At 58.3% G+C, this 57,671-nt stretch carries 49 protein-coding genes, 1 tRNA gene, 2 rRNA genes, 1 other RNA gene and 1 riboswitch (2 of these 54 running past the window's edge); of the genes, 25 read left to right on the top strand and 28 right to left on the bottom strand.

The annotated features are described in order from the left end of the window. The 5 genes from G6L97_RS12665 to polA form a co-directional block, all read right to left on the bottom strand. Positions 1 to 114 carry the start of a sigma-54-dependent transcriptional regulator gene (locus tag G6L97_RS12665; RefSeq protein WP_019564551.1) on the bottom strand. The gene continues 1,233 nt to the left of window position 1, outside the view, so 114 of the gene's 1,347 nt are visible here — the first part of the coding sequence; it begins with the start codon at positions 112 to 114; its stop codon lies off the left edge, out of view. Further along, a complete protein-coding gene (locus tag G6L97_RS12660; RefSeq protein ID WP_174002648.1) occupies positions 111 to 1,937 on the bottom strand; it encodes a sensor histidine kinase in 1,827 nt (608 codons plus the stop codon). The genes G6L97_RS12665 and G6L97_RS12660 overlap by 4 nt, the downstream gene beginning before the upstream one ends. Positions 1,938 to 2,098: 161 nt before the next feature. Next, a complete protein-coding gene (gene rpmF, locus G6L97_RS12655) occupies positions 2,099 to 2,284 on the bottom strand; it encodes a 50S ribosomal protein L32 (RefSeq protein WP_003514347.1) in 186 nt (61 codons plus the stop codon). A 193-nt stretch (positions 2,285 to 2,477) separates the two neighbouring features. Continuing rightward, the gene (locus tag G6L97_RS12650; protein WP_111782915.1) at positions 2,478 to 3,197 is read right to left on the bottom strand and encodes a DUF1868 domain-containing protein; all 720 of its coding nucleotides are present in this window, start codon (positions 3,195 to 3,197) and stop codon (positions 2,478 to 2,480) included. A gap of 86 nt (positions 3,198 to 3,283) precedes the next feature. Beyond that, a complete protein-coding gene (polA, locus tag G6L97_RS12645; protein ID WP_065688448.1) occupies positions 3,284 to 6,271 on the bottom strand; it encodes a DNA polymerase I in 2,988 nt (995 codons plus the stop codon). A gap of 414 nt (positions 6,272 to 6,685) precedes the next feature. Between polA and G6L97_RS12640 the strand changes: the two genes are divergently transcribed. Then, the gene (locus G6L97_RS12640; RefSeq protein ID WP_003514340.1) at positions 6,686 to 7,120 is read left to right on the top strand and encodes a MarR family winged helix-turn-helix transcriptional regulator; all 435 of its coding nucleotides are present in this window, start codon (positions 6,686 to 6,688) and stop codon (positions 7,118 to 7,120) included. Positions 7,121 to 7,358: 238 nt separating this feature from the next. Next, positions 7,359 to 8,750, top strand: a complete 1,392-nt coding sequence (locus G6L97_RS12635) for a dipeptidase (RefSeq protein WP_111782916.1) — start codon at positions 7,359 to 7,361, stop codon at positions 8,748 to 8,750. Positions 8,751 to 9,166: 416 nt separating this feature from the next. Here the strand turns inward: G6L97_RS12635 and G6L97_RS12630 are convergent, their stop codons facing one another. Continuing rightward, positions 9,167 to 9,376, bottom strand: a complete 210-nt coding sequence (locus G6L97_RS12630; protein WP_003514335.1) for a cold-shock protein — start codon at positions 9,374 to 9,376, stop codon at positions 9,167 to 9,169. Positions 9,377 to 9,857: 481 nt separating this feature from the next. On the opposite strand from G6L97_RS12630, the gene G6L97_RS12625 reads away from it, so the two are divergent. The 3 genes from G6L97_RS12625 to G6L97_RS12615 all read left to right on the top strand — a co-directional run bounded on the left by G6L97_RS12625 (position 9,858) and on the right by G6L97_RS12615 (position 13,789). Beyond that, on the top strand, positions 9,858 to 10,316 hold the full coding sequence (locus G6L97_RS12625) for a YbaK/EbsC family protein (RefSeq protein WP_019564557.1): 459 nt from the start codon (positions 9,858 to 9,860) through the stop codon (positions 10,314 to 10,316). 138 nt (positions 10,317 to 10,454) lie between these two features. Further along, the gene (locus G6L97_RS12620) at positions 10,455 to 12,758 is read left to right on the top strand and encodes a transglycosylase domain-containing protein (RefSeq protein ID WP_111782917.1); all 2,304 of its coding nucleotides are present in this window, start codon (positions 10,455 to 10,457) and stop codon (positions 12,756 to 12,758) included. Positions 12,759 to 13,060: 302 nt separating this feature from the next. After that, entirely contained in the window at positions 13,061 to 13,789 is a 729-nt protein-coding gene (locus G6L97_RS12615) for a sugar transferase (RefSeq protein ID WP_019564559.1), read from the top strand. 78 nt (positions 13,790 to 13,867) lie between these two features. Here the strand turns inward: G6L97_RS12615 and G6L97_RS12610 are convergent, their stop codons facing one another. Further along, complete coding sequence (locus G6L97_RS12610) at positions 13,868 to 14,440, bottom strand: c-type cytochrome (protein WP_003514328.1); 573 nt, start codon at positions 14,438 to 14,440, stop codon at positions 13,868 to 13,870. 150 nt (positions 14,441 to 14,590) lie between these two features. On the opposite strand from G6L97_RS12610, the gene G6L97_RS12605 reads away from it, so the two are divergent. Both G6L97_RS12605 and G6L97_RS12600 read left to right on the top strand, forming a co-directional pair. Further along, positions 14,591 to 15,346 carry a 3-deoxy-manno-octulosonate cytidylyltransferase gene (locus G6L97_RS12605; RefSeq protein WP_003514327.1) on the top strand — a complete coding sequence of 252 codons (756 nt, stop codon included), beginning with the start codon at positions 14,591 to 14,593 and terminating at the stop codon, positions 15,344 to 15,346. Between the two features lie 11 nt (positions 15,347 to 15,357). Next, complete coding sequence (locus G6L97_RS12600; RefSeq protein WP_111782955.1) at positions 15,358 to 16,233, top strand: prephenate dehydratase; 876 nt, start codon at positions 15,358 to 15,360, stop codon at positions 16,231 to 16,233. 15 nt (positions 16,234 to 16,248) lie between these two features. On the opposite strand, the gene nudC is transcribed toward G6L97_RS12600, so the two are convergent. Both nudC and G6L97_RS12590 read right to left on the bottom strand, forming a co-directional pair. Further along, a complete protein-coding gene (gene nudC / locus G6L97_RS12595; RefSeq protein WP_003514323.1) occupies positions 16,249 to 17,211 on the bottom strand; it encodes an NAD(+) diphosphatase in 963 nt (320 codons plus the stop codon). Next, the gene (locus G6L97_RS12590; protein ID WP_162686704.1) at positions 17,211 to 17,639 is read right to left on the bottom strand and encodes an HIT domain-containing protein; all 429 of its coding nucleotides are present in this window, start codon (positions 17,637 to 17,639) and stop codon (positions 17,211 to 17,213) included. Before G6L97_RS12590 ends, nudC begins: the two co-directional genes overlap by 1 nt. Before the next feature lie 65 nt (positions 17,640 to 17,704). On the opposite strand from G6L97_RS12590, the gene ffs reads away from it, so the two are divergent. The 3 genes from ffs to G6L97_RS12575 all read left to right on the top strand — a co-directional run bounded on the left by ffs (position 17,705) and on the right by G6L97_RS12575 (position 20,192). Next, positions 17,705 to 17,801, top strand: an RNA gene (gene ffs, locus G6L97_RS12585) — signal recognition particle sRNA small type. A gap of 162 nt (positions 17,802 to 17,963) precedes the next feature. Next, entirely contained in the window at positions 17,964 to 19,841 is a 1,878-nt protein-coding gene (locus tag G6L97_RS12580; RefSeq protein WP_111782918.1) for a DNA polymerase III subunit gamma/tau, read from the top strand. 27 nt (positions 19,842 to 19,868) lie between these two features. Beyond that, positions 19,869 to 20,192, top strand: coding sequence for a YbaB/EbfC family nucleoid-associated protein (locus G6L97_RS12575; protein WP_111782919.1), 324 nt, complete (start codon positions 19,869 to 19,871; stop codon positions 20,190 to 20,192). Between the two features lie 13 nt (positions 20,193 to 20,205). On the opposite strand, the gene G6L97_RS12570 is transcribed toward G6L97_RS12575, so the two are convergent. Further along, on the bottom strand, positions 20,206 to 20,841 hold the full coding sequence (locus G6L97_RS12570; RefSeq protein WP_162686703.1) for an MOSC domain-containing protein: 636 nt from the start codon (positions 20,839 to 20,841) through the stop codon (positions 20,206 to 20,208). A gap of 37 nt (positions 20,842 to 20,878) precedes the next feature. On the opposite strand from G6L97_RS12570, the gene recR reads away from it, so the two are divergent. Then, complete coding sequence (gene recR, locus G6L97_RS12565; RefSeq protein ID WP_003514308.1) at positions 20,879 to 21,484, top strand: recombination mediator RecR; 606 nt, start codon at positions 20,879 to 20,881, stop codon at positions 21,482 to 21,484. A gap of 123 nt (positions 21,485 to 21,607) precedes the next feature. After that, on the top strand, positions 21,608 to 22,846 hold the full coding sequence (locus tag G6L97_RS12560; protein WP_371414568.1) for a lytic murein transglycosylase: 1,239 nt from the start codon (positions 21,608 to 21,610) through the stop codon (positions 22,844 to 22,846). 90 nt (positions 22,847 to 22,936) lie between these two features. On the opposite strand, the gene G6L97_RS12555 is transcribed toward G6L97_RS12560, so the two are convergent. Further along, positions 22,937 to 24,565, bottom strand: coding sequence for an MFS transporter (locus G6L97_RS12555; RefSeq protein ID WP_076843882.1), 1,629 nt, complete (start codon positions 24,563 to 24,565; stop codon positions 22,937 to 22,939). Positions 24,566 to 24,852: 287 nt separating this feature from the next. Here G6L97_RS12555 and rimP point away from each other — a divergent pair, with 287 nt between their 5' ends. The 9 genes from rimP to G6L97_RS12510 all read left to right on the top strand — a co-directional run bounded on the left by rimP (position 24,853) and on the right by G6L97_RS12510 (position 36,064). Next, positions 24,853 to 25,449 carry a ribosome maturation factor RimP gene (rimP, locus tag G6L97_RS12550; protein ID WP_003514299.1) on the top strand — a complete coding sequence of 199 codons (597 nt, stop codon included), beginning with the start codon at positions 24,853 to 24,855 and terminating at the stop codon, positions 25,447 to 25,449. A gap of 64 nt (positions 25,450 to 25,513) precedes the next feature. Next, positions 25,514 to 27,130, top strand: coding sequence for a transcription termination factor NusA (nusA, locus tag G6L97_RS12545; protein ID WP_003514298.1), 1,617 nt, complete (start codon positions 25,514 to 25,516; stop codon positions 27,128 to 27,130). After that, positions 27,127 to 27,828, top strand: coding sequence for an RNA-binding protein (locus G6L97_RS12540; RefSeq protein ID WP_003514297.1), 702 nt, complete (start codon positions 27,127 to 27,129; stop codon positions 27,826 to 27,828). Before nusA ends, G6L97_RS12540 begins: the two co-directional genes overlap by 4 nt. Positions 27,829 to 27,930: 102 nt before the next feature. After that, positions 27,931 to 30,678 (top strand): translation initiation factor IF-2, encoded by a 2,748-nt coding sequence (gene infB / locus G6L97_RS12535; protein ID WP_003514296.1) that lies wholly within the window; start codon positions 27,931 to 27,933, stop codon positions 30,676 to 30,678. Between the two features lie 75 nt (positions 30,679 to 30,753). Then, positions 30,754 to 31,170, top strand: coding sequence for a 30S ribosome-binding factor RbfA (gene rbfA / locus G6L97_RS12530; protein WP_003507167.1), 417 nt, complete (start codon positions 30,754 to 30,756; stop codon positions 31,168 to 31,170). A 3-nt stretch (positions 31,171 to 31,173) separates the two neighbouring features. Then, complete coding sequence (truB, locus tag G6L97_RS12525) at positions 31,174 to 32,121, top strand: tRNA pseudouridine(55) synthase TruB (RefSeq protein WP_003514295.1); 948 nt, start codon at positions 31,174 to 31,176, stop codon at positions 32,119 to 32,121. A gap of 163 nt (positions 32,122 to 32,284) precedes the next feature. After that, positions 32,285 to 32,554, top strand: a complete 270-nt coding sequence (gene rpsO, locus G6L97_RS12520) for a 30S ribosomal protein S15 (protein WP_003514294.1) — start codon at positions 32,285 to 32,287, stop codon at positions 32,552 to 32,554. 270 nt (positions 32,555 to 32,824) lie between these two features. Beyond that, positions 32,825 to 34,972 (top strand): polyribonucleotide nucleotidyltransferase, encoded by a 2,148-nt coding sequence (gene pnp, locus G6L97_RS12515; RefSeq protein ID WP_003514278.1) that lies wholly within the window; start codon positions 32,825 to 32,827, stop codon positions 34,970 to 34,972. Between the two features lie 75 nt (positions 34,973 to 35,047). Further along, a complete protein-coding gene (locus G6L97_RS12510; protein ID WP_003514275.1) occupies positions 35,048 to 36,064 on the top strand; it encodes a class I SAM-dependent methyltransferase in 1,017 nt (338 codons plus the stop codon). Positions 36,065 to 36,079: 15 nt separating this feature from the next. Here G6L97_RS12510 and G6L97_RS12505 read toward each other — a convergent pair whose 3' ends face one another. Beyond that, positions 36,080 to 37,024, bottom strand: coding sequence for an AEC family transporter (locus G6L97_RS12505; protein ID WP_013635221.1), 945 nt, complete (start codon positions 37,022 to 37,024; stop codon positions 36,080 to 36,082). Between the two features lie 532 nt (positions 37,025 to 37,556). On the opposite strand from G6L97_RS12505, the gene G6L97_RS12500 reads away from it, so the two are divergent. Next, positions 37,557 to 38,549 (top strand): adenosine kinase, encoded by a 993-nt coding sequence (locus G6L97_RS12500; RefSeq protein ID WP_003514270.1) that lies wholly within the window; start codon positions 37,557 to 37,559, stop codon positions 38,547 to 38,549. Here G6L97_RS12500 and G6L97_RS12495 read toward each other — a convergent pair. Next, complete coding sequence (locus tag G6L97_RS12495; RefSeq protein WP_164876644.1) at positions 38,542 to 39,075, bottom strand: SH3 domain-containing protein; 534 nt, start codon at positions 39,073 to 39,075, stop codon at positions 38,542 to 38,544. The two genes, G6L97_RS12500 and G6L97_RS12495, sit on opposite strands and share 8 nt — an antisense overlap. A gap of 180 nt (positions 39,076 to 39,255) precedes the next feature. Between G6L97_RS12495 and G6L97_RS12490 the strand changes: the two genes are divergently transcribed. Next, positions 39,256 to 40,260 (top strand): 2-hydroxyacid dehydrogenase, encoded by a 1,005-nt coding sequence (locus tag G6L97_RS12490; RefSeq protein WP_003514267.1) that lies wholly within the window; start codon positions 39,256 to 39,258, stop codon positions 40,258 to 40,260. Between the two features lie 79 nt (positions 40,261 to 40,339). Here the strand turns inward: G6L97_RS12490 and G6L97_RS12485 are convergent, their stop codons facing one another. From G6L97_RS12485 to recF, 3 genes are read right to left on the bottom strand one after another with little or no spacing between them, the layout of a single operon-like run. Then, a complete protein-coding gene (locus tag G6L97_RS12485) occupies positions 40,340 to 40,816 on the bottom strand; it encodes a GNAT family N-acetyltransferase (protein WP_111782921.1) in 477 nt (158 codons plus the stop codon). Beyond that, positions 40,813 to 41,580 (bottom strand): molybdopterin-synthase adenylyltransferase MoeB, encoded by a 768-nt coding sequence (locus tag G6L97_RS12480; protein WP_038489312.1) that lies wholly within the window; start codon positions 41,578 to 41,580, stop codon positions 40,813 to 40,815. The genes G6L97_RS12485 and G6L97_RS12480 overlap by 4 nt, the downstream gene beginning before the upstream one ends. A 22-nt stretch (positions 41,581 to 41,602) precedes the next feature. After that, positions 41,603 to 42,730, bottom strand: a complete 1,128-nt coding sequence (gene recF / locus G6L97_RS12475; RefSeq protein ID WP_111782922.1) for a DNA replication/repair protein RecF — start codon at positions 42,728 to 42,730, stop codon at positions 41,603 to 41,605. Between the two features lie 156 nt (positions 42,731 to 42,886). Here recF and G6L97_RS12470 point away from each other — a divergent pair, with 156 nt between their 5' ends. Continuing rightward, the gene (locus tag G6L97_RS12470; protein ID WP_065661527.1) at positions 42,887 to 43,999 is read left to right on the top strand and encodes an alpha/beta hydrolase; all 1,113 of its coding nucleotides are present in this window, start codon (positions 42,887 to 42,889) and stop codon (positions 43,997 to 43,999) included. 28 nt (positions 44,000 to 44,027) lie between these two features. On the opposite strand, the gene nrdF is transcribed toward G6L97_RS12470, so the two are convergent. The 8 genes from nrdF to G6L97_RS12430 form a co-directional block, all read right to left on the bottom strand. Beyond that, complete coding sequence (gene nrdF, locus G6L97_RS12465; RefSeq protein ID WP_003514262.1) at positions 44,028 to 45,002, bottom strand: class 1b ribonucleoside-diphosphate reductase subunit beta; 975 nt, start codon at positions 45,000 to 45,002, stop codon at positions 44,028 to 44,030. A 16-nt stretch (positions 45,003 to 45,018) separates the two neighbouring features. Then, the gene (gene nrdE, locus G6L97_RS12460; RefSeq protein WP_075807520.1) at positions 45,019 to 47,208 is read right to left on the bottom strand and encodes a class 1b ribonucleoside-diphosphate reductase subunit alpha; all 2,190 of its coding nucleotides are present in this window, start codon (positions 47,206 to 47,208) and stop codon (positions 45,019 to 45,021) included. Beyond that, positions 47,196 to 47,594, bottom strand: a complete 399-nt coding sequence (gene nrdI, locus G6L97_RS12455) for a class Ib ribonucleoside-diphosphate reductase assembly flavoprotein NrdI (protein WP_003514252.1) — start codon at positions 47,592 to 47,594, stop codon at positions 47,196 to 47,198. The genes nrdE and nrdI overlap by 13 nt, the downstream gene beginning before the upstream one ends. A 12-nt stretch (positions 47,595 to 47,606) precedes the next feature. Beyond that, positions 47,607 to 47,828, bottom strand: a complete 222-nt coding sequence (gene nrdH / locus G6L97_RS12450; RefSeq protein ID WP_003514250.1) for a glutaredoxin-like protein NrdH — start codon at positions 47,826 to 47,828, stop codon at positions 47,607 to 47,609. 256 nt (positions 47,829 to 48,084) lie between these two features. Then, a riboswitch (cobalamin riboswitch) is annotated at positions 48,085 to 48,308 on the bottom strand. A gap of 131 nt (positions 48,309 to 48,439) precedes the next feature. Continuing rightward, entirely contained in the window at positions 48,440 to 49,069 is a 630-nt protein-coding gene (locus G6L97_RS12445) for a nucleoside triphosphate hydrolase (protein WP_111782923.1), read from the bottom strand. After that, entirely contained in the window at positions 49,066 to 49,848 is a 783-nt protein-coding gene (locus tag G6L97_RS12440) for an ATP-binding cassette domain-containing protein (protein ID WP_013635211.1), read from the bottom strand. The genes G6L97_RS12445 and G6L97_RS12440 overlap by 4 nt, the downstream gene beginning before the upstream one ends. Further along, a complete protein-coding gene (locus G6L97_RS12435) occupies positions 49,848 to 50,930 on the bottom strand; it encodes an ABC transporter permease (protein ID WP_038489298.1) in 1,083 nt (360 codons plus the stop codon). The genes G6L97_RS12440 and G6L97_RS12435 overlap by 1 nt, the downstream gene beginning before the upstream one ends. A gap of 223 nt (positions 50,931 to 51,153) precedes the next feature. After that, positions 51,154 to 52,176, bottom strand: a complete 1,023-nt coding sequence (locus G6L97_RS12430) for a sugar ABC transporter substrate-binding protein (protein WP_003514241.1) — start codon at positions 52,174 to 52,176, stop codon at positions 51,154 to 51,156. Positions 52,177 to 52,442: 266 nt separating this feature from the next. Here G6L97_RS12430 and G6L97_RS12425 point away from each other — a divergent pair, with 266 nt between their 5' ends. Continuing rightward, entirely contained in the window at positions 52,443 to 53,675 is a 1,233-nt protein-coding gene (locus G6L97_RS12425; protein ID WP_065661530.1) for an ROK family transcriptional regulator, read from the top strand. Positions 53,676 to 53,729: 54 nt separating this feature from the next. Here the strand turns inward: G6L97_RS12425 and recQ are convergent, their stop codons facing one another. The 4 genes from recQ to G6L97_RS12405 all read right to left on the bottom strand — a co-directional run. Further along, positions 53,730 to 55,538: a DNA helicase RecQ gene (gene recQ, locus G6L97_RS12420; protein ID WP_111782925.1), complete on the bottom strand. Its 1,809-nt coding sequence runs from the start codon at positions 55,536 to 55,538 to the stop codon at positions 53,730 to 53,732. A 196-nt stretch (positions 55,539 to 55,734) separates the two neighbouring features. Further along, positions 55,735 to 55,811, bottom strand: a tRNA-Met gene (locus G6L97_RS12415). Between the two features lie 226 nt (positions 55,812 to 56,037). Next, positions 56,038 to 56,152: ribosomal RNA gene (rrf, locus tag G6L97_RS12410) — 5S ribosomal RNA — on the bottom strand. Positions 56,153 to 56,401: 249 nt separating this feature from the next. Beyond that, a 23S ribosomal RNA gene (locus tag G6L97_RS12405) occupies positions 56,402 to 57,671 on the bottom strand (it continues 1,537 nt past the right edge of the window).

Below are 57,671 nucleotides of genomic sequence, written 5' to 3'. Positions count from 1 at the left end.
ATGTTCGGCGCTCGCCAGCATGGTGACCGCAAAACCTGAAAGTTCCAGCGCCTGCGCGGTGGAAAAGCGCAGTTCCTCCTCGTCATCAATCAACAGAACCCGCGACATGGTCATTCCGCCGCCACCTCCACACGATAGGCTGCTGCCGGTAATTCGATCTCGAATTCCGCGCCGCCGTCTTCATGGTTTCTGACACGCAGCTGGCCGCCAAAATCCTTGATGATGCTGTAGGTGATGGAAAGGCCGAGACCGAGGCCACGCCCCACGCCCTTGGTGGTGAAGAAGGGATCGAAGATGCGCTCCGAAATCGCCGGAGGAACGCCCGGACCTCGGTCACGAATGAAAATCGACACCGTCTGACCGTGCAGCACGGCTTTCAAAGCGATGCGACGATCCTCGCGCCCTTCCACCGCATCGGCGGCATTGGAGATGATGTTGACCAGCACCTGCTGCAGCCGCACCGGCCCGGCCTTCACCGCAAGCGGCACCGGACCAAGATCAACATCCAGCACCGCATCGGCGGCCTTCAGCCGTGCTCCAACAATTTCCAGCGTATCGCGAAGGACAGCATCGAGCGCGACCGCAGCCATTTTCTCATTGGGTTTGCGGGCAAAATTTCTCAGATGCCTGCTGATAGAAGCCATGCGATCGATAAGGCCCGAAATACGCCTGAGGTTTTCCGTTACCTCTTCCAGACGTCCACGTTCCACGAGAAGAGAGGCGTTTTCCGCATAATTCTTGGCGGCTGCGAGCGGCTGGTTGAACTCGTGCGAAAGTGCTGCCGACATTTGTCCGAGCGCTGCAAGCTTGCCCGCCTGAACCAAGTCATTCTGCATCTTGCGCAATTGTTTCTCCGTCTGGCGGCGCTCGGCGATTTCGTGTTCGATCTCACGGTTCACCCGCGCGAGATCGGCTGTGCGCTCCTCCACCCGCCGCTCCAGCTCCGCCTGAGCTTCGGCCTGGTGGGTCAGGCGTTCACGCAGGCGCCGCCGTCTTTGCAGCATGGCGGCGACCACGGCAGCGGCAAGACACAGGCAGAGGATGATCGCTATCATCGCCGTCTTGACCTGCGTCCTGAGTGAGCCGGTATCCATCAGCACGCTGACCGTCCAACCCGCGTCGGGCATCGGCTGCGACAGGACGAGATATTCCCTGTCACCGTCGTTCTGACTGATCGTCATCAACTGATGAGAGCCGAAATTGCCGTTTTTTAGCGGCAGTTCCTTCAGGTCGGCATTGGCGTAACGCCGGGATGCAGCCGTGCGCGCAATCCTTTCCGGTGTCAGCGGCATCAGGCCGGAATAAAGCCACTGCGGCGTTCCGGTCATGAAGATGATGCCTTCCGGGTCCGATACGAGAATGCGGTTTTCACCATCGCCGAACGACGCCTCTATGCCTTCAATATCGACCTTGAAGACGATGACGCCCTTGATCTCCTCGTTGAAGAGAATAGGCGCGGAAAAATAATAACCGCGCTTGTGGGAGGTGGTGCCTAGCGCAAAGAAACGCGACGGGAAGCCCTTGGCGGCATCCTGAAAATAGGGACGGTAGCTGAAATTCTCACCGACGAAGCTCGTGGGTCCATCATAGTTGCTAGCGGCGATTGTCACACCGTCCAGCGTGATGATGTAGATGTCGGAGGATTCCAGCAATGTATTGATGGATTTGAGATAGATATTGGCGCGCTGGCGCATCGCCTCATCCTGTGGATGCGCGACAAGCTCCTCAATGTCGTCGTGATCGGCGATCAGGGCGGGCAGCGGCTCGAAACGGCTCAAAAGCCCGCCAAGAGCCGAGACGGCCAGCCTGAGGGTGGTGCGGCCCTGATCGGAGACTTCGCCGAAATAGCTTTCCGCAATGATGCCGCTGCCCTTGGTCACGGCGCCGTAACCGAGGCCGAGGCTGAGCAGCGTCAATAAAATCCAGCGATATTTCACCGAAGCGCCCCTCCCCGTTGCAGGCACCAGACCTGCTCTCCCGAACAGAGTGTAGGAGGAGTGATCGGATTTTCCAAGTAACCGAAAAAAGCAGCTAAACGGCCCAAAAACAAAAAACCGGCCACGAGGGCCGGTTTTCCGTAAAGATTATTTCAGAAAGCTTATGCGCTTTCCTTCGGCGTCAGAACCTGACGACCGCGATACATACCGGTCTTCAGATCGATATGGTGCGGACGGCGCAGTTCGCCGGAGTTCTTGTCTTCAACGTAGGTCGAAGCCTTGAGACCGTCAGCCGAGCGGCGCATGCCGCGCTTGGACGGGCTTGTTTTTCTTTTTGGTACAGCCATTTTTGTTACTCCACTTTAGCGGCGAAACAACGTAACCGGCCATAACCAAAGGCCGAATGTCGGGTGTCTCGATATCGGAAATTTGGCGCGCTTATACATGCCCAAACGGGCTTTGACCAGCCCTGACGCGCATTTTTTCCGATTAAGCCGGTTTGCTGCGACGGGCGGGCGGCAGGCCTTTGCAAATCATGCTTCACTTCCTATCAAAAACCACGAGTTCCCTAAAGTGGTTCATGTCCCTGAATTCACAGAAAGCTGGCGCGCGCATCTCGATTATCGGCGCTGCCGCACGCAGTTTTTCCAGCTCTTCATCCAGCATCGCCTGCCATCGCGGCAGGCACTCCGGATTGAACCAGCGCGTGACATAAGCCAGCGTAATATGGAATTGATAGGTGTTGTGATCGGGATGCCGATAACCGAAAGCTTCGGCAAAGCTATCCCGCCACAGCGCAATGATCCGGTCGTCTTCGGCGCTGGCACCCTTCAGCACCAGCCCCGTCGGCTTGAGACCAGTCACCTGCATATTGAAACCAGGCAGGCCCGGAAAATCCGCCAGACGATCGCAATAATACTCCGTCATCGTGTCGATCGGAGTATCGAGTGGCATGTCTTCCGGCCAGTAGGGAAATGCACGGCGATATTCGATAATGCCCTGAAATACCGTCATATGCAGGCTGGAAACCGGCGTGAAGGCCAGCTGCGATGCCTCGGGCATATCCAGAAAACGCTGGCGTGTCCCGATGATTGCGCTTTCGGTTTTCGACCCTTCAACGAGATGGCAGACCACGGTATTGCCCGGCTCGAGCAGGAATTCACCATCCGTATTATAGCGGCGACCCAGATGGCGCGGCGGCTGATCGTGGCTGGCAGCGGAAAAAGATTCCAGATCTTTTGAAACGAGCGGGGCGTGCATGGGGGAACTCCTTTTGAGATGTTTCCCCTAATCTGTGCACGCAACAAACCAATGACAGCTATCGGTCAATGGCCGGTCAATTCCCGTCAATGCGCCTCGTCCCAGTTGTCGGCCGCGCGGGCATCCACCTTGAGCGGAACCCTCATGGAAATAGCCGGCATGGCTGCATTTTCCATCACCGAGACGACGATGGGCAGGGTCTTTTCGATTTCCCCTTCCTCGACTTCGAAGATGAGTTCGTCATGTACCTGCAGCAGCATGCGGGCGGAAAGCTTTTCCGCCTCCAGCACCGGCTCGATACGGACCATCGCACGGCGAATGATATCGGCTGCAGACCCCTGGATTGGTGCGTTGATGGCTGCACGCTCGTTGAAGGCCTTCATGGAAGGGTTGGAGGAGCGGATTTCCGGATAATGCGCACGGCGGCCGAAAATCGTCTCGACATAGCCGTTCTCGCGGGCGAAAGCCTTGGTCGCTTCCATGTAATCGCGAATGCCAGGAAAACGCTCGAAATATTTCTTGATATATTCGCCCGCTTCGGAGCGCGCGATGCTGAGCTGGTTGGCAAGGCCGAAAGCGGAAATACCGTAGATGATGCCGAAGTTGATGGCCTTGGCACGTCGGCGCACTTCAGACGGCATGCCTTCCACCGGCACCCCGAACATTTCCGATGCGGTCATCGCATGAATGTCGATGCCGTTTTCGAATGCGCTGCGAAGCTGCGGAATGTCGGCGACATGGGCAAGCACACGTAGCTCGATCTGGCTGTAATCGGCGGAAAGAAGCTTGTGTCCGGGGGTGGAGATGAAGGCCGTGCGGATCTTGCGGCCTTCCGCCGTGCGCACCGGAATGTTCTGAAGGTTCGGCTCCGAGGACGACAGGCGCCCCGTGGTGGTGGAGGCCAGCGCGTAGGACGTGTGAACCCGTTTCGTCTGCGGATGGACATATCCGGGAAGCGCATCCGTATAGGTCGATTTCAGCTTGGTCAGCTGCCGCCAGTCGACGATCTTTCGCGGTAATTCGGCACCTTCCGCCGCCAGATCTTCGAGAACCTGCGCCGATGTGGACCATTGGCCCGTCTTGGTCTTGGAGCCGCCAGGCAGGCCCATCCGGCCGAACAGGATATCACCGAGCTGCTTTGGCGATCCGATGTTGAAACGCTCGCCTGCCAGTTGGTAGACTTCCTCTTCGAAAGCAGCCGCCTTCTGGGCGAGTTCACCGGAGAGACGCGACAGGATCTGTCGGTCCACGGTGATGCCACGCTCCTCCATATGCGCCAGTACAGGCACCAGAGGGCGCTCCAGCCGCTCATACACACTGGTCAGCCGCTCTGCGGCAAGCCGGGGCTTCAGCACCATCCACAGCCGCAGGGTGACATCCGCGTCTTCCGCGGCGTAAGCGGTCGCCTTGTCAATATCGACGAAATCGAAGGTGATGCTCGACTTGCCCGATCCCGCCACGTCCTTGTAGGCGATCGGCGTGTGGCCGAGCCAGCGTTCGGAAAGCGTATCCATGCCATGCGTGGTTTTTCCTGCCTCAAGAACGTAGGAAATCAGCATGGTATCGTCGAAACTCTGCATGACGACGCCGTGGCGCTTCATCAGCAGGTAGTCATATTTGAGGTTCTGCGCGATTTTCAGAACGGCTTCATCCTCAAGAAGATCCTTCAAACGTGCCAGCGCCTCGGCAAACGGCACCTGTCCTTCAGCAAGCCTGATGCCATCGCTGAAAAGATCGCCACCGGAGCCGGTCTTGTGCGTCAATGGCACATAGGCAGCGCGGATATCGGTGCCTGAGGCATCCTTGCCGTTATCGGCAATCGCCAGCGAAAAACCGACGAGTTCCGCCTGCATGGGGTCGAGCGAGGTCGTTTCCGTGTCGAAGGCGACGACACCTGTTTCGCGGGCAGCGGCAACCCAACGATCCAGCTCCGCCAGATCCCTGATCGTCGTATAGGCGGTCGTGTCGATCTTGGCGGCGGAGAAAACCGTCTGCCGTGCCGTGGCGAGATCGGTGGGCGCACTGCCCTCCCCTGTCACCTTCCGTGCCGGAGCGGTGGTTGACGCCGGCACAGCGGTCTTGTCATCAGCTGCGGCAACTGCAGGCGCGGCGTCGAGGTCTGGTCCATGGGCATCAGCGCCCCATTGCACCGGCACATTGGCGGCTTCGATGGCAGAGGCGTCGCTGTCGGTGGCTTCAGCTACCCGGCGCGTCAGCGTCGTGAACTCCATTGCCTTCAGGAAAGCGATGAGTTTCGGGCCGTTCTGCGGTTCGAGCACCAGTTCTTCCAGAGACTGCTCCAGCGGCACATCGGTTCTGAGCGCCACGAGCTGTCTGGAAAGGCGGGCAAGATCGGCATTGGCGATGATGTTTTCGCGGCGTTTCTGCTGCTTGATTTCTCCTGCCCGCGCCAGCAGCGTGTCGAGATCGCCGTATTCTTCCAGCAATTGCGCGGCCGTTTTCGGCCCGATACCAGGAATACCCGGAACATTATCGGTGGAATCGCCGGTCATCGCCTGAAGGTCGATCATCTTTTCCGGGGCTACACCCCATTTTTCGACGACATCGGGAACGCCGATCTGCTTGTCCTTCATGGCGTCGTACATATGCACATTGGCCGTGACGAGCTGCATCAGGTCCTTGTCGGAAGAAATGATGGTGACATCGGCGCCAATCGCCTCCGCCTGACGGGCGTAAGTGGCGATGATGTCATCCGCCTCGAAGCCTTCCGTCTCGATGCAGGGAAGGTTGAAGGCCCGTGTCGCCTCGCGGATCAGGCCAAACTGCGGCACCAGATCTTCCGGCGGTGCGGTGCGGTTGGCCTTGTATAGATCGTACAGCTCGTTGCGGAAGGTTTTCGACGAATAGTCGAAAATCACGGCAAAATGCGTGGGCGTGACGCCGACATCGGTATTGCGCGCATCCTTCAGGAGCTTCCACAACATGTTGCAGAAGCCGGAAACGGCGTTGACCGGCAGCCCATCCGACTTGCGGTTCAGCGGGGGAATGGCATGGAACGCCCGGAAAATGAAACCGGAGCCGTCAACGAGGAAGAGATGATCGCCTTTTTTCATGGCGATATGGATAGCGCGGGGCCGTTTTGACGTCCACAGAAAGTTCAAACAACGCACCGCAAAGCGCACGGGGCTAAGCCGCTGGAGGCACCGGCAAAATTCGCGTGAACCTTACGAATTTGTAATAGATTTTCCCTTGAAAAGCCGCATTTGCACACACATTTCATAGGGGACGGCGCCTGATCACGCCGTAGTCTGATTGTAGGCTCGTCCCCCGCCGCATCAGACCGGACAAAGGCCTTTCCCCCCTCTCCGGGCCTTTGTCCTCTAATATGACCGCCATGGCCGTCCCCTCCCGGCCATGGCGGTTTTTATTTGTGCCGGGTTTCTGACTGGCATAAACATACCGTGCGATATATATCCCACTATCGAAATCGCGCGATTGCGCCGACCAGATGCCAGACGGATTGATGAATGGGTTTTTCCCGGGACGAATCGGCGATCTATCTCGCCGCAAAAATGGCGAGGGAATTCACCATGGCGCTCCAGAAGAGAGCCGCCGCGCTGGGGTTTTCTCCTGGACAATTCCCCATCCTCATCGAACTGTGGCATGAGGAGGGACTGACGCAACGGCAATTGCTGGATAGAATCGACGTGGAGCAGGCGACGCTTGCCAATACGCTGTCCCGCATGGAGCGCGACGGGCTGATCGTGCGCAAATCCCACCCAAGCGACCGCCGCGCGCAGATCATCGAACTTACCCAGCGCGGCAGGGATCTCGAGGCGAACGCCATTGCCGCTTCCGAAGCCACGGAAGATACGCTGCTGGCGGATTTCCGCCGTTTCGAAAAGCAGCTTCTGCTGGAATATATGCGCCGGGCGATCGACCGCGCCAAAAAAGCGAAATAGCATTTACAACTCGAACGCTTTCTTTGCTCCTGGCCTTCTATCGCCTGCAGCTTCCAAGGTTTTGTTTCCGCGCAGTTTAGGCGGAAAACCACTTCGCACTTTTCCTGAACTGCTCTATCGTTCCGGCGGCTGCGCGCTTGCCGATTCAACGACACGTCAGCCCCTTGTTCCCACGCGATGCGCGATACCAGGATGGTTCGTCCATCGCCAGGTTACGACAGACATGACAGGATCAGCGATGACAGACGTTTCCACCATTCTTTCCACGGCCGACGATAACCTCACCTCCAGCCTCGAGCGATTGTTCGAACTGGTGCGCATCCCGTCCATTTCCACGGACCCCGCCTACAAGGCGGAGTGCCGCAAGGCGGCGGAATGGCTGGTCAGAACGCTTGAATCACTGGGCTTTGCGGCTTCCGTTCGCGATACGGCCGGTCATCCAATGGTGGTGGCGCATCACGACGCCGCGACAAAAGATGCGCCGCATGTGCTTTTCTACGGCCATTACGACGTGCAGCCGGTCGATCCGCTCAATCTTTGGGAAAACGATCCGTTCGAACCGGCCGTGAAAGATATCGGCGGCGGTCGGCAGGTGATCACCGGGCGTGGAACGGCTGATGACAAGGGTCAGCTGATGACCTTCGTGGAAGCCTGCCGGGCCTACAAGGCGGTCAATGGCAGTCTGCCCGTGCGCGTCACCATTCTTTTCGAGGGCGAGGAAGAATCCGGTTCGCCCTCGCTGAAGCCGTTCCTCGACGCCAATGCCGATGAGCTGAAAGCCGATTATGCACTGGTATGCGATACCAGCATGTGGGACCGCGATACGCCCGCCATCGCCGCCGCCCTTCGCGGCCTGGTCGGCGAGGAAATCACAATCACGGCGGCCGACCGCGACCTGCATTCGGGCCTTTTCGGTGGTGCGGCCGCAAATCCCATTCACATCCTGACCGATATTCTCGCCGGCCTGCATGACGAGACCGGCCGCGTGACACTTGCCGGCTTCTATGACGGCGTGGAAGAAACCCCCGCCAACATCAAGGCTTCCTGGGAAACGTTGGGCCGCACCGCCGAAGCCTTCCTCGGCGAAGTCGGCCTCTCGATTCCATCGGGCGAAAAGGGCCGCTCCGTGCTGGAGCAGACCTGGGCGCGGCCAACGGCGGAAGTCAACGGCATCATCGGCGGCTATACCGGCGACGGCTTCAAGACGGTTATCGCCGCAAAGGCCTCGGCTAAAGTGTCCTTCCGTCTCGTCGGAGAGCAAGACCCGAAAGCGGTTCGCGAGAGCTTCCGGAACTATGTCCGCTCCAAAATTCCAGCCGATTGCTCGGTGGAATTTCACGAGCATGGTGCATCGCCGGCTATCCAGCTTTCCTATGATTCGCCAGTGCTGACGAAGGCGAAAAACGCGCTTTCGGAAGAGTGGCCCAAACCTGCCGTCGTGATCGGCATGGGGGGCTCGATCCCCATCGTCGGCGATTTCCAGAAGATGCTGGGCATGGATTCGCTGCTCGTCGGTTTCGGCCTTACCGATGACCGCATTCATTCGCCGAATGAAAAATATGACCTGCAGTCGTTCCACAAGGGCATCCGCTCCTGGATCCGCATTCTAGACGCCCTGGCCGCGAAGTAGTCAAAAAGAAAGGAGGCGCCGGTTACCCGATGCCTCCCCGTTCTCTTATATTTTGGTGGTTCAAAACAAAAAGGCCGGGCAAGCCCGACCTTTCCATCCGTTTTTCGTCAGTGCCAGTACATCCGTGGTCAAAGCGTTCAAACGGTCCGATGCTCCAGAGCGCGCCAACAAAGTCGACGCTGCTTTTCACGATCAGGATCGGCTGCTTTGGTTAATCTTTGGTTAACGCAACAACAGCGGCACTTTAAAAGCACTAGCCTGACAATTCCGTGCGGAGCACTGTTGAACCCTATATTGGTATGCACTGCAGCTTTTTCAAGAGCGGCCGGACCCGGTACACCTTCCAAAAGAAAAAAGGCCGGAAAAATCCGGCCTTTCATATTCATACGAATGACCCGTTCAGGCCAAGCCGCTTATCAGGAAGCGACGAGCTCGCCTGCGGACATCTTGCCCGAGCGGCGGTCCTGCGTCAGCTCGTAGGAGAGCTTCTGACCGTCGTTGAGGGAGGTCATACCAGCGCGCTCAACGGCGGAGATGTGAACGAATACGTCCTGCGAACCGTCGTCAGGCTGAATGAAGCCGTAGCCCTTGGTTGCGTTGAACCACTTTACTGTACCAGTCGCCATAACGATTTCCTTCCGTTGGCAAATTGTATTTGCACTGCGCGCAGTGCGGTCTTGGGTCGAATTTGAAGGAAAGATCGTCGTGTGCACCTTAGAAAAGGCGCCGAAGCTCTGGTCGTCAAACAAATATCGATGCGCGAACACCTAGGTTGGAAGGGCCTGAAAGTCAAGTTTCTTTGAAAAAGCCCGGCGATTTTTGTGAAGCGTCGGCAAATGAAAGTCGCCGGAAACAAGGCCTTAAACAGCAAAAACCCGGCGCGGGAGGAGGTGCGCCGGGTTCTTGAAACTGACTGACAATTGGGAGGAGGAGTATTGTCAGTCCAATCGGGCGACGCTGGGAGGAGGAGTGCGTCGCTTCGATGATTTGAAGATACAGGATCTCCGCTCAAAAAACAGACGTTTCATCGCAGCGCAGCATTGCATAAAATGCATAGCTATTTCGCGACACCTTGAAGCCTCTTGGCATACCGCCTAATAAATACGCATGACCATCGAATCCGTCAGAGCCTTTTTTACCGAGAATTCCCCCGAAGTGACCGTTATCGAAACGGAAACGAGTTCGGCGACAGTCGCTTTGGCTGCCGAAGCGCACGGCGTCGATCCCGACCAGATTGCCAAAACGATCTGCCTGAAGGCGGGCGACACAATTCTTCTCGTCGTTGCCGCCGGCACGAAGCGGCTAGACAATCGTAAATTCCGCGATCACTTCGGCGCCAAGCCGCGCATGCTGGGGGCGGAAGAAGTCGTTGCGGTGACCAGCCATCCCGTCGGCGGCGTGTGTCCTTTCGGATTGCCTTCGCCCCTTCCGGTGTTTTGTGACATATCCCTGAAAAACTATCCCGAGGTGGTTCCGGCAGCGGGTGCCACCAATGCGGCGGTGAGGATTTCGCCTGACATGATGGCGCGACTGACGGGAGCGGAATGGGTCGACGTCTGCCAATGACGCCGATTTGATCCGGCGAGGACTTAACCCCGCCTTAAATTGCCGCATTTAAACTCTTCATCCTGGATTAAGGATCGCGCAGGCATAGAAGCCTGAAGTGCGAATGGTTTCGCGAATATAAGGAGCGACTTCGGCTGGATGGCAGGCAAGGGTAAATCACGCGATCGGGTAGAGCCTTCCTTCGGGGATTTCCACGAATCCGGTGACGATCTGCGTCTTGATGCCAGCGAGCGCATTGGCGGAGCCGCAAAGCAGCCCGCCAGAAAACCGAAGTCCACATCCGGCCGCGCCAAACCGCAAAAAAGGGAAAAGCGCACACGCAGTTCCGGCGGTGGCGCAACAGGCTTTATCCGGTCCCTCGTTTACTGGTGCATCGTGCTCGGCATCTGGGGCGGTATCGGCGTTGCCGGTCTTGTCCTTTATTACGGCGCGCGCATGCCGAGTGCCAGCAGTTGGACCATTCCCGAACGCCCTCCGAATGTGAAGATCGTTTCGGTGAACGGCAGCGTGCTTGCCAATCGCGGCACCACGGGTGGCGAGGCTCTCGCGCTTGAAGACATGTCGCCCTATCTTCCACAAGCGGTCATTGCGATCGAAGACCGGCGGTTCTATTCCCATTTCGGTGTGGATCCGCTCGGCCTGGCCCGCGCCATCGTGACCAATGTGATGACGGGACGAACAGTGCAGGGCGGCTCGACGCTGACGCAGCAGCTGGCAAAAAACCTGTTCCTCTCACAGGACCGGACGCTGGAGCGCAAGGTACAGGAAGTGCTGCTGGCCTTCTGGCTGGAGCATAAATACACCAAGGACCAGATCCTCGCGATGTATCTCAACCGCGTTTATTTCGGTTCCAACGCCTTTGGCGTCGAAGCCGCTTCCAGACGCTACTTCAACAAATCCGCGCGCGACGTCAATCTTGGCGAGGCGGCAACGCTTGCCGGACTTCTCAAGGCCCCCTCGCGCCTTTCACCGGCGCGCGACCCGCAGGCGGCGGAGGAGCGGGCGCAGGTCGTTCTGAGATCCATGCGCGATGTCGGGTTCATCACCGATGACGAGATCAAGACCGCGATGTCGCAGCCGCCGACCAAGGCCAAACGTTTCTGGTCCGGTGCCGAACATTACGCTGCCGATATGGTGATGGAGGAAGTTCGTGGCCTGATTGGCGACGTCAAGCAGGACATCGTCGTCGATACGACCATCGACCCCAATCTTGAACGCGACGCCGAAAAAGCACTGACCCATGTTCTCCAGGGTGATGGTAAAAAGCAGGGCGCCTCGCAAGCGGCTCTCGTTTCCATCGATGGTACAGGCGCAATCCGGGCCGTGGTCGGCGGGGCGGATTATGCCGAAAGCCAGTTCAACCGGGCCGCCAAGGCGAAACGGCAACCGGGATCGGCGTTCAAACCCTTCGTATACGTCGCCGCGCTCGAATCGGGTCTGACCCCCAGTACCATTCGCAATGACGGGCCGGTCCGTATCGGAAACTGGACACCGGAAAATTATGAGAAGAAATATCGTGGCGAAGTGACGCTTGCCACTGCGCTTACCAATTCACTGAACACGATCGCTGCGCAGCTGGTGATGGAAGTCGGTCCTGAGCGGGTGACGCAGGTGGCGCATCGCATGGGTATCGAATCGGAGCTTCAGAACAACGCCTCCATCGCACTCGGCACCTCGGAAGTGTCACTGATGGAGCTGACCGCCTCCTACGCTCCCTTCATGAATGGCGGCTACAAGGCGACGCCGCATATCGTCAAACGCATCTCCGATGCCGACGGCAAGGTGCTTTACGAAAACAGATACGACAACCCGCCGCGCGTGCTGAGCGAGGAAATCGCCGCGACGATGAACGGCATGTTGTCGCGCGTCATCACCGAAGGAACAGGGAAAGCCGCCCGCCTCCAGGGTTGGCAGGCAGCGGGAAAATCCGGCACGACACAGTCTTTCCGCGACGCGCTTTTTGTCGGCTACACAAGCAATCTGACAACGGGCGTCTGGTTCGGCAATGACGACGGCACATCGATGAAAAAGGTCACCGGCGGTGGCTTGCCTGCGAAGGCCTGGAAAGATTTCATGACCGCCGCCCATTCCGGGCTCTCGCCCTCGCCGCTCTTCGGTCTCGGCGCAGGCGGCGTGCCGCCGCTTGGGGAAATACAGCAACCGGCGCCCGAGAGCGCGCCTTCCTCCATCGGCGACATCATTTCCAATGCTCTCGGCGGCGGCGGAACGACAAACACTCGAGCCTATCCCGAAGCGCCCGTTTCGCCAAACGCTGGTCAGCCGGGCGTTCCCATGCCGCCTGGAAACATCCCTTCCCGCGATATCGAACCCGGCTATTCAGCCGACAATGGACCTGTGCCGCCAGCCGATATCGGCGGCCGGGCGCCGGCAACTTCCGGGCCGAAGCAGACGACCCTTCTTGATATTCTGATGGGAAATTAATTGCCTTTTGGGTAATCGGCTCGCCGGTTACCCGGCAAGCGATGGGCAGGCAACGATCCTGTCGCCTTTCCCGCAAATACTCAATTTTCCAAAGACTTGATTACACCGAATGGGCAACCAACGCAGCCAAAAGCGGAGATCGCGCTTGTGTTTGCAACATATGCGTGCATCCACGTTAACCGTAGATTGCTATTTGCGCAAAAACGATTACATTTCGGATGACTTTTTACGGTAAATGAATTATTAATCGTTCATATAAATAAATTTTCTTGTTTCAAAATAACTTTTCAGGGCTTCATATTATGCTGGGTACTAAAAGCTCATCGCATGCCGTGTTTTACGGCGCCCCTTATCCTGCGTCTGTCACTTTCGACGCGGCGGAAACGCAACCTTCCATTTCAGAAACCAACACATCGGTGTTCCTGCGCAGCCAGTTTGTGCTCAAGAGAACGATCGACATTGCAGGGGCGTCCATCGCCCTTGTCGCACTCGCGCCCGTATTGCTGACCGTCGCGGCGCTGGTCAAACTCGACAGCAAAGGGCCGGTCCTGTTCTCACAAGTCCGTTGGGGCATGAACGGGCGAAAGATCAGGGTCTATAAATTTCGCTCGATGCGAACCGAACTGGGCGATGCCACCGGCGTGGCGCAAACGGTAAAGAACGATCCGAGGATAACCCGGATCGGCGCCGTGCTTCGCCGCACAAATGTCGACGAGCTGCCACAGCTCATCAACGTCTTGAAAGGCGACATGTCGCTGGTGGGTCCGCGCTGCCATGCCATCGGCATGCTGGCCGCCGGCCGTCTTTATGAGGAACTTGTTCCCCACTACCACCTGCGGCACCGGATGCGGCCAGGCATTACCGGTCTTGCCCAGATGCGGGGTTTGCGCGGCCCGACGGATCGCAGTGACAAGGCGCGTGCCCGCATCGTGTCCGATCTTTATTACGTCGACAATTTTTCCGTCTGGCTGGATATCAAGATCATGATCGGAACGGTCATTTCCGAATTGCGCGGCGGCAAGGGTTTCTGATCTTTCAGAAATCAGACAGATAGAATCAAAAAAGCCCGGCAGCGATGCCGGGCTTTTCTTATGAAATCACCATTTCCGTCAGTTTATCGGCACGGGAGCCGCAGCCGGATCCGGCAGCGGCGCCGGGTTTGCCGACAGCGTGCGCAGATAAGCGATGAGATCGGCGCGTTCCGTCTCCTTCTTCACACCCGCAAAGCCCATGGCCGTGCCGGGAACGTGTTTCTTGGGAGCTTCGATGAAGTAGCTGAGATGATCGTAATCCCAGTGCACGGAACCGCCCTTGGAGAAATCCTTCATTGCTGCGGAGTAGCTGAAACCCGCATGGCTGGCGATCGGCCGGTTGACGATATCGAAGAGATTGGGGCCGACCTTGTTTGCACCACCACTCTCTCCGGTATGACAGCTCGTACACTTCTTGAAGACCGCCTCACCCTTGGCAGCATCCGCGCTGGCGAGCAATTTCGCAATCGGAGTTGCCGCTGCAGCGGGTTCGCCTGCAGCCTCGCCGCCGCTCGCTTCCGCGACGATGGCGTAACCTTCCTTTTCCGGGGTGGGCGCATGAAAAATGCCCTCAGACGCAATTGACACCGACATCAGAACGAAAACCGTGCCCAGCAACGCCCCAACGCCCATATTTACATAAGAATTCATCTATATGCGCTCCCTCGCATCCGCTCCATATAACCGGGCATCTTGAAATTATTCAAAAGCTATGGCTTTTGCACAGCCTGCGCAACTTGAATAATATTCCCCACTCCGTGACGTTTTGACACTTTTCGGTTGGGATTTGAAGGGTGTCGGATGAAGAATCGGGAATTCGAGAAAGCTGTCGTCCTTATACCGGCGCGGATGGCATCGACACGGCTTCCGGGCAAGCCTCTCGCGGATATTGGCGGCAAACCGATGATTGTGCAGGTTGCACTCAGGGCGCGTGAAGCTGGCGCGACGCGCATCGTCGTTGCAGTCGATGACGAACAGGTATTTTCAGCCGTTAAAAATGCCGGTTTCGACGTAATGATGACGCGCGATGATCACCAATCCGGTTCGGACCGCATTTTCGAGGCGCTGCAGAAGGCCGACCCCTATGGCAACGCCGAATATGTCATCAATGTTCAGGGCGACCTTCCGACCATCGAAGCGGAAACGATCCGCGCCTCGTTGCGCCCGTTGGAAAATGCCGCCGTCGACATTGCCACGCTGACGGTGGAGATCACCGACGAGGAAGAAAAGACCAATCCGAACGTGGTGAAAGTGGTTGGCAGCCCGCTTTCCGAGACGCGATTGCGCGCGCTTTATTTTACCCGCGCGACTGCGCCCTATGGCGACGGACCGCTTTATCATCACATCGGCCTTTATACCTATCGCCGCGCCGCCCTTGAAACGTTCGTGAGGCTTCAGCCTTCGCCACTCGAGAAGCGCGAAAGGCTGGAACAATTGCGCGCGCTGGAAGCGGGCATGCGTATTGATGCCGAAATCGTTCACTCCGTGCCGCTTGGCGTTGATACGCCGCACGATCTCGAAAAAGCCCGCACTATTCTCGCAAACCGAACCCTCTGATGGATAATTCCATGACCTTGAGCACAAACCGCATTGCCTTTCAGGGCGAATTTGGCGCGAATTCCGACATGGCATGCCGCGACATGTTCCCGGATATGGAGCCTTTGCCGTGCCCGACATTCGAGGATGCTTTCAACGCCGTCGAAAACGGCGAAGCCGATCTCGGCATGATCCCGATCGAGAACACGCTGGCCGGTCGCGTTGCCGATATCCATCATCTTCTGCCGGAATCACGCCTTCACATCATCGGTGAATATTTCATGCCGATCCGCTTCCAGCTGATGGTTATACCGGGCGTGAAGAAAGACGAGATCCGCACCGTTCACAGCCACATCCACGCGCTTGGCCAGTGCCGCAAGATCATCCGTTCCAACGGCTGGAAGCCCGTCGTTGCCGGCGATACGGCCGGAGCGGCGAGACTGGTTTCTGAAAAGTGTGATCGCAGCATGGCAGCGCTTGCACCGCGTCTTGCCGCCGGTCTCTACGGCCTTGATATCATGGCTGAAAATGTCGAGGATTCAGAAAACAACATCACCCGTTTCGTAATTCTTTCGCGCGATGAGAACTGGGCCAAACGCCAGTCCCAAGGCGAAGCACCAGATGAAACCATCGTCACGACCTTCGTGTTCAATGTCCGCAACATTCCGGCGGCACTTTATAAGGCAATGGGCGGATTCGCGACGAATGGCATCAACATGACGAAGCTGGAAAGCTACCAGCTCGGCGGAAGGTTCGTGGCAACGCAGTTCTATGCCGATATCGAAGGCCATCCGGATGACGAGCCGGTGCGGCACGCGCTGGACGAGCTGCGCTTCTTTTCCGAGAAGGTCCGAATTCTCGGCGTCTACAAGGGTCATGCGATGCGCGGCAAGCTCAACCAGAGCTGAGCCTGCCGCAAATCTTCATTTCGTCCATTCCACCCAGTCGCGCATCAGCCGGTGCGCGATGGCACCGCCCGGAGGCGCGGAAAAGCCCTCGCCCGCAGCAGCCTCCAGCATCGTGGCAACCTCCGCCCGCGTGAACCAGCGGCAATCCTCCAGCTCGATCTCATCGCGGGAAATATCGAACGAGAGAGCCTCGGCATAACAGCCGATCATCAGCGTGTGCGGCATCGGCCAGGGCTGGGAAGCGTGATAGCGCACGCGGCCGATTTCGACGCCGGATTCTTCATGCGTCTCGCGGCGCACGGCCTGCTCGATCGTTTCGCCCGGCTCCACGAAACCGGCGAGGCAGGAATACATGCCCGGCGCAAAATGCGCGCCGCGTCCGAGCAGGCAAAGATCGCGCTCGATATCGATCGTCATCATGATGACAACGGGATCGGTTCGGGGAAAAATAGTGTGATTGCAGGCGGCGCAGATGCGCTTGTAGCCGCCGATACGCAATTCCATCGTGCCGCCGCACCGTCCGCAGAAGCGGTTGTCGGCATTCCAGTGCGTAAGGCTGACGGCCTGGGCGACCTCGCTCAACAATTCCTCATCGAGAAGATGATCGCGATAAAGGGTGCGGGCATCGGCCAGCTTGTAGTGGCTCGCCAGCGTGTCTTCCGTGACGGCCACCGGCACCGCAATTCTCGGTTCGCCAGTTTCGCGGTATCCAAGCAGAACGGCATTGTCGAAATCCGGCTGCAATTCCGCCAGCTCATAGGCGGAAAACAGGGGATCTATGACCTGTTCGTCATGTTTCAGGACAAGCCGGTTGCCGGAGAAGGCAAAAATATGGGTGCCATCGACTTTCAGCGCATCGGCAACGCAGTCTTCCGTCCGCTTTTCGGCGAATCGGTTGAGGGCGTTCTTGGAAAAGGCTGTCAGCAGGCTTGCTTCGGGATGGGGAGCAGTGGTTTCGAAAATAGTCATTGATATCATCAGAGCGCGCCGGATATTTTTTTCATCAAGGATTCCTTTTCGCCCGGGCCATAGGGCACTGGCGTCCCGTGACCCCAGATTGGGCCGGGCCAGCAGGTGTCGCCTTCGTTGCGGGCGATAATATGGACGTGAAGTTGCCGGACGATATTGCCCAGCGCGCCGACATTGATCTTGGTGGCCCCGGTAACTTCCTTCAACGCGGAGGCGACGAGATTGGTCTCGAACGTCAGCACGGCCTGATCGAGCGGAGTAAGATCGAACAGCTCGCTGGCGCCGCCTCTCTGTGGCACCAGCACCAGCCAGGGCCAGCGGCTGTCGTTCTGCAAACGCAGCTCGCATAGTCCCAAACGCATTACAAGCGCACTGTCGCGCGCCAGCCTGTCGTCCAGCCGGAATGTCTCCAAGGCGTCCTCCATGTTTGTTTTCATTGTGATAGCAGTTTTTTGAAGGCTTGGCTTGCATTTGCTTTCGATATTGCCGATATGTGGCCCCGGGAGGTTGGTGGTGGACGAGCCACTCGCCAACCGGGTCAGGTCCGGAAGGAAGCAGCCCTAACGAGCCAGGCACGGGTCGCCGTGCCAGCCTCCCACCCTTTTTAAATTCCGCTCAGCTTTCGCCGGGCCGGTTCAGCCTGAAAGCGGCCCCTGCGTATCGGCATGATGTGCAGACTTTAGAGGAATAGAGCGTGCCTGATGCGTCCAATGGGACGCACGGCGCTCTAGGACAAACTGGCAAAATAAACTGGCGAGGCGATGAGCGACACCTTACCCACCACATCAAGCGAATCCCAGGGCGGGACCGGCTACCGGGTACTGGCACGCAAATATCGTCCGAAGGATTTTTCCGATCTGATGGTCGGCCAGGAGCCGATGGTCCGCACGCTGACGAATGCGTTCGAGACCGGCCGCATCGCGCAGGCCTATATGCTGACCGGCGTTCGCGGTGTGGGCAAGACGACCACCGCGCGTATTCTTGCCCGTGCGCTGAACTACAAGACCGACACCATCGACAAACCGACCATCGACCTGCGTATCCCCGGCGAACATTGTCAGGCGATCATGGAAGGCCGTCATGTCGACGTGATCGAGATGGACGCCGCCTCCCATACCGGTATTGACGACATTCGCGAGATCATCGAGCAGGTGCGTTACCGCCCGGTTTCGGCGCGCTATAAAGTCTATATCATCGACGAAGTGCACATGCTCTCGACGCAGGCCTTCAACGGTCTTCTTAAGACGTTGGAAGAGCCGCCGGAGCATGTGAAATTCATCTTCGCAACCACTGAAATCCGCAAGGTTCCGATCACCGTGCTGTCGCGGTGCCAGCGCTTCGACCTGCGCCGCATCAGCGCCGCCGATCTCGTCGGCCTGTTCACTGCCATTGCCGGCAAGGAAGGTTTCGAGGCCGAACCGCAGGCGCTCTCAATGATTGCCCGCGCGGCTGAGGGTTCCGCCCGTGACGGTCTTTCCCTGCTCGATCAGGCGATCGCCCATGGCGGCGGACGCGTGGAAGCCGAGGCGGTGCGCGGCATGCTGGGTCTTGCCGACCGGGCGCGCATCGTCGATCTTTTCCAGCACATCATCAAAGGCGATGTCGCGGCGGCACTTTCGGAATTCAACGGTCAATACGAGGCAGGCGCCAACCCCGTCGTCGTGCTGAACGACCTTGCCGATTTCACTCACCTCGTCACCCGCATGAAATATGTGCCGGATGCCGCGGAAGATCCCTCGCTGTCCGAGATCGAACGCGTGCATGGCGCGGAATTTGCCGAGACAATCGCCGTGACTGCGCTGTCGCGTATCTGGCAGATGCTGCTCAAGGGTATTCCGGAAACTGAAAATGCCTCACGTCCTGCGGGTGCGGCCGAAATGGTGTTGATCCGCCTTTCGCACGCCGCCAATCTTCCGGCACCGGAAGACGCGGCGCGACGCCTGCTCGAACTTTCCAACAGCGATGGCGGCTACTCCAATGGCGCGCCTTCGGGTGGCGGCAATGGCGGAGGTGCGCGGGCCTATTCCTCAGGACAGACAGTGGCCGCAGGAAGACCTGTGGAGCTTTCCGCCCAGAGGCCGGCAAGCTCGCAGCCTTCGACCATGCTGCGCGCCGTGCCTGACAGCCGCCCGCAGGAAATGCAGGTCGCGGCACCAAAAACCGAAGAACGGCCGGAGCCGAAGGTTCCCGTCAACTCTCTTCAGGACATTGCCGACCTGTGCCAGAAAAATCGCGATCCCGTCATGCGGGCGAAGGTTCGCAACTTCGTACGGCTGGTGCGGCTGGAGCCGGGTCGGCTCGACATGCGCCTCGGCGATGGCGCACCCGGATCGCTCCCCGGCGAGCTTGGTGTGAAGCTGAAAGAGTGGACCGGTATCCACTGGATCGTCAGCCTTAGCAAGGAACAGGGTCAGCCGACGCTGGTTGAAGCCGAGGGCAGTGCGCGCGACGCCCGCCTCGTGGATGCGAGGCAGGACCCTGACGTGGCAGCCATTCTTCAACAGTTTCCAGGTGCAAAAATCACCGACGTGCGCATTCGCGTCACCCAGCAGGACGAGCCGGACGAGATCGCCCCGCCGCCTTCGGTTGCCGAATCGAGCGAGGGCGACATCCTTCCCGGCGACGACATCGAATTTTAATACATAACAAAAACAGGAGTTTGGCACATGCGCGACATCATGGGCATGATGGGCAAGGTCAAGGAAATGCAGGCCAAGATGGAAAAGATGCAGGCGGATATCGCCGCGCTTGAAGTCGAAGGCAAGTCCGGCGGCGGTCTCGTCACCGTGAAGCTGAATGGCAAGGGCAGCCTGCTGGGCCTGAAGATCGATCCGTCTCTCTTCAAGGAAGACGACGTCGAAATTCTCGAAGACCTGATCATCGCTGCCCACAATGACGCCAAGGAGCGCGCCGAGGCCATCACCGCTGAAAAGACCAAGGAAATCACGGCTGGCCTGCCGATCCCGCCCGGCATGAAGCTGCCGTTCTGATATTCTTACGAATTCAGACTTCCAGCATGGCGCGGAACCGGCTCGCAAGCGGGGTGCCGAGATATGCGGCACGTTCGTCCCTGGTAAGCTGCATGGGGCGGAAGCGCTGGAGAATGACCGGTATGGGCAGTTTCGTTCCCTGATAGGGTTCGAAAGCAATGCCTTGACCGGCGCTGAGCATTCCACCTTTCAGAACCCGGCAATAAAAGCCCGGCTGCCCCGCCTGCCGAAAACGCGGCGCGAAGCCGGGATCGCCGAGCCGGGCTGACAGGGTGGCGCAGGGAATGCGGGCGGCGGTCACTTCCAGCACCACTTCCTCGGCTGAAAACCTGTCGCCGACATGCAGTTTTGCACTATCGACACCTTCCAGAACCAGATTTTCCCCAAAAAATCCGGGCTCAACCGCAAAACCCAGCGTACGCGACCAGAAATCGAGATCGACGGAACCCATGGCGTAGATCGCCTGATCCGGCCCGCCGTGATGTTTACGATTGCAGACAGCGTCGCTGACGATGCCTTGCGCATCCACCATCACCGCGCCCTGCACGGCATGTTTGAAAATACCCGTCTTCGCCGTCTTTCCCGGCAAGGCCTTCGCCTCGCCCCGGCACACTGCCCGTATTTTCATGGACTGCCCTTCGCGCTTCATGATTCCCGTTTCCCGATTTATGCAGTAGAAAGCGCTCATGGCAAAACGAGTCACCGGTCCCGAAATCGAAAAACTGATCCAGCTGCTTGCAAAAGTGCCGGGGCTTGGGCCCCGCTCGGCGCGGCGGGCGGCGCTGCATCTCATCAAGAAGAAGGAACAGCTTCTTGGACCGCTGGGCCACGCGATGGGTGAAGCCTATGACAAGGTGAAGATCTGCTCGTGCTGCGGCAATGTCGATACCATCGATCCCTGCACGGTCTGCGCCGATGATAGACGTGACCAGTCGGTCATCATCGTGGTGGAAGACGTGTCGGATCTGTGGGCGCTGGAGCGAGCAGGCGCCATGAATACCGCCTATCATGTGCTTGGTGGCACGCTGTCGCCGCTCGATGGCGTCGGGCCGGAAGATTTGAACATCAAGGGACTGATCGATCGCGTCAGCGCCGGCGGTATTCGCGAGCTCATCATCGCCGTCAATGCGACGGTGGAGGGACAGGCAACAGCCCATTACATCACCGACCGCCTGGCCGATCTCGGCATCAAGATCACCCGCCTTGCACATGGCGTGCCTGTTGGCGGCGAGCTGGACTATCTCGACGAGGGCACATTGACGGCGGCGCTGCGCGCTCGCACAACGATCTGACGCCTTCTTTCCCTGTCCGTCACTCGAAGAGGAGACCGAATGCGAAACCGATTTGATTCTTTGTTTTGGCGCATTTCCAGACGGAAAACCGGCCTCCACTTTTCCTGGAAAAGCCTCAAGGCATTGGCCGCCATTCTTTCCGTTTTTTCAACAACGGCCGCTCTGGCGCAATCCGCGCCGACAGGTGCCGCTGCTGCCCGGTACGATGCCGATTTCAATGCGTGGCTGAAAAAGGAAATCTGGCCGGAAGCGCGCAAGGCGGGAATTTCGCAAAAGACGCTGGAGTCTGCGCTGAGCGGCCTTTCCATCAACTGGAGTCTGCCTGATCTCGTCATCCCCGGCCAGAAGCCGCCGAAGGAACAGAGCCAGAGCCAGGCCGAATTTTCATCGCCCGGCGCTTATTTCTCCGAAAAACGATTGCAGGGGCTTGCCGCCACCGGCCGCTCTCTGGCCGCGACGCATGCCGCCACCCTTCGCCGGATCGAAGCCAAATATGGCGTGCCCGGCGATGTCGTCGTGGCGATCTGGGGCCGCGAATCCGGTTTCGGCCGTGCGAAACTGCCGCATTCGGTTGTCGATGTGCTGGCGACGAAAGCCTATATGTCGACCCGCAAGGAGATGTTCCGCACCGAGCTGATCGATGCGCTGAAGATCGTCGAAAGCGGCGATATTGCGGCCTCGCGCATGATGGGGTCCTGGGCAGGCGCGCTCGGTCAGCCGCAATTCATGCCGTCGAGCTATCTCAAATATGCCGTTGATTTCGATGGCGACGGCCACCGCGATATCTGGAACTCCGTGCCGGACGCATTGGCATCCATAGCGAACTATCTTTCGCAGCGCGGCTGGCAGAGGGATCGCGACTGGGGCTTCGAAGTGTCTATACCCGGCAACGTCTCCTGCGCCCAGGAAGGCCCGGATCTTGCCCGGCCGGTGAGTGCGTGGGCGAAGATGGGGATCACCCGCATTTCCGGAAAGGCCTTTCCATCCAATGACCTCTCCGCCGACGGCATGATGCTTGTGCCAGCCGGGCGGCACGGGCCGGAATTCGTGGTGACGCCGAATTTCTACGTCATCAAGGAATACAATAATTCCGATCTCTACGCGCTGTTCATCGGCAATCTCGCCGACCGCATCTCCCATGGGGCGGGGCCGTTCAAGGGCGAATGGGGCAATGTCGGATCGATGTTGCGCTCCGACGTTCTTGCCATGCAGAAGGCACTCGTCGCCAAGGGCTATGATGTCGGCAAAGCGGACGGGCTGGCCGGCTTCAAGACACGCCGGTCACTGGGCGACTGGCAGGCGAAAAACGGTCTGTCACCGACTTGCTTTCCCGATGCTACGCTGAAAGCGAAGCTGAAATAGCAGCTTACTGGCGACGTGTGAAAACCTCTCCTCCGTCATGCGCGAGCTTGTCCCGAGCATGACATCGCCACTACTTAGCCCTATCGTCTCTCAATGCTGGTCCGTATGCGGCTTGTGGAAGATGTCATCTGTCGGCGGAATGGTTTGCCGCTCGATCATCCGGTGCACGCGGGGCCGTGTCTTGCCGCGATGAAGCGCCAGCAGCCGGTCCCAGGCTTCCGCATCCGCCTGGGTGCGGCGGTGGTTGTGGCGGACATATTCCACCCATGTCAGTACATGGTAGCTTTCCGTCCAGATATCTGGATTTTCCAGATCACGCATCAGGTTCCAGTTGCGCGCGCCATCGCGCAGACGGATGCGGCGACGCTCGGCCATCAACGGCAGGAATTCGCCGAGATCCTCGTCATGAATTTCATAGTCTATGAGAATGGCAATCGGCCCGCTGCGCGGCTTGATATCGAGCCTTAGCGGCGGTTCGACGAAACGGTTGAGCGGATCGAGATTGAGTGAAGCAAAAGCGGGCATGGCGAGTTTGAGGCCGACGACGACGCCCAGCAGCATCAGCACGCACGAACCGAGAAGGGAATAGGAAATACCGTAATCTTCCGCCAGCTCGCCCCACAGCCAACTGCCGACGGCGATGCCGCCGAAGGTCAGCGTCTGGTAAAGCGACAGCGCCCGGCCCACCACCCAGCGCGGGGCAGAAAGCTGGACGATGGTATTGAACAGGGAAAGCGCCAGAACCCAGCAGGCACCGGCAATAGTCAAAACAAGCGAGGTTACGATCGCGTTCGTGCTGACCGCCGTCACGCCGGAACTGAAGGCGAAGCCCAAAAAGGCGACACGTACGATCCATTCGCTGGACAGAACCTCGCGAAGTCTGGCGCTGACGAGCGCGCCGCCGATGGCGCCGACGCCGAACGCACCCAGCATGACGCCGTAGGTCAGCGGGCCACCCTCGACCAGATCGCGGGCAACGATCGGCATCAGCGCCAGGATGGCGCTGGCGGAAAGGCCGAAGAGAAAGCCACGCACCAGAACCTTGCCGATATTCGGCGACATCGCCACATAACGCATCCCGGCCGATATGGCGGCAAGAAGCTGCTCGCGCGGCAAGGTCGAGGCATATTTGGGCGGCTGCCAGCGAACCAGCGCGTAGATGAGGGCGAAATAGCTGAGCGCGTTCACGAAAAACGCAGCCGCGGCGCCAGCGGCAGCGACGATGATGCCACCGATCGCAGGACCGACGCTGCGGGTGATGTTGAAGCCCACGCTGTTCAGTGTCACGGCGGCGGGCAGATCCTCACGCGGCACCATTTCGCCGACGGACGCCTGCCAGGACGGATTGTTGAGCGCCGTGCCACAGCCGATCATGAAGGTGAAAAAGAGCAGCAACCACGGAGTGAGCCAGCCGGACCAGGCAAAAACCGTCAGCAGCACGGAAGCCGTCAGCATCAGGATCTGAGCGGAAATCATGATGCGGCGGCGGTCGAAACTATCGGCCAGTGCGCCTGAAATCAGCGAAAACATCATGATCGGCAGCGAGGTGGAGGCCTGCACCAGCGCGATCATGTTTTCGGAACTCGACAGCGAGGTCATCATCCACGCGGCGCCAACCGCCTGGATCAGACCGCCGAAATTCGAGGCAAGGCTCGCGATCCAGATTCGTCTGTAAGTCAAATGCCTTAAAGGCGCGAGTGGCGATTTACGGTCAGGCACGATCAGTCCACTTGATGCAACTGCGATTTGTCAAACGGCAACTATAGACAGTGCCGGAAATCATGCCACCCTTTCCGACACGGTGAAGGTGAAAATGTGGCCGCAGCCGTGACTGAAGCGCCCTGCCCGCGAAAACCTTGCAATCCTGCCCTGATGGGTCTATATGACCTTTGAAATTCTTGATCGCTTGATGAAGAGTGGGGCCGCAAGGCTCCGCTCTTTTTCGTTAGGCGAACCGGAAACCACGGGCTGAGCGCCCGGTGAAAATCTAAAGACCGGAAGGCCAGATGGCAGACACCGTACATGAACCGCGACTGATAACCGAAACGGGAATCGACCAGCGCATCGCCGAAATCATCGAGCCTGTTTTGACGGGCATGGGATATCTTCTGGTGCGCGTGCGGCTCTCCAACCAGAACGGCATGACCCTGCAGGTGATGGCCGAGCGGGAAGACGGCACCATGACCGTCGAGGGCTGCGAAGCCGTGTCAATGGCGATTTCACCGGTTCTTGATGTGGAAGATCCGGTCGATAAGGCGTATCATCTCGAAGTTTCCTCGCCCGGCATCGACCGGCCGATGGTTCGCAAGTCGGATTTCACCCGTTGGCAGGGCCATCTGGTGAAGGCCGAAACCTCCATTCTGGTCGAAAACCGCAAGCGGTTTCGCGGCAAGATCGTCGAGGTGGATGCGGACGGCTTCAAGCTGGAACGCGACCAGATCGCCTATGGCGACGAACCGACAGTCACCATTCCGTTCAGCGCGCTTTCCGATGCGAAGCTCATTCTGACGGACGACCTTATTCGTGATGCGCTGCGGGCAGACAAGGCGGCAAAGGCCGCCGCCGCAAACCAGAACGACGAAAACGAAGCAGACGAAGACTAATTCCAACGTAAAAGCCCGGAAAACGGGTGATCCCCGCAATTATGCGACTTACGGAGACAAAAAAATGGCAGTGAGTGCTAACCGGCTTGAGCTTCTGCAGATCGCCGATGCTGTGGCGCGCGAAAAGGTCATCGACCGCGAAATCGTGCTTGCCGCAATGGCCGACGCTATCCAGAAAGCCGCCCGCTCGCGCTATGGTTCGGAAACCAACATTCGCGCCGACATCAACTCCAAGACCGGCGAAATCCGCCTGCAGCGTCTTCTGGAAGTGGTAGAGACGGCCGAAGACTATTCGACCCAGATTCCGCTCGAACTTGCCCGCGACCGCAACCCGGACGCCAAGCTCGGCGATTTCATCGCCGATCCGCTGCCGCCGATGGATTTCGGCCGTATCGCCGCACAGTCCGCCAAGCAGGTCATCGTTCAGAAGGTGCGCGAAGCAGAACGCGACCGTCAGTATGACGAGTTCAAGGATCGCATCGGCGAAATCGTCAACGGCACCGTCAAGCGCGTTGAATACGGCAATGTCATCGTCGATCTGGGCCGTGGCGAAGGCATCATCCGTCGCGACGAGATGATTCCGCGGGAAAACATGCGTTATGGCGACCGTGTCCGCGCCTACGTCTACGACGTTCGCCGCGAGCAGCGTGGCCCGCAGATTTTCCTGTCGCGTACACATCCGCAGTTCATGGTGAAGCTGTTCACCATGGAAGTTCCTGAAATCTACGACGGCATCATCCAGATCAAGTCGGTTGCCCGTGACCCCGGTTCCCGCGCCAAAATCGCCGTCATCTCGAACGACTCGTCGATCGATCCGGTCGGCGCCTGCGTCGGTATGCGCGGTTCGCGCGTTCAGGCCGTTGTCGGCGAATTGCAGGGCGAAAAGATCGACATCATTCCGTGGAGCCAGGAGCCGGCATCCTTCATCGTCAACGCCCTGCAGCCCGCCGAAGTGGCCAAGGTCGTTCTGGACGAAGAATCCGAACGCATCGAAGTTGTGGTTCCCGACGAGCAGCTTTCGCTCGCCATCGGCCGCCGCGGCCAGAACGTACGTCTGGCATCGCAGCTGACCGGCTGGGATATCGACATAATGACGGAGCAGGAAGAATCCGAGCGTCGCCAGAAGGAATTCAACGAGCGCACGGCACTCTTCATGGACGCCCTCGACGTTGACGAGATGGTTGGTCAGGTTCTGGCTTCCGAAGGCTTCGCGCAGGTTGAAGAACTTGCGTATGTCGATCTCGGAGAAATTTCCTCGATCGACGGCTTCGACGATGACACCGCCGATGAAATCCAGACCCGCGCCCGCGAATATCTGGAACGCCTGGAAGCCGAAATGGACGCCAAGCGCAAGGAACTCGGCGTTGCCGACGAGCTGCGACAGATCGAAGGCCTGACCTCGCAGATGATGGTTGCCCTTGGTGAAGACGGTATCAAGACCATCGAGGACTTTGCCGGTTGCGCCGCAGACGATCTGGTCGGCTGGAGCGAACGCAAGGACGGCGAGACGAAGAAGTTCGAAGGCATCTTCTCCAAGCTCGACGTATCGCGCGTCGAAGCTGAGAACATGGTTGTGCAGGCCCGTCTTCTGGCAGGCTGGATCACGGCTGAGGATCTGGCTTCCGAAGAGGAAGTCGATGCGGAAGCTACTGAGGAGGCGGATACCGCCGAACAGGAATGACATCGCAGGTGCATGAGCCGGACGAGCTGCCCGAAACCGATGAGGACGGGCGGCTGGAAGGCAACGTCAATGGACGTATGTGCATTGTGACAAGGCAGAGCGGATCTCCAGACGAGTTGATCCGCTTCGTCGCAGGGCCGGACGGCAACGTCGTTCCGGACCTGAAACGCCAATTGCCGGGGCGCGGATGCTGGGTAAAGCCGGAGCGCGCCCTGATAGAGAAAGCCATCGCGAAGAAGATCTTCGCACGGGCACTCAAACGCGACGTCAAGGCCGGGCCGGAGCTTCTCGCTCTTCTCGACCGGCTGATGTCGCAGCAGCTTGCCGGAATGATGAACATGGCGCGCAAGGCGGGTCAGTTCATCAGCGGCGCGACGAAAGTCGATGCCGCCGTCCGTTCGGGGAATGCGATTGCCGTGTTCCACGCAACCGATGCCGCGGCAGACGGCGTGCGAAAACTGGACCAGGCCCGCAAGGCCTGGGAGCTCGGCAGCGATGCCGGCAATGAAATTCCGTCCTTCCGGCTCTTTAGCGAAGCCGAAATGGACGAGTTGATGGGCCAGAATGCTTTTATCCATGCTTGCGCGCTTGCGGGGCAGGCGGGTGAGGGTGTAGTGAAGCGCGCAAAGATGCTTAAGCAGTACCGCCTTGGCGGTCAGCCTGAGGCGGAACGCGACGCTGCCCGGACAGTACAATGACGCGGTTGCCAAACATGAACGGCCGCCGCGTTCCGATGCAGCAATTGAACGACGAGACCTGATGGATGTCATCCGGTTCTCGTCCGTAGGAACGGGAACGGAATGACCGACAACAACGACGACAAGACACTCAATGCGCCGGCCAAGAAGACTCTTACCCTGAAACCGGGCGGGATGAATCAGGGCACCGTGCGGCAGGACATGGGTCGAGGTCGCACCAACGCGGTTGTCGTGGAAACACGCAAGCGCCGCCCCCTGCGTCCCGAAGACGAGAAGCCGGTTCAGCCTGTCGTGGCGGCAGCTCCGGCGCCGAAGCCGGCAGCGCCTGCCCCTTCGGCACCGCGTCCGCAGGCCCCACAGCAACGCATTCAACAGCCGAGCAACCAACAGCAGCGTCCGGGTTCTTCCCATTCGCAGCAGCGCCCCGGCTCGTCCGCACCGCAGCAGCGTCAGCCTGACCGTCCGCGCGGCAACGTTCTGCACGACCTGTCCGCAGGCGAGATGGAAGCCCGCCGCCGTGCGCTGATAGAAGCGCAGGCTCGCGATGTTATCGAAGCCAAGCAGCGCGCCGAAGACGAAGCCCGCCGCAAGGTGGAAGAAGAACAACGCATCGCCGCTGAAAAGATCGAAGCCGAAAACCGCGCTGCCGAAGAGGCTGCTGCGGCAAAGATCGCTGCGAGCCAGCCTGTTACGGAAGCGAAATCCGATCTGTCCGGCGAAAAGCCGGCTGCGGCCGCTGCGCCGGCGCCACGCGCTGACGCCCGTCCCCAGCCTGTTGCTCCCCGTTCCGCTCCCGCCACGCCCGATGCCGCCGCTCCCCGCGGACGCCGCACCGGTGGCGACGACGAGGACGATCGCGGCGCAGTCCGTCGTGGCAGCAGCCTTCCGGCTCGTGGCAAGGTCGTGGCTCCGGTTCCGGCCAAGCCTGCAGCCCGCCTGAAGACCGAAGAAGAGCGCCGTCGTGGCAAGCTGACCGTGACCGCCGCCAATCTGGAAGAAGATGGTACGCCGCGTGGCCGCTCCATGGCATCCATGCGCCGCCGCCAGGAGAAATTCCGTCGCAGCCAGATGCAGGAAACCCGCGAAAAGGTTCTGCGCGAAGTCATCCTGCCGGAAACCATCACCATTCAGGAACTGTCGCAGCGTATGTCCGAGCGCGCCGTTGACGTCATCAAGTTCCTGATGAAGGAAGGCCAGATGCTGAAGCCGGGCGACGTGATCGACGCCGATCTGGCGGAACTGATCGCGGTCGAATTCGGCCATACGGTCAAGCGCGTTTCCGAATCCGACGTTGAAGAGGGTCTCTTCAACAAGGCTGACGATGAAGGCGAGATGGTTTCCCGTCCGCCGGTCGTGACCATCATGGGCCACGTCGACCACGGCAAGACCTCGCTGCTCGACGCTATCCGTCAGGCGAATGTCGTTGCTGGCGAGGCCGGTGGCATCACCCAGCATATCGGCGCGTATCAGGTCGAAAAGAACGGTCAGAAGATCACCTTCATCGACACCCCCGGCCACGCCGCCTTTACGGCAATGCGTGCCCGTGGTGCGCAGGCAACCGACATCGCTGTGCTGGTTGTTGCAGCCGACGACAGCGTGATGCCGCAGACGATCGAGTCGATCAACCATGCGAAGGCGGCCGGTGTTCCGATCGTCGTTGCGATCAACAAGATCGACAAGCACGAGGCAAACCCTGAAAAGGTTCGCCAGCAGCTGCTGCAGCACGAAGTGTTCGTGGAATCGATGGGTGGTGAAGTTCTTGATGTCGAAGTGTCGGCCAAGAACAAGCTCAACCTCGACAAGCTGCTCGAAGCGATCCTGCTTCAGGCAGAAATCCTCGATCTCAAGGCGGATCCAAGCCGCACTGCGGAAGGCACGGTCATCGAAGCCGAGCTGGACCGTGGACGTGGTGCCGTCGCGACCGTTCTCGTGCAGAAGGGTACACTGAAGCCCGGCCAGATCATCGTTGCCGGCGATCAGTGGGGCCGTGTGCGCGCGCTCGTCAACGACAAGGGCGACCACGTGAAGGAAGCCGGTCCGGCCATGCCGGTCGAAATCCTCGGCCTTTCCGGTACGCCGTCGGCCGGTGACCGTTTTGCGGTTGTCGAAAACGAAGGTCGTGCTCGCGAGATCTCCGAATACCGCCAGCGTCTGGCTCGCGACAAGGCTGTTGCCCGTCAGACCGGTCAGCGCGGCTCGCTGGAACAGATGATGAGCCAGTTGCAGACTTCGGGATTGAAGGAATTCCCGCTGGTCATCAAGGCGGACGTGCAAGGTTCGGTCGAAGCCATTATCGCTTCGCTCGACAAGCTCGGCACAGACGAAGTCCGCGCTCGTGTCGTGCACTCTGGTGCTGGTGCCATCACGGAATCAGATATCTCGCTTGCCGAGGCATCGAACGCCGCGATCATCGGCTTCAACGTTCGCGCCAACGCACAGGCACGTACGGCGTCCGAACGCGCCGGTATCGAAATCCGCTACTACAACATCATCTACGATCTGGTGGATGACGTGAAAGCGGCGATGTCGGGTCTGCTTTCGCCGGAACGTCGCGAGACCTTCCTCGGCAATGCCGAAATTCTCGAGGTGTTCAACATCACCAAGGTCGGTAAGGTCGCGGGTTGCCGCGTCGTCGAGGGCAAGGTGGAACGTGGTGCGGGTGTGCGTCTGGTGCGCGACAACGTCGTTATCCACGAAGGCAAGCTCAAGACCCTCAAGCGCTTCAAGGACGAAGTCAACGAAGTGCCTGTTGGTCAGGAGTGCGGTATGGCCTTCGAGAATTACGAAGACATTCGCGCCGGCGACACCATCGAGTGCTTCCGCGTCGAACACATCACGAGAACGCTCTAAGCGTCTCGCCGCAAAACAGGACTTTTCTGTCGGGCGCCGGCTTCACCGGCGCTCGCTCCGTTTGAGGCATTACCCATGGCAAAAGCTACATCATCGGCCCCTTCGCAACGCATGCTGCGTGTTGGCGAACAGGTGCGCGCCGCACTGACCCAGATTCTCCAGCGCGGCGAAGTCCGCGACGATCTGATCGAAGGCACCGTCATTTCCATCTCGGAAGTGCGCATGTCACCCGATCTCAAGATCGCGACCGCTTACGTGACGCCGCTTGGCGTTGCCGATCACACCGACATCATCACGGCGCTCAACCGCCATGCCAAGTTCATGCGCGGCCGCCTCGGCCCGCAGCTGCGGCAGATGAAGTACATGCCGGAACTGCGTTTCCGCGACGATACGAGTTTCGACAACTACCAGAAGATCGACGCACTCCTGCGGTCACCGGAGGTGCAGCGCGATCTGGGACCTTCGAACGAAAAAGACGACGAACAGAACTGAAGCATGTCCAAACCACGCAAACAGCAGAACCGCAAACCCAAGGGCCGCCCGATTTCGGGCTGGCTCATTCTCGACAAGCCGCTCGATTTCGGCTCAACCGAAGCCGTTTCCAAGATCAAATGGCTGTTCAACGCCCAGAAGGCAGGTCACGCCGGAACACTCGACCCCTTGGCGTCCGGCATGTTGCCGATTGCACTCGGTGACGCCACCAAGACCGTTCCTTACGTCATGGACGGCCGGAAAATCTACGAGTTTACCGTCACCTGGGGTGAAGAACGCGCAACCGACGATCTGGAAGGCGAGGTTGTCAACTCCTCCGACCAGCGCCCGGACGAACAGGCGATCCGCGATATTCTGCCCAATTATACCGGCGTGATCATGCAGACGCCGCCGCAGTTTTCCGCCATCAAGATTGCCGGTGAGCGGGCCTATGATCTGGCGCGTGAAGGCGAAACGGTGGAGATTCCCGCGCGCGAGGTGGAAATTCACCGTCTGACGCTGCTCGCCTGCCCCGACGCTGACACCGCTCATTTCGAAGTGGAATGCGGCAAAGGTACCTATGTGCGGGCGCTTGCGCGCGACATGGGCCGGGATCTCGGCTGTTTCGGTCATATTTCGCAATTGCGCCGTACCATGGTCGCGCCATTCGGCGAGGACATGATGGTACCGCTCGAAACCTTGACGGCGCTCGAAGCCATCGAAGACCGCGACGAGCGGCTTGAAGCGCTCGATGCTTTTCTGATCGACACGGCGGAAGCGCTTTCATCCCTTCCCCACCTCATCATCAATGATGATCAGGCACACCGGTTGAAGATGGGCAATCCGATCCTGCTGCGCGGGCGTGATGCGCCGGCCAATCACCCGGAGGCCTATGCCACTGCGCATGGCAAACTCATTGCCATCGGCGAGATCGGCGAGGGCGAATTCCGGCCGAAGCGCGTTTTCGGTTGAGACGAGCCTTGAGGGGCGCCGTCAATCGCCTCTTTCAATTGTACCCGGAATAGTTTATAGGCAGCGCCAGCTTGGGCTTTGCCTATGCTGCCGAATGGCCAGAGCTGGACGACATCCCGGCTCTAGGCGTCCCATTTTTCCTTAAAATAGAAAGGATCGTCCGATGTCGATTACTGCAGAGCGCAAAGCCGCCCTCATCAAGGAATATGCAACGAACGAAGGCGACACCGGTTCTCCGGAAGTTCAGGTCGCTATTCTGACCGAGCGGATCAACAACCTGACCGGTCACTTCAAGGACCACAAGAAGGACAACCACTCCCGTCGTGGCCTTCTGACGCTGGTTTCGAGCCGCCGTTCGCTTCTCGACTATCTGAAGAAGAAGGACGAAGCCCGTTACAGCAAGCTGATCGGTGCTCTCGGCATTCGCCGCTAAAACCTTATCCGGCGGGTTTCGCAACGATACCCGCCGGTTTTTATATCTGGCCTTTTGAAGGTCATCTTCAATTTCCGGGCGTTCGCCATAGATGTGGCCCCCGGACGATAAGGCAGCCCCGGATGGGCCGGTGCAGCCTTTTCAACCGCAGACCTGTCATGGGGCAGGATTGCCGGATGCTTGCAACTTGAAAGCCTCCGGCTGTCTTGCCCGTGATTGCGTCGTTCGTTGCCCCCTCGCAAGGCGGGCATACACAAACAAGGACAAGATATGTTCAATAAACACTCCGTGGAAATCGAATGGGCTGGCCGCCCGCTGAAGCTCGAGACAGGCAAGGTTGCCCGTCAGGCTGACGGCGCCGTCATCGCAACCTACGGCGAGACGATGGTTCTTGCGACGGTGGTTTCCGCAAAGTCTCCGAAGCCGGGACAGGACTTCTTCCCGCTCACCGTGAACTACCAGGAAAAGACCTACGCAGCCGGCAAGATCCCCGGTGGCTATTTCAAGCGCGAAGGCCGTCCGTCGGAAAAGGAAACGCTGGTTTCCCGCCTGATCGACCGTCCGATCCGCCCGCTGTTTCCTGAAGGCTACAAGAACGACACGCAGGTTGTCGTAACGGTCATTCAGCACGACCTCGAAAATGACCCGGACGTTCTGTCGATGGTTGCCGCATCCGCTGCGCTCACACTGTCTGGCATCCCTTTCATGGGCCCGGTCGGCGGCGCGCGCGTTGGTTACATCAACGGCGAATATGTTCTGAACCCGCATCTTGATGAGATGGATGAATCGGTTCTGGATCTGGTTGTTGCCGGCACGCAGGACGCCGTCCTGATGGTGGAGTCGGAAGCCAAGGAACTCAACGAAGACGTCATGCTCGGCGCCGTCATGTTCGGCCATCGCGGCTTCCAGCCGGTTATCGACGCGATCATCAAGCTCGCTGAAGTTGCCGCCAAGGAACCGCGCGAATTCGAACCGGAAGATTTCTCCGCGCTCGAAAACGAAATGCTCGGCCTTGCCGAAACCGAACTGCGCACCGCCTACAAGATCACCGAAAAGGCTGCCCGTTACGCTGCCGTCGACGCCGTAAAGGCGAAGGTCAAGGCTCACTTCCTGCCGGAAGAAGGCGAAGCGAAGTATAGCCCTGAAGAAATCGGCGCTGTCTTCAAGCACCTTCAGGCGAAGATCGTTCGCTGGAACGTTCTCGACACCAAGAGCCGCATCGATGGCCGCGACCTGTCGACCGTTCGTCCGATCGTTTCGGAAGTTGGCATCCTGCCGCGTACGCACGGCTCGGCGCTGTTCACCCGTGGTGAAACCCAGGCGATCGTTGTTGCGACGCTCGGCACCGGCGAAGACGAACAGTATGTCGACAGCCTGACCGGCATGTACAAGGAACGTTTCCTTCTGCATTACAACTTCCCGCCCTACTCGGTCGGTGAAACGGGCCGTATGGGTTCCCCGGGCCGTCGCGAAATCGGTCACGGCAAGCTCGCATGGCGCGCTATCCGTCCGATGCTGCCGACTGCGGAACAGTTCCCCTACACGCTGCGCGTCGTTTCCGAAATCACCGAGTCCAACGGCTCTTCGTCGATGGCAACGGTTTGCGGCACCTCGCTTGCACTGATGGACGCTGGCGTACCGCTGGCCAAGCCAGTTGCCGGTATCGCCATGGGCCTTATCCTCGAAGGCGAGCGCTTTGCGGTTCTCTCCGACATCCTGGGTGACGAAGATCACCTCGGCGACATGGACTTCAAGGTTGCAGGTACTGCCGACGGCATCACCTCGCTGCAGATGGACATCAAGATCGCCGGTATCACCGAAGAGATCATGAAGATCGCTCTGGAGCAGGCACAGGGTGGCCGCAAGCACATCCTCGGCGAAATGGCGAATGCCATCACCGAGAGCCGCGGCCAGCTTGGCGAATTCGCACCGCGCATCGAAGTGATGAACATTCCGGTCGACAAGATCCGTGAAGTCATCGGTTCGGGCGGCAAGGTCATCCGCGAAATCGTCGAAAAGACCGGCGCCAAGATCAACATCGAAGACGACGGCACCGTCAAGATCGCTTCTGCTTCCGGCAAGGAAATCGAAGCGGCCCGCAAGTGGATCCATTCGATCGTTGCAGAACCGGAAGTCGGCCAGATCTACGAAGGTACGGTCGTCAAGACCGCTGACTTCGGCGCTTTCGTCAACTTCTTCGGCGCCCGCGACGGCCTCGTTCACATCTCGCAGCTCGCTTCCGAGCGTGTCGCCAAGACCTCCGACGTCGTCAAGGAAGGCGACAAGGTCTGGGTCAAGCTTATGGGCTTCGACGAGCGTGGCAAGGTTCGCCTGTCCATGAAGGTTGTCGACCAGGCAACCGGCAAGGAAGTTGCCGCAGACAAGAAGAAGGAAGATGGCGAAGCCGCTGCCGAGTAAGGCAGCCTCGCCAGACCCTATCGAGGCGCGGGTTTTGCCCGCGCCTTTTTTCTATTCCATCTTGAGGACGCTCCAATGAGCCGTGATGCTGTTAAAACCCTTTTCCATCCCTTTGCCGCAGAGATGCTCGACTTGCCGAAAGAGGGCGAGCGCGTTCTGTTTCTGGGAGCGGAAGCCGGCCCGCGGCTAGACGGTTTTAACGCTGACATCGTCTCGGTTCAGAATTTTCGACCGCTTTACCGGGCTCTTCAGGCGCAGAACGCAGAGGTCACCCCGGATATTTCCGGCGAGGACTACGATGCGGCGTTGCTGCTTTGCGGCAAACATCGCGGCGAGAACGAAAACCGCGTCGCTGAAGCGCTCTCGCGCGTTAAGGCGGGTGGGTTGATCGTGGCGGCGGGATCGAAGGAAGACGGCATTCTGACGCTGCGCAAGACGCTGGCAAAGCTTGGCATCGAGGCGGAATCGACGCCGAAGTACCACGGCGTCGCCCTCTGGTTCAAACGGCCGGAAGACGTTGCATCTGCCGTGTCGAAACTCGCGCAACATTCCGTTACGGTTGCTGGCCGTTTCACCGCCATGCCCGGCATGTTCTCGCATGACCGCGTGGACGATGGCTCGGAGCTGCTCGCGTCGCGCCTGCCGACCGACTTCGACGGCAACGCCGCCGATTTCGGCGCAGGCTGGGGTTATCTCTCGGTCATGCTGGCGGAAAAATCGCCGCGCACGGCGCGTATCGATCTTTTCGAAGCGGACTGGAACGCGCTCGAATTCGCCAAGACCAATCTTCTTGAAAACAATCCGCGACTGACGGCGCGCTTCTTCTGGCAGGACCTTGCAAACGAGCCGCCGAAAGAAAAATACGACCTCATCATCATGAACCCGCCTTTCCACGCGGCAGGACAGGCGGCAGAACCCGCTCTCGGTCAGGCCTTTATCAAGACGGCTGCCGGCGCGCTTCGCAACGGTGGAAAGCTGCTGATGGTCGCCAATCGCGGCATGCCCTATGAGCCGGTGCTGGCGGCGGAATTCCGCACCAGCGCCGAGGTATGCCGCAACGCGCGCTTCAAGATCCTGAGCGCCCAGAAGTAAGCAATTCGAGCATCATCAGCTCAACAGCCATGCCCACAGCGACACGGAGAGAACACCGGTCGCCGTGGAAATGCTGATGGTGGAGGCCGCAACGCTGTGGCCGATGCCGAAGCGGTTGGCGATCAGCCATGCATTCACCCCTGTCGGCACCGACGAGGTGAGCACGAGGGCAGCTGTCCATTCCCGGCTGAGGCCGAGAGCGTGGCCCATGGCCCACACGCAGGCGGGCAGAAGCAGCAGTTTGAAAACCGTCATGGTGACGGCAATCCCAAGATTACCGCGAATGGTGTATTTCGTCAGCGCCATGCCGAGCGAGATGAGCGCTGCCGGTCCCGCCATGGACGCGATCTGATCAACCACGGTCTTGAGGATGGGCGTGAGCGTCACGCCTGAAACATTGGTCGAAAGCCCGATGAAAAGTCCGATCACCAGCGGATTTGTAATGAGGTTGCGGCCGACCTGCCTGAAGACAGAAGCCATGCTGCGCTTTTCGCCGCCCACCGCCTTATGCGTGGCGTTCTCCATCAAGATGGTACCGGCAATCATCATGACCGGCAGATGGATGGCCAGCAGAATGGAGAGGGCGACCAGCCCCTCATCCCCGATGGACCGCCCGACAAGCGGCAGGCCGATGAAGATATTGTTGGCAAAGGCCGAGGATATGCCGGCTATGACGGCGATGCGACTATCCTGCTTGAAGATGTACCGCGTGACGATATGCCCAACCGTCCAGGTTACGGCCACGCCGGCGAAATAGGTCAGCCACAGCCGGAAGGGCGATGCGCCATGAAAATTCGCCTCCGCAAGGGTGCGGAAGATCAACGTCGGCACGGCGATCTTGAACACGAAATCGCTGAGAATCTCACCGGCATCAGCTCTGAACAAGCCGGCCTTGACGGTGAGCCAGCCGATCAGGATAAGAATGAAAATCGGAGCGACGTTCGCGGCAACGGCAGACATGGAGGGAGAGCTTTCGCGGCTTTTGCGGGAGATACTCCGCTTTAGAGCCTTTTCCAAGGGAATGGAATCGCGAAAACGCTGCACCCGGATGTTTCATTCAATACGCGACGTAGCTCCGTCAGGTATTTTGCAGAAAGCCCCTCAAAACCGGTCACTGGATCAAGTGGCGCTGCGGTCGGTCTTTCGAGCACCGTCTAATGAAAACCCGCTTGCGGCACTCTAGAAAGGGGCGCACCAAAGGTGGACCAAAAGAAAAAGCGGGGTTTCCCCCGCCTTTTGTCATATCCGTTATACGCCGTCAGTACATCCGTGACGGAGATAACGGGTGAGCCAGAAGACCTCATGTCTTCTATTCTGGTCCGTATTCACGCACCGTTTGCTCTGATCGGAGTGATAGCTTAACCACATTACAGGCACATGACGCGTTTCTGTCTCTGGTGGAGAACCGCATATTTTCCCTTTGGGCTTTTCTTGCCGCCAGAATTGTTTAAGACCGTTCAAAAATGTGCACCCTGCAAACCGGATAGGGCCTATGACGAAATTCGACGTACTGACTGTCGGCAATGCCATCGTCGACATCATTTCCCGTTGTGATGATCGCTTCCTCAATGATAACGCCATCACCAAAGGCGCGATGAACCTCATCGACGCGGAGCGGGCCGAACTGCTTTATTCGCTGATGGGACCCGCTCTCGAGGCCTCCGGCGGAAGTGCGGGCAACACGGCGGCGGGCGTGGCGAATTTCGGTGGCAGGGCGGCTTATTTCGGCAAGGTGGCCGAAGATCAGCTCGGCGAAATCTTCCAGCACGATATCCGCGCGCAGGGCGTCTATTTCGAAACGAAGCCGGAAGGCACGTTTCCGCCGACTGCCCGCTCGATGATCTTCGTCACGGAAGACGGTGAGCGCTCGATGAACACCTATCTCGGCGCCTGCGTCGATCTCGGTCCGGAAGATGTAGAAGAAGACGTCGTGGCGAACACGAAGGTCACCTATTTCGAAGGTTACCTGTGGGATCCGCCGCGCGCCAAGGATGCCATTCGCGATTGCGCCCGCATTGCGCATGAGAACGGCCGTGAAGTCTCCATGACGCTTTCAGACAGTTTCTGCGTAGGCCGATACCGCGAAGAATTTCTCGACCTGATGCGTTCCGGCACGGTGGACATCGTTTTCGCCAACAAGCAGGAAGCTCTCTCGCTCTATGAAACCGACGATTTCGAGCTGGCGCTGACGAAAATCGCTGCCGATTGCAAGATCGCAGCGGTAACGATGAGCGAAGAAGGCGCCGTTATCCTGCGCGGCACGGAACGCGTGAAGGTAGAAGCCTATCCGGTGTATGACGTGGTCGACACAACGGGTGCCGGCGATCTTTTCGCCGCCGGCTTCCTGTTCGGTTACACGCAGGATCGGTCTCTGGAAGACTGCGGCAAACTCGGCTGCCTTGCTGCTGCTGCCGTCATTCAGCAGGTCGGGCCGCGTCCGATGTCATCGCTCAAGGCGCTGGGCGAGAAAAACGGCCTTATTTAAAGGCCTCGCCGGGATAAGCACCCCAGATTTCACCCTGCGACACCCAGCCTGAGGCCTGACCGGCCTCGGCGCGGCACCAGTCGCCGTTGCATTCACCGATCCTGAAGACGACACCCGGCTCCAGCCGGGCGATGACGGAGGCGCCCGACTGTGCGTCGCGGCGCATGTTCACGTAGACATCCTTGCCCTTGCCGCGCATCCACGGCGCGGCGACGGCCGTGCGCTCGCCGGAGAGCAGCGCCTGGTTAACCCAGCCTTCCGTGCCATCGGCATCGCGGATGCGCCGCCAGTTCTCATATTCCTGAATGATTTCAACCGGCATTCCCGATTTCATATACATCCAGGAAACGGCATAATCCGTGCTGGGTCCGATGCGCATGTTGACGCGCTTGGATTTCAGGCTGACAAAACGCGGCAAAGGCAGGCCGCTTGCGCCTTTGGCAGCGCCTTGCGCCATGGCCTCGTTCGCCACACCAAAGAGGCCCAGAGACAATGCAATGCAAACCATAAAAACCACACTGCGCATGCCCATTTCCGTTTCCTGCCTTCTGCAAACCGGATTAAATTCGAGGAGGCTCGTTTCCACACGCCTCAAGCTTCGGCGAGTTTTATTTGTCTTCGCCCGTGGGTCTGGTAGAAACGCCCTGATTGAAAGAAATTATCGCTCTTTCTGGTTAATGACTTCTGAACAAGGCAGCGGCAAACGATGACCCACAAGAAGAGACCGACAGTCTATATCACCCGCAAATTGCCTGACGTCGTCGAAACCAGAATGCGGGAACTCTTCGATGCCGAACTGAATATCGACGATACGCAGCGCCGCGAGGAGGAGCTTGTGGCCGCCATGCAGCGGGTCGACGTTCTGGTGCCGACGGTCACGGACCGCATCACCGCCGCCATGATCGAGAAAGCAGGGCCGCAACTGAAGCTGATCGCAAGCTTTTCCAACGGCATAGACCATGTGGATGTGGACGCGGCCGCCCGAAAGGGCATCACAGTGACCAACACGCCCAATGTGCTGACCGAAGACAGCGCCGATATCACCATGGCGCTGGTGCTGGCCGTGCCGCGCCGCCTGATCGAAGGCACGCGCGTGCTTGCCAATGGCGCCGACGAATGGCTGGGCTGGTCGCCGACCTGGATGCTGGGACGGCGCATTTCCGGCAAACGCATCGGCATTGTCGGCATGGGCCGCATCGGTACGGCAGTTGCGCGGCGCGCCAAGGCTTTCGGCCTCTCCATACACTATCACAACCGCAAACGCGTCAACCCGGCGACGGAAGCGGAGCTTGAGGCAACCTATTGGGACAGCCTCGACCAGATGCTGGCGCGGGTGGATATTGTTTCCGTCAATTGCCCCTCCACACCTGCGACCTATCACCTGATCTCGGCACGACGGCTCGCGCTGATGCAGCCGACAAGCTACATCGTCAACACGGCGCGCGGCGATATCATCGATGAGGCGGCAATGATCCAGTGCCTGCGCGACGGAAAGATCGCCGGAGCCGGTCTCGATGTCTACGAGAACGAACCCGCAATCAATCCCAAGCTCATCAAGCTCGCGAGAGAAGGAAAGGTCGTGCTGCTTCCCCATATGGGCTCGGCAACGATCGAGGGACGCATCGAGATGGGTGACAAGGTCATCATCAACATCCGCACGCTTTTCGACGGACACCGACCGCCGAACCGGGTGCTGCCGGGGCGGAACTGAACCGGTTCAGACAAGCCGTGTCTGCTCGTGACGTGGAAGGGAGAAGCAGGCTTTTAAGCGGATCAAAAATTGAGCCGTCTCAGCCGAGGAATTTCGTCATTTCAATCGAGGTCGTGCGGTCGTAACCCGGATGGGCGTTTTCAGCGGTTTTGATGAAACCCCAGGCGGCGAATTTCGCGTGATTGCCGACAAGCTCGATACGCGTTTCCAGCCGCAGCGCCGGTAACGCCAATTCGCGGGCCAATGCTTCGGCCCGTTCCAGAAGCATTTTGCCGATGCCTTTGCCCTGCGCTTTCAGGGAGACGCACAGCTTGCCGACGTAAAGGTAGGCCGGTGGTTCCTGCCGGCAAAACAGGCAGCCAACAATCTCATCACCATCCAGCGCCACGAAAGCGGTCTCCGCCCTCGCCTTCTCCGCGAGATTTTCGAGCGTCAAACGGTGAGCGGACGATGGTGGGTCGATGACGCCGTCCATATAGGCGAAGGACGACATGATAAGCGCAAGCAGCTCCTGCCAGCGCTCGAATTCTTCGCTAATCCTTGTGATCTCAGTCATGTTTTTTTTCCAGCATGGCGGCGCTTGTAACGCACGGTTTCGAAGCGGGCCGACAGGGCGTCATAGAGAAGCAGGCGGCCGACCAATGGCTCGCCGGCAGCGGTGATCACCTTGATGGCCTCCATGGCCATGATCGTGCCGATCACGCCGGTCAAAGCGCCGACGATGCCCGTTTCCGCGCAATTCGGAATAAGCCCCTGCGGCGGTGGCTCGGGAAACAGATCGCGATACCCCGGCAGCAGATTACCATCGGCACCCGCCTCATAGGGTTTCAGCACCGTTACCGAACCATCGAAACGGCCGACAGCGCCCGTTACCAGCGGCCTTTTAGCAGCCTCTGCGGCATCGGCAGCGGCATAACGTGTGTCGAAATTATCAGAACCGTCGATAAGGAGATCGAAGGATGGCAGATGGGTGTGCGCCCAGACCTGCGAAAAACGCTCCTCAAAAACAAGGGTACGCACATGCGGGTTGAGCCGGGCGATGGCTGCGCGGGCGCTTGCCGTTTTCAGCTCACCGATCGTGCCGGTATCGTGGATCACCTGCCGCTGGAGATTGGACAGGGAGACCACGTCGTCATCGATCAGGCCAAGCGTGCCGACACCGGCTGCAGCAAGATAATGAAGGACAGGCGCGCCGAGGCCACCAGCCCCGATTACCAGCACCCGCGCGGCCTTCAGACGCTGCTGCCCGGCACCGCCGATTTCCGGCAAGAGAATATGGCGCTTGTAGCGTTCGATTTCGTCCGGGCTCAGCGGGTCCATGTCGCACTCCATTTTTTCGCCGTCATGCCGTGATGCCCCCTTGGGAAACATTGAAGAATTGCGCCCTGTCGCCAAGGGCGGAGAACATTGCCGCATCCGTTCCGGTCATGAAACTCTGACCACCGAGCGCGTGAATGAGATCGAACAGAGCCGCCCGCCTGCCCTCATCCAGATGCGCAGCAATTTCGTCGAGCAGCAGAACCGGCGCATGGCCGGTCATGTTGGCGGTGAGCTGGGCATGCGCAAGCACCAATCCCACCAGCAGCGCCTTCTGTTCTCCGGTCGAGCAACGCTCTGCCTCCATGTTCTTTTCCGCATGGCGCACGAACAGATCGACACGGTGTGGCCCATCAAGCGTGCGGCCTGCCGCCGCGTCTCGATACCGGCCTTCGCGCAGCATAAGCCTATACTCGTCTTCCAGATCGACAGCCGGCCGGTTGAGCGTGTCGTCCATGAAACCCGAGAGCGCCAGCGCTGCAGAGGGGAAGGCAGCATTGCCGGAACGGCCTTCGATGAGGCTCTTCAAAAGACCCAACATTTCATAGCGCGCGAGCGCCATGGAAATGCCGAGTTCCGCCATCTGCTTCTCGATACCGTCCAGCCAGACCGGATCGAAACGGCCTTCCGAAAGCAGACGGTTGCGGCCGCGCATGGCCTTTTCGAAGTCGCTTGCCCGCCGTCCATGCGCGGGATCGAGCGAGAGCACCAACCGATCGAGAAAACGCCGGCGATCCGAGGATGAACCGGTAAAAAGCCCATCCATGGCAGGCGTCAGCCACAGCACCCGCAGATGATCCGTCAATTCATCGACCGACTTCACCGATGTCCCGTTCAGCCTCAGGCGGCGCGACACTACCTCGCCGTCACCCTCGATCCCGGTTCCGATGGCGACCTCGCCGTCCATGCCGTCGACATCCGCAAAAATCGAAAAACCGGCGGCCTCCGCCCCCACTCGCGTCACATCGGACAGGGTGGCGCGGCGCAGGCCCCTTCCGGGCGACAGAAACGAAACGGCCTCCAGGAGATTGGTCTTGCCGGAACCGTTGTCACCCGTCAGCACCACGTGGCGGTCATCCAGCACAAGCGACGCCGCCGCATAGTTGCGGAAGTCCGTGAGTTTCAGCCGTAAAAGCGACACCTTATTCGTCATCTGTACGGCCTAAAACGAACATAGCTGGATAGCAAGGTGGGGAATGCGTCGTCCGCATTGAACATAATGCCACCACACCGCAATCCAGTCTCCAGTAGCAACTTTTTGAGCGGCCGGTTATTTATGCGTGGTCCCTCATTATCGGTAACCCCATCCATGCGCCTGATTTTTTCGCTCCTCCTCGCTTTCAGCCTTCTTTCATCCTGCGCGGGCAGGCCGGGGGCGGATGTGTTGCAGGCCATAAACACCAAGACCACCGATACGAAAATCGTGACAGCCTATGTGGCTAGCACGCGGGAGAAAAACAACGAGGCCAAAAAGGGCTTTAGCGCTGGGCGGGCGGCTGAGCTGAATTATGCGCGCTTCGACATTTCCATTCCTCCCAGCCATAAAAGCGGAAATATCGAATGGTCCAAAGGCAAGCCGAACCCGAGCAAGGATTTTGTCGTCACCAAAGCCGATATGCTGACGAAAACGCGTTTCAATTCCGATCTTGGCGACGTCACCCGATCCGGCAAGCAGATCGCGCTTTTTGTGCATGGCTATAATTACAGCTATCAGGAAGCCTTGTTCCGTGCGGCACAAATGGCAGCCGATGCCAATATGGATGGTGTGCCGCTGGTCTTTTCCTGGCCGTCCCAGGCGAGCGTCACCGGTTACGTGGCCGACAAGGAATCAGCGACCTATTCGCGAGACGCGCTGGCCATGGTGCTGACCGACCTTACCAGGCAAACACCGAAAAAAAGCATTGTCGTGTTCGGTCACAGCATGGGCGGCTGGCTGGTCATGGAAGCGCTGCGACAATTGCGCTTCGAAGGCAGGAACGATGTGCTTTCCAAACTACAGGTAGTGCTGGCCGCGCCGGATATAGACGCCGATGTTTTCCGCAAGCAGATCGAGGTGGTGGGAAGGCTCAATCCGCCGCTCACCATTCTCGTCTCCAAGGACGACCGCGCCCTGAAGGCTTCCTCCATCCTGGGGGCCGACGTCACCCGCATAGGCGCGCTGGATGTGACCGATCCCCAAGTGCAGGAAGCCGCCCTGAAAGAGGGCGTTCAGTTCGTTGACATCTCCAAGCTCAAGGCATCGGATCCGCTCAACCACGACCGCTATGCGGCACTCGCGTCGCTGGTGCCACAACTGGAGGCGAGCCGGAACGGCAACGGCGAAAACGGCATAGGCCGCGCGGGTGCCTTTGTGTTCGATGCTATCGGGGCAACAGTATCCAGCCCCTTCCGGCTTGCGAGCCAGGTCGTGAACCCGCAATAACTTTTGCGGGTTCTTGGCGACAACCGGTTCAGAAATCCCAGTCTTCGTCTTCTGTGGCGACCGCCTTGCCGATGACATAGGAAGAGCCGGAGCCGGAGAAGAAGTCGTGGTTCTCGTCGGCATTGGGAGACAGCGCCGAGAGGATCGCAGGATTGACCCGGCAAGCCTCGGGCGGAAACAGCGCCTCGTAACCCAGATTCATCAAGGCCTTGTTGGCGTTGTAATGCAGGAACTGCTTGACGTCTTCCGTCAGGCCAACGCCGTCATAGAGGTCTTGGGTATATTTGGCTTCGTTGTCGTAAAGCTCGAGCAAAAGATCGAAGGCGAAATCCTTGATCTCCTGTTTTTCCGCTTCGCCCAGACGTTCGAGCGCGCGCTGGAACTTGTAGCCGATGTAATAGCCATGCACGGCCTCATCGCGAATGATGAGACGGATCAAATCGGCCGTGTTGGTAAGCTTGGCGCGACTTGACCAGAACATTGGCAGGTAGAAGCCGGAATAGAACAGGAAGCTCTCCAGAAACACGCTGGCGACCTTCATTTTCAACGGATTTCCGCTATCATATTCGCGCATGATGAGCGCGGATTTGCGTTGCAGGAATTCGTTCTCCTCCGACCAGCGATAGGCGTCATCGACGTCAGGCGTGGAGCAGAGCGTCGAGAAGATCGAGGAATAGGAGCGGGCGTGGACCGCCTCCATGAAGGAGATGTTGGAAAGCACCGCCTCCTCGTGCGGCGTCGCCGAATCCGCCATCAGGCGCACGGAACCGACGCCGTTCTGGATCGTGTCCAGCAATGTCAGCCCGGTGAAGACGCGGATCGTCAGGGTCTGCTCTTCCGGCTTCAGCGTTCCCCAGGACGGGATATCGTTGGAGAGCGGCACCTTTTCCGGCAGCCAGAAATTCGATGTCAGGCGATTCCAGACTTCGAGATCCTTGTCATCCTCGATGCGGTTCCAGTTGACCGCGCGAATACGGGACGCGGGTTTTACGGCAATGTTCATTGTCTTGTCCCTCAATTCAGAGCGTGCAGGATACGCAGCCCTGAACCTGCGTGCCTTCCAGCGCCATCTGGCGCAAACGGATGTAATAGATGGTCTTGATGCCTTTTTTCCAGGCGTAGATCTGCGCCCGGTTGATATCGCGCGTCGTTGCCGTATCGCGGAAGAACAGTGTCAGCGACAGGCCCTGATCGACATGCTGGGTGGCCGCCGCATAGGTATCTATGATCTTTTCCGGACCGATTTCGTAGGCATCCTGATAATATTCGAGATTGTCGTTCGAAAGGTAGGAAGCCGGATAATAAACACGGCCGATCTTGCCTTCCTTGCGAATTTCAATCTTCGAGACGATCGGATGGATCGAGGAGGTCGAGTGGTTGATATAGGAGATCGAGCCTGTGGGCGGCACGGCCTGAAGGTTCTGGTTATAGAGGCCGGTCTCCATGACGGCCTGCTTCAACGCTTTCCAGTCCTCCTGTGTCGGAATGGAAATGCCGGCTTTCTCAAAAAGGTCGCGGACCTTTTCCGTCGCGGGCAACCATTCCCGGTCGGTATATTTATCGAAGTAGTCGCCCGAGGCATATTTGGAGTTTTCAAAGCCCTTGAAGCTCTGGCCCCTTTCAGTGGCAAGGCGATTGCTGGCGCGGATGGCGTGATAGGTCACCGTGTAGAAATAGATATTGGTGAAATCGATGCCTTCTTCGGAGCCGTAGAAGATGCGCTCGCGCGCCAGATAGCCATGCAGGTTCATCTGACCAAGCCCGATGGCGTGGCTCGCATCATTGCCCTTTTCCACGGAAGGGACAGACGAGATGTGGCTCATGTCAGAAACGGCCGTCAGCGCCCGGATGGAGGTTTCGATCGTCTTGCCGAAATCAGCCGAATCCATTGCTGAAGCAATGTTGAGCGAGCCGAGATTGCAGGAAATATCCTTGCCCATATGGCTGTAAGAGAGATCGTCGTTGAACTCGCTCGCCTCGCTGACCTGTAGAATTTCCGAGCAGAGATTGCTCATGCTGATACGGCCGGCGATCGGATTGGCGCGGTTAACCGTATCCTCGAACATGATATAGGGGTAACCGCTTTCGAACTGGATTTCTGCGATGACTTGGAAGAACTCGCGTGCCTTTATCTTCTTCTTGCGGATGCGGCTGTCGGCGACCATTTCCTGATATTTTTCGCTGACGGAAATCTCGGTAAACGGCACGCCATAAACCCGCTCAACATCATAGGGTGAGAACAGGTACATATCCTCGTTATTTCTCGCGAGTTCGAAGGTGATATCAGGGATCACCACGCCGAGCGAAAGGGTTTTGATGCGGATTTTTTCGTCGGCGTTTTCGCGCTTGGTATCGAGGAAACGCATGATGTCGGGGTGGTGGGCATGCAGGTAGACCGCGCCAGCGCCCTGGCGCGCGCCAAGCTGGTTGGCGTAGGAGAACGAATCTTCCAGCAGCTTCATGACAGGAATCACGCCAGAGGACTGGTTTTCGATCTGTTTGATCGGCGCGCCGGCTTCGCGAATATTGGTCAGGGACAGTGCTACGCCACCACCACGCTTGGAAAGCTGCAATGCTGAATTGATGGACCGGCCGATGCTTTCCATATTGTCTTCCACACGCAGCAGAAAACACGAAACCAGCTCACCGCGGCTTTTCTTGCCGGCGTTGAGAAAGGTCGGGGTTGCCGGCTGGAAGCGGCCGGAAATGATTTCATCCATCAGATCGCGGGCAAGTTGCTCGTCGCCACGCGCCAGAGCCAAAGCCACCATGCAGACGCGGTCCTCATAACGCTCAAGGTAACGCTTTCCGTCGAAGGTCTTCAGCGTATAGGACGTATAATATTTGAAGGCGCCGAGAAATGTCGGAAAACGGAACTTTCTGGCATAGGCCTCGTCGTAGAGGTCACGGACGAAATTGAAGGAATACTGGTCCAGCACCTCCTGTTCGTAATATCCCTCGGTCACGAGATAATCGAGCTTTTCCCTGAGATTATGGAAAAACACCGTGTTCTGGTTGACGTGCTGAAGGAAATATTGCCGTGCCGCAAGGCGGTCCTTGTCGAGCTGGATCTTCCCGTTTTCATCGTAGAGGTTCAGCATCGCGTTCAGCGCGTGATAGTCCAGTCCCGCGTCCAGGTGTTTCTGCGCGGCTGTTACTTGTTGTTTGGCATCCGTGTTGCGCACCGCGCTCGAGGTCAGCGTGTCCAAAATCGTTCCAATCCATGATTGACGTTGGCGACATCTTCCTCCGTGCCGAGAAGCTCGAAGCGGTAGAGAAACGGCACCGCGCATTTACGCGACACGATATCTCCGGCGGATGCGAAAGCTGCGCCAAAATTCGTATTTCCCGCCGCGATGACGCCGCGAATGAGATTTCGGTTTGAGGGCTCGTTCAAAAACCGGATAACCGGTTTCGGTACCGCTCCTTTCATGCCGCCGCCCCCATAGGTGGGGGTGACGAGAACATAGGGCTCCGACACGTGAGGAACGTCTTCCTCGGCGCCGAGCGGCAGGCGAAGCAATCGTCGCCCCAGTTTTTGAAGGAAGCGATGAGTGTTCTCAGACCGGCTGGAATAATAGACGATCAGCCCCATCGCATCGCCTCCTCAGCTGATCGAGCCAATCATGTCCGGACGGAAACCCGCCCAATGGCGTTCGCCCGCAACGACCACGGGAACCTGCATGTAACCAAGGCCGCGAACGTGATCGAGGGCATCCGCATCTTCGGAGATATCGACGATCTCGTAGCTGACACCGATGCGGTCAAGCGCACGATAGGTGGCAGTGCACTGGACGCAGGCGGGTTTGCTGTAAACGGTGACGGTCATTGTTTCCTCTTTCGAAGCCGCTTTTACGCACGGCTCAACATTGCCCGCCTGCAATCACAAGCGGGTGGCGATGGTTCTGTCATTCTGGCGAGGCGCGCGGGTCAGGCCGCGTAAGATCTCTGTCTACGCCGACGAGCGTAGAAACTCATAAAAATGCACTGGCATGACTTCACCCCGAAGCTTGTTCTGGAGGGGGCAGAAAAGGGCGCACGCAATTCATTTGCGTCATACACCTTCCTTCCGGACACCCCGCCCGTGGACGTTTTCGCTCAAGGCAGGTCTCCTGACTTGCGGGTCAAAACATCCATTCCCACCTTCCCGGAGCTTTTAGCGCCAGTGGCTCAAATCGGAACGATGCTCACCGCTTACAGTTGCGGGGGCAGTTTCGGCATTGCTTCACCATAATGGTGTTGCGCACCGAATTCCCGTCTTAGCTCCCGACGCTTGCGAATCGAAAGAACCTTGAACACCACATATAGTATATGAGGAATTTTTTTCGTCAATAATTAGACATGCGAAAGCCCCACCCTGTGGATCAAAAAGATTCAACACATGGTCAACAAAGGCTTAACGGTGAATGCTCGATACCGCCTACGGACGGAAGCGGCGGGTTATTCCCAAATATCGATGCGAATATCGGCGGGGCGGGAGTTCTCAATCACCCGCTTTCCGTTGGGAAGATCATTTTCGAACAGTTTGGCGTGAATCTCGGTCGCATCGAGACCATAGCCCTGCCATCTATCCCGCAGGCGTTCCTCGAGCACCGCAACGGATGGGCCTACGAAGACGGTAAGATCGAAGCTGCCGGAAAGCTTCGTCCACGGCGCCTCGCTCAACAGCAGATAGTTGCCTTCGGCAAGGATGAAGCGTGTTTCTGGCGCGATGGCGCGAGCGGAGGCAATGGCTATTTCGCGGGAGCGGTCAAAAACCGGGACAAGAACTTCCTGCCCGCCCTGACGAACTGCGGAGACGATATCAAGAAAGCCGCGCACGTCGAAGGTCTCCGGTGCGCCTTTTCGCGGCAAGAGCCCCCGTTCTTCGAGAATACCGTTATCCATATGGAAGCCGTCCATAGGCAGGACAGCCGCAGCCTCGCCGCGCGCCACGAGGGCACCGCACATGGCATCCGCTAGCGTGGATTTGCCGGCCCCAGGGGGACCGGCAATGGCAATGATAAAACGAGATTTACCCTCAGCCCGCCGAAGAACGTCTTCGACGATCGTTTCAAGCTTCAACGTCATGCGGCCAGCGTTTCCTTTGGCGCTTCCTTGGCGCCCGTCATGAAGGCAACGGCGTCGGACATGGTATAGTCCTTCGGATTGATGACGCACAAACGCTTGCCCAGCCGATGAATATGAATCCGGTCAGCAACCTCGAAAACATGCGGCATGTTGTGCGAGATGAGAACGATCGGTAGCCCTCGCGCGCGCACATCCAGAATAAGCTCGAGAACGCGGCGGCTTTCCTTGACGCCGAGCGCCGCTGTCGGTTCGTCAAGGATGACGACCTTGGAGCCGAAGGCGGCTGCACGCGCCACCGCAACACCCTGGCGCTGGCCGCCGGAGAGGGTTTCCACCGCCTGATTGATGTTCTGGATCGTCATCAGGCCGAGTTCAGAGAGTTTCTCACGGGCAAACTTTTCCATCGCCGGACGGTCCAGTGCCCTAAACAGGCTTCCCTGAATACCGGGTTTGCGGATTTCACGGCCGAGAAACATATTGTCGGCTATGGACAATGCGGGAGACAGGGCAAGGTTCTGATAAACGGTTTCGATACCAGCCTTGCGTGCCTCGATCGGCGAGCGGAACTGTACCGGCTTGCCTTCAAGCCTGATCTCCCCTTCATCGGGTGTCACCGCACCGGAAATCGCCTTGATGAGAGAGGATTTTCCAGCACCGTTATCACCAATGACGGCGAGGATTTCGCCCGGATAAAGGTCAAAATCGGCATTGTCGAGCGCAGTCACACGACCGTAGCGTTTAACGAGATTGCGTGCTGTGAGGATAGGTTCTTTTGCCATCAGCCTGCTACCTTTCTGATCCACTGGTCGATTGCGACAGCCAAGATGATAAGGACGCCGATCAACAGATAGGTCCATTGTGGGTCTGTTCCGATAAGTCGCAAGCCGAGAGAGAAGACACCGACGATCAGCGCGCCGAAGATCATGCCCATGATCGAGCCGCGTCCGCCAAACAGCGATATGCCGCCGATGACCACTGCGGTGATGGATTCGATGTTGGCAAACTGACCGGCGGTCGGCGATACCGAGCCGATGCGGCCGATGAGAGCCCAGCCCGCGAAGGCGCAGATAAGCCCGGAAAGTGTGTAGACGGTCGTCAGCATGCGCTTGACGTTAACGCCGGCAAGTTCGGCTGCGTCGGGATCATCACCCACTGCATAGAGATGTCGACCCCAGGCGGTGCGGTTCAGCACATACCAGAGCAGGGCAACCAGCAGAACCATCGCAATGACGCCATAGGTGAAGACGGCGCTGCCGATGCGGATATTGTTGCCGAAAAACTGGAGAATGGGCGCCTGTTGGACGATATCCTGTGAGCGGATCGTTTCGTTGGCCGAATAGAGGAAATTGGTGGCCAACACGATCTGCCACATGCCCAGTGTAACGATGAAGGGCGGCAGCCGCATGCGCGAAACCAGCACGCCATTGATAAAGCCACAAAATGCGCCAACTGCGAGACCGCAGATAATCGAGAGTTCGGCAGGCAAACCATAGCGGAACGTAAACTGTCCCATGACGACGGAGGACAGGACCATGATCGCACCGACCGAAAGATCGATACCCGCAGTCAGAATGACCAGCGACTGTGCCGCGCCGACGATGCCGACGATTGCCACCTGCTGAAGGATAAGGGTCAGCGAAAAGGCCGAGAAAAACTTGCCGCCCAGGGTCATGCCGAAGACAGCCAGCGACAACACCAGAACGATCAGCGGTACGGCCGCCGGGCTGGAATGCAGAAAATGCTGGAATTTTTCAAGCAAACTCTTGTTGTGCGTATCGAAAGCAGCGACCTGGGTCGAACTTCCCGACAGCACTTTTTCAAATTCATTATGCGGTTGAGCCCGCACTGGCTGATCGCTCATGGATTTTCCTCCCGATCGCTCCATCGCATCAGCCCCGAACCCGGGATTATTTTCCAGAGGGGACAATGCGTAGATTCAAACTGTTGAGAAGCGTGCCTCAGTTACGTCCACGGACGCCGGGCGCGCTCGTTTGTTCCTGTCCGATCACCCAGATCGTTCTTTGTAACCATTCCGGTTCAAGGGCGGGGGCAAATTGCCCCCCGCCGATTTCAACGGTGAAGTATCAGCCCCAGCACTTCTTCAGGCCTTCCTTGGTGTCGATCGAATCGAGACCCTTGACCGGCTTGTCGGTTACCAGCGTTACGCCGGTGTCGAAGAAGTTCTTGCCTGCCGTCGGCTTCGGCTTTTCACCGGTGTCGGCAAACTTCTTGACGGCTTCCACGCCGAGTGCCGCCATCAGCAGCGGGTATTGCTGAGACGTTGCGCCGATCACGCCTTCGGCAACGTTCTTGACACCAGGGCAACCGCCATCGACTGAAACGATCAGAACATCCTTTTCGCGGCCGACGGCTTTCAGCGCTTCGTAAGCACCGGCAGCTGCAGGTTCGTTGATGGTGTGAACGACGTTGATGGTCGGATCCTTCTGCAGCAGATTTTCCATCGCAGAGCGGCCGCCTTCTTCGTTACCGTTGGTAACATCATGACCAACGATACGCTTGTCGTCTTCATCACCAATCTTGTTGATGTCCTTCACGTCGATGCCGAAGCCCTTCATGAAGCCCTGGTTGCGCAAAACATCAACGGTTGGCTGGGAAGGCGTGAGGTTGAGGAAGGCGATTTTCGCGTCCTTGGCCTTGTCGCCGAGGGTGCCAGCAGCCCATTTGCCGATCAGCTCGCCGGCCAGAAGATTGTCGGTAGCGAAAGTGGAGTCAGCGGCATCAACGGGTTCGAGAGGCGTATCGAGGGCGATGACAAGAAGACCGGCATCGCGCGCCTTCTGCACGGCCGGAACGATGCCCTTGGTGTCAGATGCGGTAATCAGGATACCCTTGGAGCCATCGGCAATGCATGTCTCGATCGCGGCAACCTGGCTTTCGGAATCGCCATCGATCTTGCCGGCATAGGACTTCAGCGTCACGCCAAGTTCTTTAGCCTTGGCGGTTGCGCCTTCCTTCATCTTGACGAAAAAGGGATTGGTGTCGGTTTTGGTAATCAGGCAAACCGAAGTATCGGCGGCGGACGCGACGGACGCGAAAGAAACGCCGAGCGCAAGCGCGCCCAGAAGAGCGGAAACAGTCGTCTTCATTGTAATCCTCCCATTGAATGTTTGAGTACCGTGACGGTTACCCGACGATCTCGTCTCCTCCGAGAACAGCGACCGTTGACACAGATGGAACCACCAAAGGAAACGGCTGTCAATAAATAAATCCGATTGAATTATTAATTCCGTATGGCATTCTAACAAGCGGCAGGGAGGAATATCGCCGCGTCGTTTAACGTTGCGATAGCAAGATTGCCATAAAGCCTGCATGTATCGGTCGCGGCGGATATGGCGGGCGGGAGGATGAAACTATGAGACAATCTGTCGAGACGGCGCCGCCCGCGCCGTCCACCAACATGGATATGAGCGGCGGCGCCAACCAGATCGGGGTGCGTGCCTATAACGAGCGGCTTGTGCTGTCGCTGGTTCGCCGCCACGGCGGCTTGTCGAAAGCCGAAATATCCAGGCTTTGCGGTCTCTCGGCGCAGACCGTCTCGGTCATCATGCGCTCGCTCGAAAGTGACGGTCTTCTTATTCGTGGCGAAAGACTGCGCGGCAAAGTCGGGCAGCCTTCGACGCCGATGCGCCTCAATCCCGATGCCGTCTTCTCGTTTGGCGTGAAAATCGGCCGTCGCAGCGTCGATCTGGTGCTGATGGATTTCGTCGGCCGGATCAAGCTGAAGCTCCGCAGAACTTACCCCTATCCTATGCCGGAATGGATTTTGCCATTCGTCATCGAGGGTATCACGGAACTCGAGTCCAAGCTCTCTCCGGCCGAACGGCAAAAAATTGCCGGTGTCGGCATTGCCGCGCCGTTCGAATTGTGGAACTGGGCGCAGGAGGTGGGCGCGCCGCAGAATGAGATGGAGCGCTGGCGCGACGTCGATATCCGTTCCGAAATTGCGGATGGCGTCAGCTATCCGGTTTTCCTGCAGAACGATGCGACCAGTGCCTGCGGTGCAGAACTGGTTTTTGGTGCAGGCCAGAACTACCCCGATTTTCTCTATATCTTCATCGGATCCTTCATCGGTGGCGGTGTCGTTTTAAACTCCGCACTGTTTTCCGGAAAGACGGGCACCGCCGGTGCAATCGGCCCCCTTCCGGTTCAGGGGCAGGACGGCAACACGGTCCAGCTTCTGAAAATCGCCTCCATCTTCGTTCTGGAAAACATGTTGCGCGAACGCGGCATCGATCCACGTCCCCTGTGGTTCTCGCCGGATGAATGGATCGATTTCGGCGAGCCGCTGGAAAGCTGGATCGGAAAAACGGCCGCGGCCCTTGCGCAGGCCGTCATCGCTGCAGCCTCCATCATCGATTTTTCCAGCGTCATCATCGATGGCGGTTTTCCGGATTGGGTCAGAGCAAGAATAGTCTCCGCCACCCGTCTTGCCCTCAAACATCACGATCTTCAGGGTGTTACGCTGCCGGAAATCATCGAGGGAGCGGTCGGTAGCCAGGCTCGGGCTATCGGTGGAGCGAGCCTGCCCCTGTTTTCCCGTTATCTCATTGACCAGAATGTTCTGTTCAAGGACACGACAGGCTGAGGTTTCAGGCCCTACTAAAATTTCCTGGCGGGACTCTTTGCCGGATTCAAATGGTCACTCGCTGGCGGCATGTTCCATGATCGCCGCCAGAAAAGCAGGGCCGTATCGTTCCAGCTTTGTGTCTCCCACTCCAGGTATCTGCGCCATTTCCCCCACAGAGGCCGGTCTTGATGCCGCAAGCTCAATGAGTGTCTTGTCGTGAAAAATCACATAGGGTGGAACGTTCTGTGCGCGGGCAATTTCCATGCGCTTCGCACGCAGCGCCTCAAAGAGACTACGATCGGCATCCGGTAGAACAATGGCGGTGGGCTTGCGATTCGTCTGTTGTCGCGCCGAACGGGGAGCGGACGGTATCCTCAACATCAGGGACGGCTTTTCGCGCAGGAACCGCCTCCCTTCTTCGGCAATGGACAATCCCCCGTGACCGGCCAGATCAACCTCGATCAGGCGCAGCGCAACCATCTGGCGCAGGATGGCCCGCCAGGTGCGATTGTCGTGCTCTTTGCCGATGCCGTAGGTGGTGATCCGATCGTGACCAAAGCTCGATATCCGTTCATCTTCCATGCCCAGCAATACGCGGATGACATAGGCCTGGCCGAAACGTTCTCCCGTGCGGTAAATGCAGGACAGCAACTTCTGCGCGGCAATGGCACCATCAAACAGGTCCGGCGGTTCCGCACAGGTGTCGCAATTGCCGCAGGGCTCGCAATGATCGCCGAAATAAGACAAAAGCACCCGCCGACGGCAACCGGCTGTTTCCGCGAGGCCAAGCAACGCATCGAGCTTCCGGCGCTCCATGTTTTTGCGCTGGTCGCCCGCATCCGACTCTTCGATAAAGCGGTTGCGCAATGCGATGTCTTCATAACCGTAAAGCATAAGCACGTCGGACGGCAGACCATCACGGCCAGCACGGCCGGTTTCCTGATAATAGGCTTCGATGCTGCTGGGCAGATCGATATGCACGACGAAGCGCACATCCGGTTTGTCGATGCCCATGCCGAAAGCCACGGTTGCAACCATGATGACCGCTTCACCATGCTGGAAGTGGGTCTGGTTCGCCTCGCGGGCGCCCTTGTCCATGCCGGCGTGATAGGGCAGCGCATCGCGCCCCTCCTCACGCAGCCAGGCTGCCGTCTCATCGACCTTGCGTTTGGAAAGGCAATAGACGATGCCGCTTTCGTCTTCGCGACCCGTCAGGAAGCGCTTCAGCTGCGTACGTGGATTATCCTTTTCCATGATCGCATAGCGGATATTTGGCCGATCGAATCCGGCTATGAAGGCGTCGCTTCCGTTGATCCCGAGATGACCCAGAATTTCGGCGCGGGTTGGCTCGTCCGCAGTCGCCGTGAGCGCCATGCGTGGCGTATCCGGAAAGCGCTCGATCAACGTGTCTAGCTGGCGGTAAGGGGGACGGAAATCGTGCCCCCACTGCGATAGACAATGAGCTTCGTCGATCGCGATCAGCGACAGGCTGATAGGTTGAAGCGCATCCAGAACATCCGGCTTGAGAAGGGTCTCCGGCGCGGCATAGAGAATATCGACCTTGCCAGCCCGCATATCCTGCCAGAGTGCCCGCCGCTCTTCTGGGGAAAGATCGGAGTTGAGAGCTTCTGCCCGCACACCTGCCTGACGCAAGGCGGCGACCTGGTCGACCATCAGCGCGATCAGGGGCGAAGCAACCAGCCCCATTCCCTTACGGGCGAGCGCCGGAATCTGGTAACAAAGCGACTTCCCGCCCCCTGTTGGCATCAATACAAAAGCATTGTTGCCTGCCATCACATGCCGGATGATTTCGGCCTGCTGTCCACGAAACGTATCGTAGCCATAGACGGTCTTGAGAATCTGCAAGGGATCGGTGGTCACGTTGGCTTTCTTATGAGCTGGACGGTTTACGCATCATGGCAAAATCAGGGGCTATCGCAACGCAGAAAGGCTGAATCACTCTCATAAAAAAGAGCGCCAATTGTGGATGATGCGAACTTATATAGATTTGGAGATTATTTGAGGTATTTTGCAAAAGAAAACCCCGCAGCTTAAGCTACGGGGTTTTTGTGAAGATTGGTTGCGGGGGCAGGATTTGAACCTGCGGCCTTCAGGTTATGAGCCTGACGAGCTACCGGGCTGCTCCACCCCGCGTTACCAGCGTAAATCCCTATTGGATTTATCGCGACTGCATCACAGGGACGCTGTGATGTATAGTTCCGGAGCAAATTGCCGCAGGCGATTTGTCTCCTTTAAGGGACGCACGTTGCGTTTTCCTTATGTTTTCATGTTACGCAATGCAAAAAGGCCGCTTTGAGCGGCCCTTTGTATCGGCTGGGCCGAAGAGTTTGCTTGAGAAGATATTTGTTGCGTTTTGCAGACCTGGCAGCGACCTACTCTCCCGCGTCTTGAGACGGAGTACCATTGGCGCTGGGGCGTTTCACGGCCGTGTTCGGAATGGGAACGGGTGCAGCCGCCCCGCGATAACCACCAGGTCGGCAAAACGCAACACAGTTCATGTTTTCACATGAGTGTTGTTTCGAGAAGCTGGGAAGCTTGCGCTTCATTTAATTTAACACGTCTTTCTGCGACCCTTCCCGTATGTTTGCCATACAGACCAGAGGTCGTCGCGCCTTCCGGTTTTTGCTTTCAAGCAAAATACCTGTGGCGCGGCCCGTCCGGAGCGCTATGCGCGTCAGGACAGAACAGATGATGCTCATCTTTGATGAGCATGAACAATGGGAACGAAGAAGTCGATCGAGCTATTAGTAACGGTAAGCTTCACATGTTGCCATGCTTCCACACCCGTCCTATCAACGTGGTCGTCTTCCACGGCTCTGATAGGGAACACTCGTTTTCAGGTTGGTTTCCCGCTTAGATGCCTTCAGCGGTTATCCATTCCGTATATAGCTACTCTGCTATGCCCTTGGCAGGACAACAGATCCACCAGAGATACGTCCATCCCGGTCCTCTCGTACTAGGGACAGATCCTGTCAATATTCCTACACCCACGGCAGATAGGGACCGAACTGTCTCACGACGTTCTGAACCCAACTCACGTACCGCTTTAAATGGCGAACAGCCATACCCTTGGGACCTGCTCCAGCCCCAGGATGCGATGAGTCGACATCGAGGTGCCAAACAACCCCGTCGATATGGACTCTTGGGGGTCATCAGCCTGTTATCCCCGGCGTACCTTTTATCCGTTGAGCGATGGCCCTTCCACACGGGACCACCGGATCACTATGACCGACTTTCGTCTCTGCTCGACTTGTCAGTCTCGCAGTCAGGCGGGCTTATGCCATTGCACTCGACGACCGATTTCCGACCGGTCTGAGCCCACCATCGCGCGCCTCCGTTACTCTTTCGGAGGCGACCGCCCCAGTCAAACTACCCACCATACACTGTCCCGGATCCGGATAACGGACCGCGGTTAGACATCCACGAAGATAAGGGTGGTATTTCAAGGATGGCTCCACAAGAACTGGCGTCCCTGCTTCAAAGCCTACCACCTATCCTACACATGCCTTGGCGAATGCCAGTGTAAAGCTATAGTAAAGGTGCACGGGGTCTTTCCGTCTGACCGCAGGAACCCCGCATCTTCACGGGGAATTCAATTTCACTGAGTCTATGTTGGAGACAGCGGGGAAGTCGTTACGCCATTCGTGCAGGTCGGAACTTACCCGACAAGGAATTTCGCTACCTTAGGACCGTTATAGTTACGGCCGCCGTTTACTGGGGCTTCAGTTCAGAGCTTGCACCCCTCCCTTTAACCTTCCAGCACCGGGCAGGCGTCAGACCCTATACGTCGTATTGCTACTTCGCAGAGCCCTGTGTTTTTGATAAACAGTCGCTACCCCCTGGTCTGTGCCACCCCATCATACTTGCGTAAAATGGGGTCACGCTTCTTCCGAAGTTACGCGTGCAATTTGCCGAGTTCCTTCAACATAGTTCTCTCAAGCGCCTTGGTATACTCTACCTGACCACCTGTGTCGGTTTCGGGTACGGTCTATA

It is taken from the genome of Agrobacterium tumefaciens (genome assembly GCF_013318015.2).
GTDB classification, from domain to species: domain Bacteria; phylum Pseudomonadota; class Alphaproteobacteria; order Rhizobiales; family Rhizobiaceae; genus Agrobacterium; species Agrobacterium tumefaciens.
The sequence above is the reverse complement of the archived record's forward strand: the minus strand, read 5'-3'. Positions and strand labels throughout refer to the sequence as shown.

Coding starts and splice junctions, on each gene's coding strand:
- G6L97_RS12540 (WP_003514297.1), top strand. CDS start 27,127: ATGACATCGCAGGTGCATGAGCCGGACGAGCTGCCCGAAACCGATGAG.
- recF (WP_111782922.1), bottom strand. CDS start 42,730: ATGACGAATAAGGTGTCGCTTTTACGGCTGAAACTCACGGACTTCCGC.
- G6L97_RS12570 (WP_162686703.1), bottom strand. CDS start 20,841: ATGAAGCGCGAAGGGCAGTCCATGAAAATACGGGCAGTGTGCCGGGGC.
- G6L97_RS12470 (WP_065661527.1), top strand. CDS start 42,887: ATGCGCCTGATTTTTTCGCTCCTCCTCGCTTTCAGCCTTCTTTCATCC.
- G6L97_RS12625 (WP_019564557.1), top strand. CDS start 9,858: ATGACCATCGAATCCGTCAGAGCCTTTTTTACCGAGAATTCCCCCGAA.
- recR (WP_003514308.1), top strand. CDS start 20,879: ATGGCAAAACGAGTCACCGGTCCCGAAATCGAAAAACTGATCCAGCTG.
- G6L97_RS12610 (WP_003514328.1), bottom strand. CDS start 14,440: ATGAATTCTTATGTAAATATGGGCGTTGGGGCGTTGCTGGGCACGGTT.
- infB (WP_003514296.1), top strand. CDS start 27,931: ATGACCGACAACAACGACGACAAGACACTCAATGCGCCGGCCAAGAAG.
- G6L97_RS12440 (WP_013635211.1), bottom strand. CDS start 49,848: ATGGCAAAAGAACCTATCCTCACAGCACGCAATCTCGTTAAACGCTAC.
- G6L97_RS12435 (WP_038489298.1), bottom strand. CDS start 50,930: ATGAGCGATCAGCCAGTGCGGGCTCAACCGCATAATGAATTTGAAAAA.
- rbfA (WP_003507167.1), top strand. CDS start 30,754: ATGGCAAAAGCTACATCATCGGCCCCTTCGCAACGCATGCTGCGTGTT.
- G6L97_RS12500 (WP_003514270.1), top strand. CDS start 37,557: ATGACGAAATTCGACGTACTGACTGTCGGCAATGCCATCGTCGACATC.
- G6L97_RS12650 (WP_111782915.1), bottom strand. CDS start 3,197: ATGCACGCCCCGCTCGTTTCAAAAGATCTGGAATCTTTTTCCGCTGCC.
- nusA (WP_003514298.1), top strand. CDS start 25,514: ATGGCAGTGAGTGCTAACCGGCTTGAGCTTCTGCAGATCGCCGATGCT.
- G6L97_RS12445 (WP_111782923.1), bottom strand. CDS start 49,069: ATGACGTTGAAGCTTGAAACGATCGTCGAAGACGTTCTTCGGCGGGCT.
- polA (WP_065688448.1), bottom strand. CDS start 6,271: ATGAAAAAAGGCGATCATCTCTTCCTCGTTGACGGCTCCGGTTTCATT.
- G6L97_RS12580 (WP_111782918.1), top strand. CDS start 17,964: ATGAGCGACACCTTACCCACCACATCAAGCGAATCCCAGGGCGGGACC.
- G6L97_RS12635 (WP_111782916.1), top strand. CDS start 7,359: ATGACAGACGTTTCCACCATTCTTTCCACGGCCGACGATAACCTCACC.
- nrdI (WP_003514252.1), bottom strand. CDS start 47,594: ATGGGGCTGATCGTCTATTATTCCAGCCGGTCTGAGAACACTCATCGC.
- G6L97_RS12615 (WP_019564559.1), top strand. CDS start 13,061: ATGCTGGGTACTAAAAGCTCATCGCATGCCGTGTTTTACGGCGCCCCT.
- G6L97_RS12640 (WP_003514340.1), top strand. CDS start 6,686: ATGGGTTTTTCCCGGGACGAATCGGCGATCTATCTCGCCGCAAAAATG.
- G6L97_RS12605 (WP_003514327.1), top strand. CDS start 14,591: ATGAAGAATCGGGAATTCGAGAAAGCTGTCGTCCTTATACCGGCGCGG.
- rimP (WP_003514299.1), top strand. CDS start 24,853: ATGGCAGACACCGTACATGAACCGCGACTGATAACCGAAACGGGAATC.
- G6L97_RS12600 (WP_111782955.1), top strand. CDS start 15,358: ATGACCTTGAGCACAAACCGCATTGCCTTTCAGGGCGAATTTGGCGCG.
- G6L97_RS12575 (WP_111782919.1), top strand. CDS start 19,869: ATGCGCGACATCATGGGCATGATGGGCAAGGTCAAGGAAATGCAGGCC.
- G6L97_RS12480 (WP_038489312.1), bottom strand. CDS start 41,580: ATGGACCCGCTGAGCCCGGACGAAATCGAACGCTACAAGCGCCATATT.
- G6L97_RS12510 (WP_003514275.1), top strand. CDS start 35,048: ATGAGCCGTGATGCTGTTAAAACCCTTTTCCATCCCTTTGCCGCAGAG.
- rpsO (WP_003514294.1), top strand. CDS start 32,285: ATGTCGATTACTGCAGAGCGCAAAGCCGCCCTCATCAAGGAATATGCA.
- G6L97_RS12590 (WP_162686704.1), bottom strand. CDS start 17,639: ATGAAAACAAACATGGAGGACGCCTTGGAGACATTCCGGCTGGACGAC.
- nudC (WP_003514323.1), bottom strand. CDS start 17,211: ATGATATCAATGACTATTTTCGAAACCACTGCTCCCCATCCCGAAGCA.
- nrdF (WP_003514262.1), bottom strand. CDS start 45,002: ATGAACATTGCCGTAAAACCCGCGTCCCGTATTCGCGCGGTCAACTGG.
- nrdH (WP_003514250.1), bottom strand. CDS start 47,828: ATGACCGTCACCGTTTACAGCAAACCCGCCTGCGTCCAGTGCACTGCC.
- G6L97_RS12620 (WP_111782917.1), top strand. CDS start 10,455: ATGGCAGGCAAGGGTAAATCACGCGATCGGGTAGAGCCTTCCTTCGGG.
- rpmF (WP_003514347.1), bottom strand. CDS start 2,284: ATGGCTGTACCAAAAAGAAAAACAAGCCCGTCCAAGCGCGGCATGCGC.
- G6L97_RS12485 (WP_111782921.1), bottom strand. CDS start 40,816: ATGACTGAGATCACAAGGATTAGCGAAGAATTCGAGCGCTGGCAGGAG.
- pnp (WP_003514278.1), top strand. CDS start 32,825: ATGTTCAATAAACACTCCGTGGAAATCGAATGGGCTGGCCGCCCGCTG.
- G6L97_RS12505 (WP_013635221.1), bottom strand. CDS start 37,024: ATGTCTGCCGTTGCCGCGAACGTCGCTCCGATTTTCATTCTTATCCTG.
- truB (WP_003514295.1), top strand. CDS start 31,174: ATGTCCAAACCACGCAAACAGCAGAACCGCAAACCCAAGGGCCGCCCG.
- G6L97_RS12630 (WP_003514335.1), bottom strand. CDS start 9,376: ATGGCGACTGGTACAGTAAAGTGGTTCAACGCAACCAAGGGCTACGGC.
- G6L97_RS12425 (WP_065661530.1), top strand. CDS start 52,443: ATGAGACAATCTGTCGAGACGGCGCCGCCCGCGCCGTCCACCAACATG.
- G6L97_RS12430 (WP_003514241.1), bottom strand. CDS start 52,176: ATGAAGACGACTGTTTCCGCTCTTCTGGGCGCGCTTGCGCTCGGCGTT.
- G6L97_RS12495 (WP_164876644.1), bottom strand. CDS start 39,075: ATGCGCAGTGTGGTTTTTATGGTTTGCATTGCATTGTCTCTGGGCCTC.
- G6L97_RS12490 (WP_003514267.1), top strand. CDS start 39,256: ATGACCCACAAGAAGAGACCGACAGTCTATATCACCCGCAAATTGCCT.